Here is a 57,671-nt window from a genome sequence, read left to right on the forward strand (position 1 = left end):
GCATGGGGTCTGGTCATGGCAGTTCCTCCGAATGGAGCGATTCGTTCGACCATATCAGGGTAACTTGCTCCCCACTGAAAAGTTTGTACAGCCCCTAACGACCAGCCAACAACGAGTGCTATTTTGCTAATACCAAACTTCTGAGTAACCAATTGATGCTGTAGTCGCACATTATCATAAATTGAAATGAGGGGGAAATTTGCTTGATGATAGGGTGCTGGTGTATTACTTGGAGAAGAGGACAATCCATTGCCAAGCATATTTGGTATGATGATAAAATACTTTTCTGGGTCCAGTGCCTTACCAGTTCCGATTAACCATTCATTATCGGTATGCAAACCTGCAAACCATGTGGGATAAACTATGACATTATTCTTTTCTGCATTTAGTGTCCCGTATGTTTTATAGGCGAGAACAGCATTTGGCAGTATGTCACCAGATTGTAGCTGAATGTCTCCCAGTTCATAAAGTTTATAATCTTTCATGTGAAAAACTCCTTTTCGTAATTAAAGATGGGATAGATGGTCTTTCTTGTCATTACTCTACGAGAATGCTATTGTGAAGTCAAAGAAACGTTTTTGAATAAAACGTTCATTTTTTTTGAATTATGGGGTGAAAAAAACATGGAATTACGTCAATTAAAAACCTTTTATACACTTGCTTCAACACTCAATTTTAGCCGTACTGCAGAGGTGCAAAACTATGTTCCATCAACGGTTACGATGCAAATGAAGGCATTAGAAGAAGAACTCGGTGTTAAGCTGGTGGATAGATTAGGGAAAAAAGTAATTCTGACCGATGCGGGTAGACGTTTTCTAGATTATGTAGTCCGTATATTGGGTGAAATTGAAGAAGCGGAGCATGCCGTTAAGCAATCTGGCGAAATGACGGGGACGTTGGTCATTAGTGCAGATGAAACGTTGTGTACGTATCGCCTGCCTGCTGTACTGCGTCTGTTTCGCTTACGATATCCAGGAATTCGGCTCATTTTTAAGCCGCTGTCTCATTCGAACTTGAAACAGAGTTTGCGCGAAGGGGACGCGGACATTATTTTTATGCTAGATGAGGACAAAAGCGAGATGGGATTTTGCGGAGAAAAAATGCAGGATGAGCCCTTTTATATTTTGGTAGCTCCCGATCATCCATTAGCTTCACGTACTGAATTGGATATTGAAGATTTTAATGGGGAGACCTTTCTATTGACGGAAAAGGGGTATTCCTATCGTACATTTTTTGAACGGAGTCTTTCACAAAAGGGCATGGGAGGAATTACCGAATTGGAATTTAACAGTGCGGAGGCGATTAAACAATGTGCGAAAATAGGAATGGGCATCGCCATCCTGCCTGAAATGGCTGTGACAGCAGAATTGAGTAGGGGTGAACTGGTCTCGTTGCCATGGGATATGACGGCGACATCGTTTGCCACCCAAATGTTTTGGCATGAAGAGAAATGGATATCGCCAGCCATCCATGCTTTTTTAAACTTGGCACGTGACTTTGCTTAAAGTTTAATCACAATAAACAATTTAAACAATGACTCTCTCAATTTTCACAATCAATATTTTCTTTATCAATACATTAGGTTATAAAGAAAATCCGTTTACAATGATTGTAGGTGTTCAATCAAATAGTAAATATAGACCTGTATCAAGTGTAGAGTTTGGATTTAAACCTGAAAACAGCATTTAGAGAAATAGCTAATCAAATAGTAACCAGCGTGGAACGGGATGTAATATGGCTAGAACCAACATTATTCTGTAAGGTACAGTATCTTGAGAAAACAAACACAAGATCTTTAAGAATCGTTTCATTTAAAGGGTTTAATTTAGAAGTTAATGAGCTTTAAAATACGAAATTAAATAACCACTAAAAATAGAGAAAAAGCGTATTATGAAGAAATTTTTGTAACACCCTTTTTCTCTATTAAATGATTTGAAAATTTAACATATCAATTTAGTTATTGAATTCTATTCTAGCTTCATTAAAAATATTTTCAATTAATTCTAGTTCTGAATCATCTAAATTTTCTTCGTAAATTTCTAATCCATCAGTGTCCAATGGCACTTTACCAACTGTAACTCCACTTGTAGCAAATACTCCGTCTTGTTCGTCTGTTAGAAACAGTAAATACTCATCACCTGTATTCATTTTTTCATATCCATTAACACTGTAAATAGTACCTTCTGATTCAAAATTTAATTCTGCAATAGGAATAGTTTGCTCTAAATTAATTTTAGCATTCGTAGTTGCGTTTTTTACAACTTCATTAATTTCAAAATCGGCAACTGTATATCCGCCAATTACTGCTTCATCTATTTTAGATTTAAATACTTCTGTTCGTACATCTTCTTGTTTAATTCCTTTAACAATAATAGGTGATTTTTCTGCTAATTCATTGAAATCAGTGAAGCCGTCCGTTTTAGCCTCACCGTCAACTCTATTAGGTTTTGAAGGAGAATCTTCTGAAATAATTTTATTTTCATTAGCATCTTCTTTAGAGAATCCTTCTGAAATAAGCAAACTACCACTAAATAAAACTATTAATCCGGCACTAAATACAAAAATTTTTTTATTCATTTTTAACCTTCCTTTCAATATTTTTTTGCGATTCCGGCTTTGTCATCTTTTAAAGGATAAGCTTTGTTATTAAAGCCTAATCTTCTCATAACTGCTATTTCATCATTCTTTTCTTGTGTGTGAGCTAATCCAGCCTCATGACCAACTTCATGGACTATGGTTTCAGTTCTCTGAGTCGAATCTAACTCTACACGCCATTTTTTATAAATAGTGATTCTCCCATTACCAAAACTTTGACCATAAATATTTCCATTGTATTTATCTAAGTATTCAATACTTGCTTCTACACCAGATGCAGTAGGTACTTTTTTCGTAAAGTTAATTTCAGGGAGCGCATTCCATGCTAGAATTCCATTTTTGACTTCACCACCTAATTTGTAACTATCAAAAGTAGGGTCTATCCAATAAAACGCATCTTTTGGATTGCTAAATTTGTTGCTATTCAATTCATAAGCTGATGCTAAAATTTAATAAGAAATACAATTAGAAGGGGGTATTTATGTGTTGAAAAAAATAATTATTATTTCATTTGCATTGATTTTTTTATGTGTGGGATGTTCTAATGATACAAAGAAAATTATTTTAGAGATGGCTGATGAAAATGGAGATTTTAAAGAAAGTTTAGAAATCCTAGATAAAGGTCAAGTTTCAGTAATAAATAAAATTCTTAATAAAGTTAAATGGAAAGAAAAAAGTGAAGATTCATTTGGACTATTAAAGTATAGAATGTCTTTTGATTTTATAGACCCTGATAAGGAGTTGAAGTCTTCTTATTATTTAATCTATGTAAATTCAAAAGAACAAGTAACTCTGGTAGAAAATGATATGAAATATACTAAATTATCAAAAGAAGAATCAAAAGAATTACTTGATATACTAGCAAATTAATTACTTAATGACGACTTAACTAGCTTCAAAGATAGGGAAATTAAAAATCAATACAATTTAAGAAGAAATCCTTTAATGAAAGAATACAGATTTTTCAAAACATGTTCACAACTATTGAGAGAGTCTTAAATGTCTCTCTTTAATTCAATAATATTTCCCTTTTATAAAATTAAATAAAAAAATACAAAACTGAAAACATACTACTCAATATTTAATAAAACAGAACCCTTTGAACGAAAACATGAAACTGATTTATATGATATGGATAATTCCATGTTGGATCTATTATTTAGACAAGCAAAAAGACAAACAAAAAGATATATAAACATATCAAAAAAATTTGATATTTTTCAAGAGTATATAAATTATCCGATAATTAATATGTTCTTAAAAACACCTTTTGGAATAATAGTTAAAAGATAGATTATTTATTCAATAGCATGTTGTTCCTAAAGAGAGAAACTTTAGCTTGATAAAGAAATGAAAAGAGAGCAGCTATGTCCGCTCTCTTTTTATTTTAGGTTCTTTTGTAAAAATGCCTTTGTCCGTTCATTTTGTGGGTTCGTGAAGAAGTTTTCTGGGTGGTCGGATTCGATAATTTGTCCATCATCCATAAAGACTACCTTATTGGCTACTTCTCGCGCAAAGCCCATTTCATGTGTAACGACAATCATAGTCATATGGTCTTCAGCTAAGCTTTTCATGACCTTTAATACTTCTCCTGTCAGCTCAGGATCTAAGGCAGATGTTGGCTCGTCAAATAATAAAATTTGAGGGTTCATCATCAAAGCACGGGCGATAGCAACTCGTTGCTTTTGACCACCAGATAAATTAGCTGGAAAAGCGTTTGCCTTCTCGGATAGTCCAATTTTTTTCAATAAATCTAGACAACGGCTCGAAATGGCTTCAGCTGATTCTTGTTTTAATAAGCGAGGGGCCATTTCAAGGTTTTGCTGGACTGTTAAGTGGGGGAATAGGTTAAAATGTTGAAAAACCATCCCCATTTTAGCTGTCAGGTTTTTTATTTCCTGAGGCTTGGCATAAACGCCGTCTTGCACAAGATAATCACCATCTACTAAAATGCTACCACCATCAATTTCTTCTAAATGAATTAAGCTTCGAAGCATTGTACTTTTACCAGAGCCAGAGGGACCGATCACCGCAATGACATCGTTCTTCTCCACTGCAAATGAAATTTGTTTAAGAACCTCGACTTGATTGAAAGATTTCTTTAAGTTTGTTACTGCCATCAATGCCATATAGATCACCTCTATTCAAATTTAAAACGTTTTTCTAGCCATTTAAAGAATACGGTCAAGATCAGCGTCATGATTAAATAAATAGCTCCAGCAATAAAGAAAGGTACAATCGTAAAGTCACGATTGACGGCTGTTTGCGCAAAATGCAGTAATTCTGGAACAGCTACAGCATAGAGTAGGGCTGTGTCCTTAATTAGCGTAACCGATTCATTCGATAAAGCTGGTAATGCTACGCGAAACATTTGTGGCAAAATGACACGTGTGGTTGTTTGCCATTTTGATAAACCGAGTACTTGTGCTGCCTCATATTGTCCTTTATCGATGGCGAGTAGACCACCACGAAAAATTTCAGCAAAGTAGGCAGCATAATTTAAAATAAAGCCAAGACATGCTGCTACAAAACGATCTAATACTAAATATTCACCGATTACTGGCAGCATTGGTAGACCAAAGCAAATTAATAATAATTGGAGTAATAGTGGTGTACCACGCATGATATAAATATACGTATGTGCAAGCCAAGAAAGTGGTTTAATGCGACTTTTCACTGCGAGTGTTAGTAAAAAGCCAAATGGAATCGATATAAGAATGGCGATGAAAAACAATATAACTGTCATTTTTGCGCCTTCTAGCATCGGCCATATCATAGTTTGCCAGTAATCTGCCATAGTGATGTCCCTCCAAAAAGAGTAAGAGTTTCGCAGAGGAAACTCTTACAAAAAATATCCTGTTCTTATTTTAATACTTTATCCTCACCGAACCATTTTGTAGAAATGTCAGCTGCTGTACCGTCTTCATTCATTTTGTCTAATGCAGCTTGCAGTTTTTCCAATAATGCTTCGTTCCCTGGTTTTACACCAATACCGTATTGTTCGGGAGCAAGTGATTCCTCTAATAATTTAAATGTATCAGGCTCTTGTGTCATGTAATATTCTGCTACAACAGCATCAATTACTACGGCATCAACACGACCTGTTTTTAAGTCTGATAAAGCTAAAACGTTATCCGAGAATTCTGTAATTGTTTTTACCTCTTTGTGGATTGGGTTACTATTTAATGCATCTGCAGCAGAAGAAAGAGATTGAATACCTACTTCTTTGCCTGCTAAATCATTTAATTTCACAATTTTAGAATCTGCTTTTGTCATAACCACCTGAGAGTTTTCAAGATAAGGCTTTGTAAATAATACTTTTTCTTTGCGCTCATCTGTAATGGTATAACCGTTCCAAATTAAATCAATACGTCCACTGAGTAATTCAGCCTCTTTCGTTTTCCAGTCGATTGGTTGGAATTCAGCTTCTACTCCCATATGCTCAGCTGCCGCGCGTGCTAAATCAATATCGAATCCCACGATTTCATTTTTTTCATCGCGGAAGCCCATTGGTGCAAATTTATCGTCAATACCAATAATAATTGTTTCTTGATCAGCTGAAGATTGGTCTTTCTCTGCTGATTTTTCTTTTGATGTGCCACATGCTGCTAAAACGATTACAGCTGTTAGCATCATAACTAAAGTTAATATACGTTTCATCCTTTATTTCCCCCTATATAAATCTATCGCTTTCGTTTGCTAAACTACTAATGTGTTAAAGGATATCACCGAGGATAATGGATGTCAATATCGTTTTAGATGAATCAGAAAATTTTATGCGTTTTATAGCTAATTTAGTATGATCTTTGTAAGAAAATTGATTTCATAAAAATAATGGATCAGGGGATATTAAGTATCTTAATAGAAGGGGAAAGAAAAAGGACTGTTATTGATAAACAGTCCTGTGGCATGCATTGTTTAATGATTATTGTTTTGGATAGCTTTTCGTGCCAATGCATCAGCAGCTTTGTTTTGAGAATCAGGCACCCATTTAATAAAAAATAAATCGAAGGTGTTGGCGAGCGATAATGCTTTTTCCAGAAAAGGTTTAAATTCCTCGTTTTTCACATATTCTTTTTCCATAGAAGCGACTACGATTTTAGAATCAGAGCGAATGGAAACAAGTGTAGAATTAAGCTTTTGTGCTTCCTCGAGTCCACGGACTAAAGCAGTAAATTCAGCAATATGATTATTTGTTAGCCCGATATACTCACTAATTTGTATATGTTGACCTTCTCCTTTAATAAATATACCAATACCACTTGGACCAGGGTTACCTGCACTAGCAGCATCTATATAAACCTCTAACATATCATCCCTACTTTACTATTTGACTTCCATATAATTGTACAACATGGATACGCTGTAAAACATCTATGTGCTAGTAATTATGAACTTGAAAAAAATTGCTGAAGTGGATAAACAAAATAGTTGCTTGTTCAAAATGAACGCTTCATAATAGTAGGAAGTGAATTTTGGACGTGAAAGGAGCGAGAGTTCACATGGATAAAGTGACGGTTATGAAGGATATAGACGAACTGCATGATACGTATTGCGCAGATTGCTTAGTCATTCAGCAATTACGTAAAGAACGTGGTAAACCAGGAGCTCATCGCTTCTGTATTGAAGCTTGTTCAATTGGAGAAAAGCTACAGTTTTTAGGCGAAGAGCTTTTGAAAGTTTACAGTAAATAATAAGGTAACGTTTAGAAAAAGCTACATTTATTAGCAAATGCTAATAAATGTAGCTTCTTTTATAGGTTTATTTTGTTTCGACATAGCTATTTAAATTTTGGTAATACTTTGTAAGTGAAGAAGCGGAAATATCAAAAGTTGCAGCAATTTCTTTTACCGTCATAGAAAGAGATTCAAAGAGCTCTTTTTCCTGCCCATAACGAATTGCACCAGCAGCAATGGCCGCCTCCTTGCGCGCAGTAGGTTGTCCTTCTATTAAATAGTCCTCTAATAGCTCAAGCATTGGAGCTGTTTCACGATCATTTTGCTCCAAGAATTCTTTTACTTGTGTTAGGACTGTGCTTTCAAAATTAGTGAATTCTTCCCCTTTGTAGCCGTTGGAGACAAGTAACTCCCAGAATGCAAGATGTTCTTCTTTTAAGAAAGCTCCAACCTTTTTCTCGGATGCTTCAAAGTTTTTCTTGAATTCTTCAAATACTTTTAGATGATCCTCAGGGAAGAAAATCAATGTAGACACAGCTAAATAATGTGACAATTTCTTCGTTCCATCCGGTAAAATAAAGGCAAAGACATGCATGCCTTCCGGAATTGGTTTATCATTTTCACGACGAATATAAAGCTCTTCATTTGTAAGTAAATGACTGGCTTTAAAATAATTTTCCTCAACAACAGATACCGTACCAATGAATAATGCTGGGTGAGACCAGTCTTCAAGTACTTTTACTGTAGAAGGTCTTACTGCTTTTTTCTTCGTTTTCTTTAAATAACTTTTCCAAATCGATGGCTCTTGATGGAAGAAAAAGTCGTCTAAAGCGATGGCTTCAATCAGCTCACGTTGCAGCACGCTCTCTAATTTAGGTTGCCATGTGCCCACATGCTCGATATAAGCACGAACATCTTTACGCTCAGGGTATTCTAAATAAAATGTTTGTAGCACACGCTCTAATTCTTCGATTTGTACTGTTTCCACTGTTACTTGCTGTTTACCTTCACAACATTTTTTATATTTTTTGCCGCTACCGCATGGGCATGGATCATTACGTTTTACCATAATTAGAACACTTCCTTTGACAATTGTTAATCGTATATTGCTAAATAATTTGCGTACTATTAATAATAACGGTACTTTTGTATGAAGAAAAATGATTGTCTATTTTGAAATATCTAAAAAGTGTGGAGGGACGCCCTAATTCAAGTATATGTATGCACGTTTTCACTTAGAACTAAAAAAAGAAAACGATCTGTACGTTGCAAGCACAGAACCGTTTTCTAGAGCATTTATGGTTGTTGGACAGCCTCAATTTCTAGTGTGAGGCGCTCAAGCTCGTCCACTAAATGACCGATATAGGCAATCGTATCTCGAAGTGGTTGATCCGTTGTAATATCAACGCCTGCCATTTGTGCTAATTCCACTGGGGATTTTGTTCCGCCAGCCTGCAGGACAGCTAACCATTCTTCAACAGCTGTATCACCTTCTTTTAAAATGCGCTGAGATACTTGTGTTGAAATAGTTAATCCCGCACTATAAGTGTATGGGTAAAGGCCCATATAATAATGAGGCTGACGCATCCATGTCAGTTCAGCACCTTCCGTAATATCCACTGCATCGCCCCAGAAATCTTCTAGCACCGAACGTTTTAATTGGTTTAAAATGTTCGCGTTGACAGATTCACCAGCGTCTACCAATTCATATACTTTACGTTGGTATGCGGCTTCCAGTAAGTGCGTGACAAAGTTATGATAATACGTTTTAGAAACAATATTTGAAATCACCCAACGTTTAAAGCGCACATCTTCATTGTGTGTTAATAAATAATTCGCTAGCAGCATTTCATTCATAGTTGATGGTGCTTCAATAAAGTATAGGGAAGGGCGACTATTAAAATATGATTGATGCGCATACGTATTCGCAAAATGTCCTGCATGACCAAGCTCATGAACGAGTGTAAAGACTTCATTCATACGTTCATTCCATGACATTAAAATATAAGGATGACTACCGTAAGGGCTTGAACAGAATGCCCCTGTGGATTTCCCTTTATTTGGTGCATAGTCGATCCAACGTTCTTTGAAGGCTCTATCCATTAGGTGATTGTAGTCTTCACCCATAACCGCTAATGATTTATCAACATATTCTTTCGCTTCGTCCATCGATAATTTTGGATCATAGGCAGAATCTAAAGCGATTTTTAAATCTGCAAATGTCATGTGCTCAATGCCATTCGCTTTTTGAATTAATTTTGCATATCGACGCATATGTGGGGCAAGCTCTTGTGAAATCAAATCGATTTGACGATTATAAATGGAGCGATCGACATCTTGATCGAATAGTAAATAATCAAAGATGGAATCAAAGCCTCGTAGATCCGCCATTGTTTTTTCTTGTTGAATATGTGTGTTGTAAACTTGTGCTGTTGTATGTTGATAATCGCTCAACTTGCTTGAAAAAGCTTTAAAGGCAGCACGGCGGACTTCTGTATTGGCTTCAAACTCCCAATTATTTTCATAAAGGACAAAGCTTAGTGGATGCTTTTCACCATCTGCTTCAAATTCACCAAAATTCATATCTACTAATTTCGTCGTATTATACGTTTCGTATGGCGCATCAAAAGTAGAACTAAAGGCAGCAAGCGCTTTTTCAACTTCTGGATGTAGCTGATGAGGTTTTCGTTTTAATAACTCCTCTAAATAATGTTTGTAAAGAGGGCTTAATGTTGCTGCTTCTTGTAGTACCCCTTCATCCAAAGCAAGTAATTCACTCCGTACGAATGATAAGGCACTGCTTATTTTACCGATAGCTGTACTAAATTTTGCAGCACGCATTTGGGCTACATCATCCGTTCGATCTGCCTGTAGGTTTAAGCTCGCATACGTACCAATTGGAACGATACTTTTTTGCAAATTTTCGAAAGCCGTTAATACATCAATAACTTTTTGCGCATCTGTAATGGAACCTTGATACGTTTGTTCAAAGCTAAGAGCTTCCTCTACAAGTTGTGCTAAAGTAGGTTCAAAATCTGCATCATTTTTCAGTAAATCAGTTAAATCCCACGTTTCTTCAACTGCAACATCTTTTCGTAATGGTAAAACTTCCATTTATAAACACCCCTTTACATATAAGTGATTTCATTATAACGAAACTATTTCGGAAAGTGAAATAATTTAATAGAATAGTTGAAATATTCTTAAAGGAAAGAGTCCTGTTTTTTAGTACATATAAGTAGGAGTATGTTTGAAATATTGCTAGTCGGGAACAATGTGTGTATAGCCAACATCATTTGTAACGCATACTAAAGGCTAGAACAATTGACACATTGGAGGAGAATTAATTATGACACAAAACTTAAACAAACAATTAAATAAGCTAGTATCAACATGGTCTGTGCTTTATACAAAGCTGCACAATTATCATTGGTATGTCACAGGGCACGCATTCTTTACACTGCATGCAAAATTTGAAGAATTGTATAATGAAACAACGTTGAATTTAGATGAAATTGCAGAACGCATTCTTTCAAAGGATGGCAAGCCTGTTGCGACTTTAAAAGAACATCTAGAGCTATCCTATGTGGAGGAAGCAACTGGAAATGAGTCGACGGAGGAAATGGTAGCAACGACGATTTCGGATTTCCAAAAGCTCATGAAAGCATTGAATTCCACAATGGAGCTAGCAGCAGAGGAAGGGGACGACCGTACAGAGGATTTACTTAATGCGATGTACCAATCCCTTGAAAAGCATACATGGATGTTAAAAGCCTTCCTCGACAAATAAACGGTTTAAAAGCATTCCCATACAATTTGGGAATGCTTTTTTGTAGATTTTCTATCTCTTTATGACAAAAAGAGTACTTGTATAAAAGTATAGTAACAATTATTACAGTTTGGTAACGAAGCGGCAAAAAGAGTTTGTTTCCGCATTGTCAGGGTAATTATTTAGTAAGCCATACAAATTAGGAGGAATTGAACATGATGAATGAACAAAATCCAAAAATTGAAGTGGCCCATACAAGGGACGAAATGCTTCATATTCTTGAAAATATGCGAACAGAAGGTTTCCATAAAGAGGATATCCATATTATTGCGAAGGATTCCCAGCAGTTGGAGGATGTGAAATGGGATGATGATGTCCACACACATGAGGCTGGTAACTGGGTGGACCAATTTAAATCTTGGTTTACAGGTGATTCAGCTGTAACAGAAGGCTTAAAACGCTTTAATCTTTCCGAAGGGCAAATCGCTTACTATGCTCATCTTGTAGAGCAGGGTAGTATCGTATTATTTGCAGAACGGGATGATGATTATGATACCCTACAATCACAACACCCGGAAACAGCTGCTGAGCAGGAAGAGCGTTTAAGACAAGAGCGCATGAATGAGGCTGAGCAACTTAGAAGATTTTTATAAAGAGAAAAGGCTGAGACAAAAAGAAAAAATGCTAGACCAAAATACATTTGGTCTAGCATTTTTTTAATTTAGGAAAGAATATTTAAATCAGTGAGGTGGAGAAATTATTAATCATTTTCGCTATTTTCAAAATAATCGAGTTCTGTCCCAGCCTCTTTTAATGAATTACTTTTTCTGGAGCATCTTTTTTAATAAAGCGCAATACATGGAAATGCTCTAATTGGGCAAATAAATTACCAATCAAAATAAAGCTACCACCAATAACGAGTTTCACTGTCAATCCTTCACCGATGAACATCATCGCAAACATCGCTGCAAATATAGGTTCTAGGGAAAAAATAAGACCTGTATGTGTAGCAGAAGTATACTGTTGTGCAACAGTTTGACCAACGAAACAAAACGCACTACAAATGATTCCAAGTCCTAAAATAGCAATCCAAGATGTCGTATTATTTGGTAACGTAGGTGTTTCAAATAATAAAGTTAAGATCAGCGCATAAATGCCAGCGAAGCCTAGTTGGTAAATACCATATGAAATGGACTCCACATTCCGTGTAAATGAACTGTTTAAAAGTAAATAAATAGAATAGCATAGCGCAGCAATTGCTACTAACAAATCTCCTTTATGGAAGGAGAACGAACCTTGCGCCGTTAACACTGTAATACCAATCATGGTACAAATAATCGCAAAGCTGACAGCTCTGGAGGGTAATCTTTTATCAATAAAGCTACTGAAAATCGGCACTAATACAACCGTTAGGCTTAAAATGAAGCCTGCATTTGAAACTGAAGTGGACTGTAAGCCAAATAAGCTTAATGCGAACACAATAAATAATAAAAATCCTTGGATAGCTGCATATTTTAAAGTCTTACCATTTACCTTAATCATCCGTTTATAAAAAATAAGCCCTGCTACTAAAAATGCAATGATACAACGCAAAGCCACCACATTATAAACAGCCAATGTTTCAAGCCCCATGACCATAAAGGTATAAGATAGTCCCCAAAACATTGTGACAATAACCATTAATACATTTGCTTTTCCTTGGATACTCATTATGTTCACCTACCATCTGTGTACTAAAACAGTTTTTATACTAAAAATTACTATATATCTTGTGTTGAGATTAGTAAAACGAATGTTTATAATGATTAGGATTAAAAAAATTCATGTATGTAGAGGTAATGCTGATGAGCTTAGTGAAATATGAGATTTTAACAAAGGTAGCAGAGGTAGCAAGCTTTACAAAAGCAGCAGATGCACTAGGTCTAACTCAGTCTGCTGTCAGTCACGCTGTGTCAAGTTTAGAAAAAGAATTTGGATTTGCGCTCATACATCGAAGTAGAGTGGGTGTCACACTGACAAGTGAGGGGCAAACCATGCTAAGGGCGATGCGTCAGGTTTTAGACGCACAGGAATTATTGCAACAAGAGGCAGCACATATTCATGGAGTAACAAGAGGAAACGTGCGTATTGGCGTTATTTCAAGTATATCTTCTAATTGGATGCCAGAAATTATTAGGATTATGGATAATCAGTTTCCTGGAATTCAGGTGGAATTACGCGAGGGTGATTATTATGAAATTGAACAATGGCTACTTAGTGGAGCAATAGAAGCAGGATTTTTAAATGGTCAAAAATCTGAGCAATATCAATATACGGAATTACAACAAGATCCTTTATTATGTATCGTTTCAGATCAAAGCCCACTATTTAATAAGTCAGAGATAGATATTATTGATTTGGAAGATATGCCTTTTATTATGACATCCTATAAAGGGACAAATGATGTCAAAGTTTTGTTGGAACAATATCATGTGAAGCCAAATATTCGCTTTGAGCTTTCAGAGGAGGTCGGCATTGTTTCCATGATTTCTCATCAACTAGGGATTAGTATTTTACCCCAATTGGTCATTCAGAATTTGCCGCCTACATTAAGAGCAATTCCTCTGAAGCAAGGTGCCTACCGTACGATTGGAATTGCGATGAAGCATAATGCATCACCTGTAACGAAGAAATTTGCGGAAATTTTAAGTGCATGGCTGATGGAACAAAAAAATGCACTATGATGGAATCTATTGAAGCCTATCCTTCCATTACGGTAAAATAGTAGGTGTATATATTTTAGAAAATAGGTGAGTGGATGGGGACATTACAAGGTAAAACCGTACTCATTACAAGTGGGGGAACACTTGAAAAATGGGATCGTGTACGAGGGCATACGAATTTATCGAAAGGGACAATGGGCTGTTATTTAGCGGAGGCGGCACTCGCTGCTGGTGCTAATGTAGTATATATGCATGGTTATTTTGCACAGCTTCCAGTGAATCACAATCAAATGAAATTGATTAAATTTGAAGGTATTGAGGATTTAGGAGAAAAAGTTCGTCATGCTGTCCAACATGAATTTGTTGATATCGTTATTATGGCTGCGGCTGGCTCCGATTGGGTCATTGATAAAGTATATGATCAATCAGGGAACTTGATGGAGGAAGCGGGGAAAATGCCTTCCGATGAGCCACCTATTATTCATTTTAAAAAGGCGCCAAAAGTCTTAGGGCAAATTAAGGGCTGGCAGCCAAATGTAACGTTAGTAGGGTTTAAGCTAGAAGCGACCGATGATGAGGAGTTTTTATTAGCACGTGCACGACTGCGAATGGAAACAGCTCATGCTCAATTGATGGTGGCAAATAGCTCTCAATCTTTATATGGCGGGGACGAGCCCCATTGGATTGTACCTGCTGATGGACAGCCTATGAAAGTAATGGGCAAGCAAAAAACAGCCGAAGCTTTAATGATGTATTTACAACATCAATAAATGTGAACTGTGTAGAGAAATAGTTCTACACAGTTTTTTCTTGTCTAAAAGTTGAGTATCATTTAATATTTACTTAACGGTCGGTAAAAAAGGAGGGTTATGATGGGGAATAAAGAACAAACTTTTCAAAAGATTATAGAAGTTGCTTATGTGATGTTTGCAGAAAAAGGGTTTGAAAAAACTAGCTTAGCCATGATTGCTGCAGAGGTTGGTATATCAAAACCAGCCATTTATTATTATTTTCAATCAAAGGATCAATTAATCGCCTACTTATTTGATGAACTGTATAAAGTAATTGAACAGGATGTCGCTGTGGATTATAAAGAGCTTTCTCCTGTTAATTTCAAGGAGGAATTACTCGAGCTGGGCTATAAGTCTATTGAGGCGCAGGGCAAGGATCCTTATTTTAATAAAATATTTAACCAATATGTACTTTTAGCAGCTCGCGATGAAAGCTATAAGAAACAATTAGTAGAGCTAGAAACAAGCTTTTTAACAAGCTTTGTTGAAGTCCTACAATGGGGCGTGCGGCTAGGAGTTCTAGAGGATACTCCCAATATAGAAGCAAAGGCACAGATGCTAGCCTTGGTCTATGATAATATCGGTAATTTCATGTTAACAGGTAACCAATTGAACTATAGAGCTATTTGGAAGGAGGCTGTACATAGCGTTATCCAAGGGGGCAAAGATGACAAAAAGAAATGATGATCGGCGCATTGAAGGTCTTGATTTTGCAAGAGCTCTCGCTATGCTTGGTATGTTTATTGTCAATTTTGGTGTCGTAACGGGTTCTACAACGAATGGTTCAACATGGTTGATTGCTTTACAAAATATGTTTGAGGGGCGTGCCTCGGCCGTATTTGTCATGCTAGCAGGAATAGGGACAGCTTTAATGACTCGTCACGCTAGAGAGACTAAGGACCCAATGCTTCTTCGCGAGAATCGACTTACTTTGTGGAAGAGGTCATTTTTGTTATTCGTGATAGGGATAGTACTATATGCGGTCGGTTGGACAGGAGATATATTACATTATTATGGCGTGTATATGTTTGTTGCCGCATGTTTGATTGCCCAATCTAAGAAATGGATGATGTTCATAATCGGTGTCATCCTCATCCTTTCACAATGGCTTCAAATTCAATTTAATTACCTTGCTGGTTGGCATCCAACATATATATTACTAGAGTATCTGGATTTTTGGACACCAGCAGGATTTATAAGAAATTTGATGTTTAATGGCTATCACCCACTATTCCCCTGGGTTTGTTTCTTTCTGATGGGCATGTTAATCGGCACATTTGATTTAACAAATCGTACATTAAGAAAAATCCTATTTGTGACTGGTTTATTGCTAGTCATAATGACGGAGACTTTTTCAACGATATTTATTAAGATGACAACGATCCATTTATTAGATGTAGAGAGTGCATTGTATTTATTTGATACGGGACCGATTCCCCCGAATATGATGTATGTTCTATCTAATTCGGCTTCAGCTATTGTCCTTATCGTAGGCTCCATCTATCTTGTTGAGACATCTAAAAATAAAGTGATTGAAGCTTTGATCTTAACGGGACAAATGTCTTTAACGCATTATGTTGGCCATGTTTTTATTGGGATTGGAATATTAATTGTTTGCCAAAAGTTGGAGAATCAAACGCTTGCTTTTTCCATGCTATACGCCTGCTGTTACTTTTTAGGATGTGTGTTTGTTTCTGTATGGTGGAGAGCTAAACATCGTCGAGGTCCTCTTGAATTCATGATGAGGAAATGGAGTTCGTAATAAATTAATGGATAGCCATCTATTTCTCACTGATTAGGCATAAAATACTTTAGATATAGATAGTTTTCTAATCAAAAATAATCATTACAAAGTATTCAGCTAGGTTTTCTAATATTTTATATTGACAATCGTATAACAGAATTATAGAATTATTTTCAAGAAACGCAGTACTCTTATCAAGATAGGTGGAGGGACTTGGCCCAATGAAGCCACGGCAACCGAAAAATAGGTGCCAATTCCAACAGATGTATCTGAGAGATAGGAGGGGCTATCAATCAGCTTGATGCATTGGCCTCTTTTGTACAACAAGGATGATAAAGAAGGGGTGTATCGTATGGCTCAGTCGGCAAAGGTAGAAGATAAGAAGTTAGAGGCTATTGCAAAGGCCATTCAAAATCTTGAATTTGGTGAAGTGCATATTACGATTCAGGATGGTGTAATTGTTCAAATTAATAGGCTTGAAAAGCAGAGATTTCCTCAGAAGAAATAAATGATCATTTCAGTTGAACGATGTGAAAAGGCCACCAATAAGCATGATTTCCGTTGCTTACAAGTGGCCCTTTTTTTATGGCATTAGCTATAAAAGCTTTTTGGAATCTGACCGATATGACGGCGATGATAGAGAAGCGGTTCCTTTTGAGTATTAGTAATATCTAGCACTTGCCCAATAAAAATAGTGTGATCACCTGCATCTATCTGCTGAAATGATTTACATTGTAAAATAGCTGCTGTATCATGTAAAATCGGTAGCCCTAAAGAAGAAATAGACCATTTTGCTTGAGCAAAGCGATCCGGGACTTTACTTGCAAATAATGTACATAAATGCTCTTGATCACTCGCTAACATATTAACAGCGAATTTTTCCGCACTCATAAAGTAAGGATAGAGCTGAGATTTTTTATCGAGTGACCATAAAATAAGTAGTGGGTCAATGGAAACAGATGCAAAAGAATTGACTGTTAAGCCAATTGGATTCGTTTCATGACATGCTGTAACAACCGTTACACCTGTAGGATAGTTACCTAATGCCAATTTAAAAGCAGCTACATGATCTGTCATTCAAATCACCTCTTTATAGTTAGTAATAAATTAGTTAACGGAGTTAGTAGGTAAATTGCACTTTTTTTCATACCATATAGTAACTCCTTTTCTTAAGTAAATATTAAATCAATTACACATCCAGGTAAAGCTAATGGGGGAAAGAAAGGGGAATTGCCATGACTTTATATTTTGATCATCTGGTACATCAAGTAGAATCACCGGAAAATATAAAGGTTTTCTTCAATAAACGAAATGTCCATACAGTGAACGGTGGTCAACACACGATGTGGGGGACTTACAATACGCTAAGCTATTTTGGCTTAAGCTATATTGAACAAATCGCTATTTATGATCGTGATTTATTTGAGCAAGCGGCCCTGTACCCATATTCCCTACATTATACGTTTAAACGTGATCATGAGCGCCAAGGATTTTCACGAATTGCCTTGCGCACTAAAAATATTGAAGACGAGGGTCAACGATTGCGTGCATTGGGCTATGAAGTATATGGTCCGGATGCTTGTAGCCGCACAAGACCAGACGGCACGATAATTGAATGGAAGCTATTGCATTTTGGCATGTCTGGCCTTTCAGTGGATTTTCCATTCTTAATTGAATGGGCAGATGACGATGAGGAACGTTTGGCTCAATTAAAGGCTAGTGGCGCGATCGATGAAAAACAAGCCATTACAATGGAATCCATCCAGTTTTTTGTCAAGGATGTGGAGGAAACGGTGCAGCTTTGGCAGAAGGTATTACAATTACCCGATTTTGAGCAGCATGAGCAGTTTATATCTCTACAGCTACCGAATATGCGCTTGGATTTTTATGAGGAGGCGGCAGCATCTAGCATGACGCTTGGGCATTTAAAAGAAGGGCCAATCGGTGTAACACTGAAAGATCCACACCGAACAAAGGAAACATTAGTTTGCCCAGGTGCTTTTTATTGGATTAATAGATAAATTAAAAATCCACTTCAATTGTTGAAGTGGATTTTTATGTGCAAACATGTAAAAAAGCGGATTGAGCTATTTTCAAATACTTCATCCACTTACTATTTTGTAGCTTATAATTTTACAACATTTGATGCTTGCGGGCCGCGATTGCCTTCCACAACATCAAATGAAACCTTTTGACCTTCTTCAAGTGTACGGAAGCCTTCCTCCTGGATGCCCGTAAAATGTACAAATACATCTTCTCCATCATCACATTCAATAAAGCCATAACCCTTTTCATTATTGAACCACTTTACGATCCCATGTTGCATAAGCATTCGCCTCCAATGCGCTTGAATGTAAAATAAAGTTAATAAAGTCGTGCTATCAATGATAAAATGTGAAAAAATTGCATTTTCTCTTAGAACATACATGAATTGAACAAAAATGTCAATTGATTGTCGGAATGCTAGCATATCTGACTTTCTTTTTTTTCACAATTAAGACTATAATGGAAATGACCAACATAGAAAGTAGGATGCCAAATGACAACGAAAAATCAACCATTATCAGATTTAGAAATCGCGAGTCAAGCAGTGATCAAACCTATTACGGAAATTGCCAATGCTGCAGGTATTCCAGAGGATGCACTTGAGCAGTATGGCCGCTACAAAGCGAAGATTGACCCATTAAAAATTACAGCTCAAGGTGAGGACGCAAAGGTTGTATTAGTGTCAGCTATTAGTCCAACCCCAGCAGGTGAAGGGAAGTCGACTGTGACTGTAGGACTAGCTGATGCCCTTCATCAATTAAATAAGAAAGTGATGGTAGCTTTACGTGAACCATCTCTTGGTCCAGTAATGGGCGTAAAAGGTGGCGCAACAGGCGGAGGCTATGCACAGGTAGTACCAATGGAGGATATTAACTTACACTTCACTGGTGACCTTCATGCGATAACAACAGCCAATAATGCTTTATCCGCATTTATTGATAATCATATCCACCAAGGGAATGTCTTAAACATTGATCCACGACGTATTATTTGGAAACGTGTAATGGACTTGAATGATCGTTCATTACGGAAAGTGATTGTAGGATTAGGAGGGCCTGTTCAAGGCATGCCACGTGAAGACGGCTTTGATATTACGGTTGCCTCCGAAATTATGGCAGTGTTCTGTTTAGCAACAAGCATTGAGGATTTACGCGAGCGCATCGCTAGCATTGTAATTGGCTACACATTTGAGCGTGAGCCTGTTTTTGTGCGTGATTTACAGGTAGAGGGTGCCTTAACATTATTATTGAAGGATGCCTTTAAGCCAAACTTAGTACAAACATTAGAAGGGACACCAGCTATTATACATGGTGGTCCATTTGCTAATATTGCCCATGGCTGTAATTCTATTATGGCGACACAAACTGCTCGTAAGCTAGCTGATATTGTGGTGACAGAAGCGGGCTTCGGGTCTGATTTAGGTGCCGAAAAGTTCATGAACATTAAAGCTCGTAAAGCGGGCTTCAAGCCAAGTGCCGTTGTCATCGTAGCAACGATTCGTGCATTAAAAATGCATGGTGGTGTTCCAAAAACATCACTTGTCGGTGAAAATGTGGAAGCCCTACTCCAAGGAATTGAAAATTTAGCTAAACACGTCGACACGGTACGTACATTTGGTGTTGAACCGATTATTGCATTAAATCGTTTCATTACAGACACAGAAGCAGAGCTAGAAGCAGTTCTGAACTGGTGCCAAGAAAATCATGTACGTATAGCCCGAACAAATGTCTGGGAAGAGGGCGGTAAAGGTGGAGTAGCCTTAGCTGAACAAGTACTAGCTGTGTTGGAAGAAGAAAACAACTTCTCACCATTATATGATGTAACAGAGTCCATTGAAGAAAAAGTACGTACTATTGTACAAAAGGTATATGGTGGGAAAGATGTCCAATTCACTGACCAAGCTAAAAAACAAATGGCTCAAATCGAAAAATTTGGCTGGGATTCTCTGCCGATTTGCATGGCAAAAACGCAATACTCTTTATCCGATCAACCAAGTTTACTTGGACGTCCAGAAGGCTTCACGGTCACAATTCGTGAGGTGATTCCAAAGCTTGGTGCTGGTTTCTTAGTTTGTCTGACAGGCGATATTATGACAATGCCAGGACTACCAAAAGCTCCTGCAGCCTTACGCATGAATGTCGATAATGACGGACATGCGGTCGGATTGTTCTAATAAATGTTGAAAAGCTGCCCTTTAAAAAAGGTGCAGCTTTTTTTAGTTATTGGCTGATAAAAGTCTAGTCATTTTAACATATCCTTCCTTAAATTCCGCTAAAAAGTATTCTGATATCTTCCTTCTATACTTGATAACCTGTCTTAGCATTCATCATCGCCATTTTTTTTAGAAAATTTACGATTCTAGTTGAAAAACTAGGATTTTTTTTCATGCGATTAAAAACTCGAGAAGCTTCCTTATATAAATGTGTTTGGTATTTTTTATCAATAGTTCTCTGTTATTGGAAGGAAAAAGCGGATTTTTACAAAGAGAAGCAATTGTCAAATGAATTTTTATTTAAAAAATACATTGAATTTTCTTTTTCTTTTAAATATAATTTACTTAATTCTAATTCGGAACACTGTTCCGATTATAGGAACACGGAGGGATGAAGTCTTGAAAATCGCAACAGATATTGGCGGTACTTTTACCGACCTAGTTTATACAGATGAGAAAGGAAATCTTCATTTTGACAAGGGGCATACGACACCAGGGCATTTTGAGGATGGTATATTAAACGTATTAGGACGACATGTAACAGAGGATTCTCTCATTGAATCATTTATTCATGGTTCTACGGTAATTATTAATACATTAACAGAGAGAAAAGGTGGCGTAGTTGGATTAATTACAACAAAAGGCTTCCGTGATATTTTAGAAATTGCACGTGGTAACCGACCAGACTTATATAATTTTAAATATAAAAAGCCAGAGCCATTTGTAGAGCGTTATTTACGACAAGAAATCGATGAACGCATTGATTTTAAAGGAAATATTATGAAAGCGCTTAATAGGGACGAGGTTGGAGAGATTGTCCGTCAATTTAAGGAATCAGGTGTAGAGGCAATTGCCATTTCGTTGATTCATGGCTATAAAAACCCTATTCACGAGCAGCAATTAAAAGAAGAAATATTAAAAATTTGGCCTGAGGTGTATATTACACTTTCGAGCGAAACCATTAAGGAATATCGCGAATATGAAAGAACAAATACAACGGTTTTAAATTCATATGTGAAGCCCATTGCTCACGCTTATTTAAAAAGCTTAAAAGAAAAATTAAGTACAGTTGGTATTACGGATCATTTAAAAATTATGCAATCGAATGGTGGGACAACAAGCTTTGATAAAGCGATGGAGTTACCAATCAATCTAGTAGAATCTGGTCCTGTAGCAGGAATGTTTGGAGCTGCAAAATTAGGTGAGCTTCTAAATGAATCCAATATTATCGCCTTTGATGTGGGTGGTACGACAGCGAAATGCTCACTTATTACAGATGGCAAAGTAAATGTTACGACAGAGTACTATATTGAAAGAAATGAAAAATTTGCTGGCTATCCAATTAAAACTCCGGTTGTAGATATTGTTGAAATCGGCAATGGTGGGGGCTCTATCGCTCGTGTGGATCAGTTCGGTTCCTTAAAGGTTGGTCCAGATTCTGCTGGGGCAAACCCAGGTCCAGTAGCCTATGGTTTAGGCAATACACAGCCAACGATTACGGATGCTAATGTTTATTTAGGAAGATTATCATTAGCAAACTTCGATAATCCAGTATCTATCGACAAAGTAGAGGAGGCACTTGTTGAAGCGATTGCAAAACCATTTAATGTTTCAGCCGAGGAAGCAGCGCAAGGTATTTTAGATATTGCGAATTCCAATATGTTAAATGCGTTGAAGCTAATTTCCATTCGTAAAGGCTATGATCCAGAAGACTTTACAATGGTTGCCTTTGGTGGTGGCGGTCCACTACATGCTATTAATTTAGCAGAGGAATTAGGCATGAAAAAGGTCATTATACCTTATGGCTCTTCTGTTTTTTCAGCATTAGGAATGATGATGACAGAATATCGACAAGACTATATCCAAACAAGTTTAATGGACTTTGATCACGCGCATCTTGCGGAAATTCAAGCGAATATTGATCAAGCTATTGAAAGTGCCTATGAAGACGTACCTTTATCGAAAGAGCATTATTATTTCGAAATTAATTATGATTTACGTTATAAAGGCCAAGAGCACGCAGTCAAATTGAACGCATCGAATATCACGATTGATGATGAAGGGCTTCTTCAATTGGCTGATGCGTTCCATGTAAAACATAAACAAGAATTTTCATTTGATTTACCAACTACTCCAATAGAATTAGTAAATCTACACCTTACCATCTATGGAAAAGATGAGGCTGTTCAATTTAAAGAATTAGATTTCTCTCATATTGATGTGTCAACATGTATCAAAACAAAGCGCAACTTATATGTGAAAGAAAAGGGTTGGGTTGAGGTCAATGTTTATGACCAGCAAAAGCTTGCTCCGGGTTATGTCATTACAGGTCCTGCTATCGTTGAAAACCCAACATCTACAGTCGTGATCAATGAAAAGCAATCCATAGAAATTGATAAATATGGAAATTTGATTGTAGAGATGGAGGGGGAATAAATCATGAAAAAAGACGTTTTTGCTGTAGAGATTATTCAGGATTCATTGCTAGCCATAGGGGATGAAATGTTTGTCGCTCTAGCACGCTCCTCTATGAGTCCAGTAATCTATGAAGTATTAGACTATGCTTGTGGTTTAACAGATGCACAGGGGAACTTAATTAGCCAAGGAAATGGTGTTACAAGCTTTATTGGTATGCTAAGTCCAATGGTGCAGCGGGTCATTGAAAAATTTGATCATGGCCAAAAGTTGCATGAGGGCGATGTCATTATTATTAATGATCCGTATGTAGGGGGAGGCTCGCATTTATCAGATGTTGGCTTAGTGCTTCCCATTTTTTATAATGGTGAAGTCATTGCTTACTCTGCCAATAAAGCACACTGGACAGAAGTTGGAGGCATGGACCCTGGTTCATTTACAAGTAATTCTAATGAAATCTATCAGGAAGGTCTACAACTGCCAGGTGTCAAACTTTATCATAAAGGTGAATTGAACGAAGCCGTTTATGAGATTATCTCGACGAATGTTCGTTTACCAGAGCTATCTATTGGCGATATGTTTGCACAAGTGGCTGCTTTAAAAACAGGCGAAAAACGAATTACAGAGCTTTGTCAGAAGTTTGGTGCTGAATCAGTGAAATTGTCCATTCAAAAACTATTGGACAAAGGTGAGAAAATTGTAGAGCTGGAGCTTCAGCATTTGCCAAAAGGTGAGTTTTACGCGGAGGACTTTATTGAGGGAGATCCTGTAAAAGGCGGACCATACCCGATTAAAGTGAAAGTAACAATTAGTAATGAAGAATTTATTTGTGATTTTAGAGGCTCCCACCCAGCGGTGAATGTGCCAGTAAACTGTTCCCAATTTGGTTTAATGGCAAGCGTGCGTGTGATGTTCCTAGCATTACTAGGTGATATTGATGTCATTAATGAGGGAGTCTTTAAACGCTTAACTATTTTAACGGATGAAAATTCCATTGTCTCTGCTAAGCGCCCACATCCAGTATCCATGAACTTTGAGGCTCGTATTGGGGCAGCAGATTTAATTTGGAAAGCACTTGCGTCACATTTACCAGAAAGATTATCAGCAGGACACTTACAATCCGTTTGTACATTTATTCTGACAGGTAAAAATCCTGAAAATGATGAGTCATTCCTTATCGTTGAACCATCTGTTGGTGGTTGGGGAGCATCGAATGATGAAGATGGTCAAAGCGGGCAATATTGTATGGGAGATGGTGAAACTTATAATCTACCTGTGGAAATTGCCGAAACGAAATATGGCATTCAAATTGATGAATATAGCTTAAACTGTGACGGTGCAGGTACAGGCCAATTTAGAGGTGGCTTAGGTGTACGTCGTGTATATACCATCAATAATGATGGTCAAAAGGTTTCAGTCAACTTAGGGAGACACCAATTCGCTCCATTCGGTTTAAGTGGAGGAGGCGAAGGGTCTCATAACTATTTAATCGTTCATAAAAAGGATGGTTCCACAATTGGACCAGTTGGCGTACTAGCCAATTATGAATTGCAAAAAGGCGATCGTATCGAGCTAGTTACAGCAACAGGTGGTGGCTATGGTAATCCACTTGAAAGAAGTAAAGAGGCTATAGAGCGTGATGTGTTAAATGAATATATTTCTGTAGAAGTAGCGAAAAAGCATTACGGTTATCAAAACGCTTAAAGGGAGAAATGAATGACTGTCAAGACATTAAAAAACTCATTAGATATACTAGAGTGTTTTGCGACGACAGAAAATGCATTAGGTGTTCGTGAAATTTCGCGCATGATGAAAATGCCGACAAGTGTCGTACAAAGAGCCATTAATACATTTACAGAAACGGGTTATTTAATTCAGGATGAAGACACGAAAAAGTATAAATTAGGCTACAAAATGTTCCTTTTTTATGATGTGCTCTCACATACAATGGACCCACACTCGACTATTTATGAATTAATGCAAAATCTTGCAAGTGAAATAAACGAATCGGTGTTTCTCACTTATATGGACAATGAATACGGTGTCACAACAAAAATTGCCGAAAGTAATAAAAATGTAAAGTATGCGGTGTCTTTAGGAACAAAGACACCCCTTTACATCGGTGCTTCCTGTAAAGTCATGTTCGCCTTTTTAGAAGAAGATAAACAGCTTGAATTAATAGCTTTTTTTCAAAACAAGCAATCGAAAGAGGAGCATAATGAATTTCTTGAGACATTAAGGGAAGAGCTACAAAGTATACGCCAAAATAAATGGTGTGTAACCGTTGGTGAATACAATGAACACGCTTTTGGCATCAGTGTACCGTTATTCAACTATAAAAAAGAAATCATCGCATCTCTTACAATTTCTGGATTAGTATACGATATAGATGATCAAAGGGAGAAATATATGCTTGACCAGTTAGTGAAAGTAGTTCATCAGATACAATCGCATATTTCAAAACTATAACAGCAATAGGGGAGCTGACAGTATGAATAATAAAGTATTACATCCACGGGCTTTGGAGCCTGTAACGCTACTAATGATTGTTTTAACATCTGTAGTTGGGGCTATTATCGGGATACAGCTGATTACGACTTTGGGGATTTCTGCTAATACATCAATCGTTGGGGCAATATTTGCGATGATTTTAGGAAGAATTCCAATTGGCAAATTAATTGCATTTAAATCGGTGCATAGACAAAATATTATTCAAACGGCCATTTCATCAGCTACTTTTAGTGCAGCGAGTAGCTTAATGTTGCCAATTGGTATTCCATACGTTTTGGGCTATGAAAATTTAGTATTACCGTTGTTTATCGGTGTTATTTTAGCGATGTTTGTGGATGCTTTATTATTATATAAATTTTTTGATACAAAAATTTTCCCAGCAGCAGGTACTTGGCCACCAGGGATTGCGACAGCTGAAGCAATTAAGGCTGGCGATAAAGGTGGTAAAAATGCCAAAGTATTAATTGGTGGTGTATTAATCGGTATCGTGGGATCTATTCTTAAAATTCCGATGTCTGCTTTTGGGGTAGCGTTTATCGGTAATATTTGGGCGCTTACGATGTTTGGGATTGGGCTTTTACTTAGAGGTTATTCGGTTCAATTATTTAATATTGATTTAAATGCTTATTATATTCCACATGGCATTATGATTGGTGCAGGCATCGTAGCTCTATTCCAAGTAGCTTTCACCCTATTAGGGAAACGCGCTGCTAAAAAGTCAGAAGAGTTAAGCTATTCAAAAGATACGAAAGAAATTCGTCAAGGGTTCGGTGTTGGGTTTATTGCCTATTTAGCGATTGCCTTATTAATTGCTATTTTAGGCGGCATTATCACACATATGTCATTTGGGATGTTAATAGGATTCATCCTATTTGCAACGATCGCAGCATTTGTCCATGAGCTTATCGTTGGTATCGCAGCAATGCATGCGGGGTGGTTTCCAGCGTTTGCAGTGGCATTTATTACACTGATTGTTGGTATTTTAATAGGCTTCCCTGCGCCAGCGCTTGCTTTGTTAGCAGGTTATAGTGCAGCTACAGGGGTAGCATTTGCGGATATGGGTTATGATTTGAAAACTGGTTTTATTCTTCGTGGAAATGGTAGTGATCCAGCACTAGAAAAAGAAGGGCGTAAACAGCAAATGATCGCTGGTATGTTGGCGTTCTCTATTTCTGCTATTGTTGTTTTACTATCCTACAAATCCTATTTTGCACAAGATTTAGTAGCACCTGTTAACCATGTTTATGCGGCAACTATTCAATCTGGTGTGACAGGGGATGTAGCGAAACAACTAATGATTTGGGCTATTCCAGGGGCATTGATCCAATTGATTGGTGGCTCGAAACGACAAATGGGTATTCTTTTTGCGACAGGTTTATTACTGATCAATCCAATTGCTGGATGGGCGGTATTAGCAGGTATCTTACTTCGTGTTATTTTCACGTATGTGACGAAAGGTAAGAGAGAATCTGAAATGACAGTCTTTGCAGCAGGTGTTATTGCTGGGGATGCTTTATACAGCTTCTTCTCTTCTATTCTAAAAATAGGGAAATAGAAAGGAGTAATGATCGATGGCAAAAGTATTAACATATGAGGATGGAATTGCAGCGGTTTATGGAGGTGCAATCCTTGGCGGAGGCGGAGGTGGCCTCCTAGAGGAAGGACTTAAACTGGTGGAGGAAATTTTTGCAGCCGGGGAACCTCAAATAGTCGACATGACAGAATTAGATGGCGAAGATTTAGTAGCGTGTGTGGCAATGGTAGGCGCACCTTCAGCAGCCGATCAATATATTTCAAACGAACAGCTTTGCTGGAGCTATCGTAATATGAATGCACATACCAATCACCGTCTAAAAGGCATCATTACCAATGAAAATGGTGCCATCACAACGATTAATGGCTGGTTGCAGTCAGTTTTATTAAAGGTGCCTGTCGTGGATGCTCCGTGTAATGGGCGGGCACATCCAACGGGTATTATGGGTTCCTTAAATCTTCATGAACAGCAAGACTATCAATCAGTGCAATTTTACGCAGGTGGTAAAAATGACTTTGCGGTCCAAGGGTTTGTGGAAGGCCCACTACAAAATACGGCTAAAACAGCACGACAAGCGTCGATTTTAGCAGGAGGGTTAGTAGGTGTGACGAGGAATCCTGTGACGATAGATTATTTACAGAAACATGGGGCACCGAATGCCATTACAATGGCTATTGAGCTTGGCTATCGTTTCCTCAATGGACAAACCTTTGACGATAAATTGACCTTTATTTTACAGCAATTGAATGGGGTGCATATCGTAACGGGGAAGGTCCAACATTATTCATTAACGAAGGAAAATGGCTTTGACGTAGGGAAATTATCCGTTGGCGATTACGATTTGACTTTCTGGAATGAATACATGACGTTATCGAAAGAAGGACAGCTACAATCGAAATTTCCAGATCTTATCATGACATTTGATACGGAAAAGATGCTGCCAGTTCCAAGTGCGAGTATAAAAGAAGGCATGCATGTGGCGGTCATCCATGTTGATCAATCTCATTTAAAATTAAGTTCAACGATGCAAAATCAAGAGCTATTAAAAGAAATTGATGAGGTCATCAAGGGCGTGTTGTAGGATCTACTGTTAACTAGCAAATAACATAATAAAAGCTGCCATCATCTACATGACTGTAAGATGGGCAGCTTTTATTCGTCCTTCAGCGGGAAGGTATTACATTTTATCACGATCGTTCCTACTTCCTTTATAACTTCTAACAATTTTGGCTTACATGAATCTTCATGGTGTTTGTACGACTCATTCATCTGGTTTCATAAACAGGCAGTCATCATTGTGTACGATTTTCATTAAAGGGAGGAGCTACGTTCATACAACTTGAAGAAGGCAGCAACCAATAACGAAAAACAATTACACATGGCTTCCATTTAATGAAAACCTATTGGTCGCAAAAACAACTAACTTGTTGTTCACAATTTTCGGCTGTACATCATGCTATGCGGGTTAAACAAAGAATTTCTAAGGGAAAGTGTTCACTTTTATTTGTTTGATGATTGGTTTTCTTTACTTATGTCATCTTGCAAACATACTATTCAATTGTAAGCCCGCTGAAGTTGATATTCATTCTGTCAAACACATAGCTGTTTGTACATAGCTGAAAAATATGAGGTGCAGAACAAAATGTTTGTTCTGCACCTTTATCTTATAATATTCTGAAAAATTAGTCAATTGAAAAGGTATTGATTTTTTATTTTTCGTGGGGGCTATAAATACAGTATAATCGTGTAGGAAGGGAATGAGTTTGAACTATGGATTATTTAATGAGTAAAGTACGTGAAATTTATGAACAGTTTGACGCTAGCCATGATTTCCAACATATTGAGCGTGTCTATCAAAATGCACTAGCGATTTTACATACAGAGCCAGTAGCAGATGACGAAGTTGTAAAAATTGCAGTGCTGTTGCATGATGTGAGCGACAAAAAGTATACCGATAGTAAGGAACAGGAGGAACAGCTTATTGCAGAGCTCCCTGTTAGCGAGGAAAAAAAGCAACATATTCGAGATTGTATTGCACAAGTATCGTTTAATGGTGGAAATGAGCTAGAGGCTACATCCTTGGAAGCGAAAATCGTTCGCGATGCAGACCGTTTAGATGCGATTGGAGCAATTGGCATCGCTCGAACATTTGCATATGGTGGTGCGAAAGACCGCAAGCTTTATGATAAGGATGAAGAAGCACGTACTAACATGTCGGAATCAGAATATCGTCAAAAAAATACGTCATCTGTCACTCACTTTTACGAAAAGCTATTGCTCCTAAAGGATTTAATGGTAACGGAAAAGGGCAAGCAAATGGCACTTGAACGTCATCAATTTATGGAAAGCTTTTTAAAGCAATTACAACATGAAATTGGTCAATAAAACAACACGAACCGCCTTTCAATTGAAGGGCGGTTCGGTACTGCACCCCAAAAGTTAGAGTGAAAAACTAACTTTTGGGGTGATTTTTATGACTAAATATAGTGAAGAATTTAAATTGATGGTGGTTCAAGAATATTTAAGTGGGTCTATAGGATATCGAGCGATAGCGAAGAAATATGGTATAGGTGATTCTCCATTAAGGAGATGGGTACGTGCTTATAAAGAGTTTGGACGTAACGGCTTATTAGTTAAGAAAACGAAGCAGTTTTATTCTGTTCATTTTAAAATAGATGTATTAAACTTTATGAAACGAACAGGTGCTTCCTATCAAGATACTGCGATTCACTTTAACTTGAATGATCCAACTTTAGTTGCCAGTTGGTATCATCGGTTTTTAAAAGAAGGGATAGAGGGCCTGCAAAAAAATTCAAAGGGGCGCCCGTCTATGTCTAAGAAACAAAAGTCCACAGCGAATAACCAAGAAAAAACAATGTCACGTGAGGAGCAGCTAGAACGCGAAAATGAACTGCTTCGTTTAGAGGTGGCGTATTTAAAAAAGTTGAAGGCTTTTCGGGAGAATCAAGATGCCTTCCTCGAAAAGCACAAGCTGCCATCGCCTTCGAACTTAAACAAGAAGGATTTCGATTAAAAGATATTTTAAAACAAGTGGATATTCCAGAAGCGACGTATCATTATCATATTAAACTGATGGGGCAAAAGGATCCAGACATAGAGTGGAAAGTCTTGATTTTAGAGACTTTTGAAAAACATGAAGGTCGATATGGCTACCGCCGAATTCATGCGGAATTAAGAGTGCAAGGACATACAATTAATCATAAAAAGGTACAACGAATCATGAAAAACCTAGGGTTAAAATGTGTAAAATTCGTACGTAAATCACGCTATAAATCATACAAAGGAACAGTTGGGAAAGTCGCTAAAAACCTTTTGAATCGTAGATTCAGAACGTCATATGCCCTTCAAAAATTGGTGACTGATGTAACTGAATTTAAATGTACAGATGATGAAAAATTATATTTAAGTCCGATCATGGATTTATATAATGGTGAGATTATTGGGTTTAGTATGTCAAAACGGCCAAGCCTAGATTTTGTGTTAGATTCACTTAAACAAGCACTTCCAATTATTCTAAAGCGTGCTGAATATCGGACAACAATTCATTCCGATCAAGGATGGCACTATCAACACAATACGTGGGCGAAAACATTAAGGCAGAACAGGATTTTTCAAAGTATGTCTCGTAAAGCAACATGCGCAGACAATGCGGCCATGGAGAACTTCTTTAGCTTACTAAAACAGGAAATGTATTATGGAGAACAATTAATCTCTTATAAAGCATTACAAAAGAAAATAAATGATTATATCAATTATTATAATAATGTTCGTATTAAACAAAAACTGGCCAGCATGAGTCCGGTAAATTTCCGAAAACATGCCAGCCAATTAGCTGCATAATAAAAACTCTAACTTTAAGGGGTCACTACCTTCGTGCGCTTCATTAGCATATTTGTTTGACATAATCATTTTATTGTAAGCTGCAGTTTTATTGGATGAAATCTGTAGCACTCGCATAGTGTTGTTATCGCAAAAACGTAAAAGAATGTATTAAACAATATCCTTTTGCGACGGGTTTTTTTAAAATCGGATTTTGTTTTTACACCGCATAACCCTTTAAAAAGCGTCCTAACTTCATCTTCGGGTGTGTCAATTTTAACATTCTCTAATAACTTACTTACTTTATTTACAATTCTTTTTTTATTATCAAGGCAATGATAAAAATTTTATTTCATAATGGAACAATTGAATTAGTATAGAATCAAAAGAATCATCTTATTAAATAGTAAAAATAATTTAAAATTGACTTCTATTCTTTAACAGTTTTTAAAAATATAAATTCATCTTAATATTTTGTCATATAAAAACACCCCAAAGGTTAGATTTTCTACTCTAACTTTTGGGGTGCATCACCTTTTCCTCGGCTTTTGTCGCATCACCTTGTTCTTTGAAGCATTGATGATTAATCGTGATATACCAGAGGACTGTTTCGCTATTCAGATACTTCTGGACATTAATCTTGTATTGCTACCAATATTCCATCTTCAAAATAAAGATATTTATCATATGCGGAATACACCCATTGTTCTGATATATGATCAGTAGTAATCGTTCGGTTAATATCATTAGGTTTGCCCCAATTAGTAGCGAGAACTTGTTCTTTTGTCATTCCTATGTATACTCGATTTTTGGCTTCCTCAATTATTCTAGCTTTTTCCTTTGCTTCATTTTCAGCTTTCATATTTGCATAACTTTCACGTGCTTCTTCTTCGTTATTTTTTATAAATGCTTCAATTTCTTCAATGTTTGTTGGAAATTTTTTATTTATAAGAGATAGAACATTTTCATTTAAGTTTTCCATATCTAGCGATAAAAGATTATAATCATAGTAATTAAAGGTTTCAGCCTTTTCTATATATTTTTCAACAGCAATATTATAAAGTTCAATCGTTTTTTCTGTTGGTTTTAATTTTTTATCGACATTTTTAATAAATGAATTTTTATAATGGGTGATTGTATCTAAATAGTTTTCCTGTTCGATAAGTTCAATTATACTTTTCTCAATGTTTTCAGCTTTTTCTTGACGCTTTTGATCTTCAGCAGATAATTCTTTCATTTCCTTTGTATCATGTATTTCTTCATTTCTGTTTAACTTATTTGTAGTCTCTTGATTAGTACAACCAGTAAGTGTTAGTAAGCATAATGTTGACATTATAAACCGTTTGTACAAATTATTCATTTTCAAAACGTTAACTTTGTTTTTCGGCAATTTTGATTCCCCCAAAACTAACTATGGCATATAATATCATTTTACTATATATGACTATATTGGTATATAAAATCAGACTCTAATTTGGATAACCAAAGCAAATCAGTTTAATGTAAGTACAGATACTCAATTTTTAGATGTAAAAACTAGTCTTTCAGGAACTGAGAATGTTCAATTTTAATATGGATAATCACATTTCAGGTATTGTAGTTATATCAGTAGATTCTTCTGTGTTCTTAGCATAACTCCAGACATCAACAACTGAAATAAGAGCATATGTAGCTTCATTTTCATATAACTTTCACTAAAGATAAAAAATGCTAGGTGTTTTTTTAATTGAGCACCGAGCATTTTTTTGGTTTCTGCAAGTATTTCGCAGCAGTATTTTATTTAAAAATTACTGTTGAACGAAAAGGTGGCGCGCATCAAACCCTTTCAATCACAATAGACTCATTTATTAAATTTGGACAAGTATATTAAGTGGCCATTTAAGGTACACTGATAGCTTTTATCATAAATTAAAGGGACTCGTGGAAAAAGGATTGTATAGCTGTCGTTAGTGCTTCCCAAATAATTGTTAGATCTTCTGTGGTTGTACGCCAATTGCTGAAAGCCGCACGCATAGCTGGCACACCTTGGTAAAGAGTTGGTGTCATGAACACTTTGCCTTGTTGATTTAATGTCTTCAAAAATTGTTTGTTCATTTCGACTGTCAGTGCTTCATGATTGATGGCAAAGCACACAACATTTAAACGAACAGGTGCTAGCAAAGTAAATTGGTCACTTTGCTCTATTTTTTGTCCAAGTTGCTGAGCTAGCAGTACATTTTGTTCGATTAACTGTTGATAGCCCTTTTTACCATAAGCTTGAAGTGAAAACCAAGCTGGCAACGCACGGAATCGTCGTGAATTTTCAGGGGTAAGATCACTAAAATTCGGATTTTCAAGCGAGCTATCAAGGTAGGCAGCATTGTTTTGAAATACGGCTACTTGTAACGATTGATGTCGGGTAAATTGCATAGCCGCATCATAAGGGACATTCAGCCATTTATGTGCATCAATCGTAATCGAATCAGCATAGTTAATGCCCTCGACTAAGTGATAGTACTTGGGTGAACACGCAGCAAAGCCTCCGAAAGCCGCATCTACATGAAGCCAGAAATTATAGCGCTTTTTTAGCTTGCCAATTGCTAGTAAATCATCAAAATCAACCGTATTGACGGTTCCCGCATTTGCTACGACAACACAAGGTTCTTGTTGATTGTCTTCGAGAAACTGTTGTAATTTTGTAATATCGATCGCTTCACGCTGTTCTTGACATGGAATAAGATGAATAGACTTTCGACCAAGGCCAAGCATAGAAGTTGCTTTGACAATACTCGAATGCGGCGTACCACTGACGATTTTTATCGGTGGGATATCAAATAACCCATCCATCGCAGTGCTTTTCCCATAGTATTGCGCCACCCACTCTCTTGCTTGAGCAAGTCCTACGAAATTAGCCATCGTAGCCCCGCTGACAAATGTTCCCTGATAATCCTCACTCAATAGCAATAAATCTTTTAACATATCAATCGTCGTTAATTCCATTGAGCCTGCTACAGAATCCTGCGTATTGGATAGATTTTGATCGTAAATACTGACTAACCAATCTCCAACAATCGAAGCAGGCGTAGCTCCACCTGTAACAAACCCTAAATATCTTGAACCTGCACTGCCGCTTAAGCCTTCAGCATAATGCTGTGAAAAGTATTGAAGTGTCGACTGAGCGCCATGTCCTACTTCAGAAAGTGTTGAAGCAGGTACGTTATAGGCTTGACTTGTTACGGCTCTTTCTTCAAGACTGCTAAAAAACTTGGCTGCATGGTGCACTACATCCGTTAAAATCGTTTCAATATTTTCCTGATCTTGCTTCATGTTCGTCATGTATCATCATTCCCCTTCATTTTATATTTAGCTATTTCTGCCTCTACACTATATAGTGATATATATAACAGTCAAATTAGGACTATAACAGTTGGAGGGAAAATGAAAATAAAGCTAAATCGTCAATCAGATCAAACCTTAATCCATCAGATTTCAAATATTATGGCAGAAAAAATACGATCAGGCTTTTTACAGGAGGGAAGTCAATTACCTTCTATACGGAGCTTTTCTAAAGAAAATCAAGTGAGCCCCGTAACGATCAGTAAGGCTTATGCATTATTAGAAAGAAATGGGTATATTCAAGTGATGCATGGCAAGGGGGCATTCGTGCGAAAAAATGAACAGGGTAGCATGCATATGAGCCAACGTAATTATAATTGGCAATTAGCGATCCCCGACTACATTCAACGTTCACAATCCATATTAAATAAAGGAACAGAGTATGCGATGAAATTTTCAAGTGCGACCATCCATCCGGGGTTATTGCCCTCAGTTTATTTGACGAATGAAATCGTGGCAACTTTACTCGCGGATCCTCAGATTGTTACGCGCTATGGGACTGTACAAGGTGATGAAGATGTACGAAAGGCAATTCGGGACTATGTACAACAATATGGTGACATTGAAACAACGCCTCAAGAAATTATTGTGACAAATGGTGTGCAACAAGGTATTGATGTAGTGGCTAGAACATTTATTGGACCAGGAGACATTGTCATTACCGAAGCTCCTACCTATACAGCAGCCATCGATGTCTTTAGAAATCGCGGAGCCCATATTATTCCCATTCCAGTAGATGAAGAAGGTATGCAGATAACTATTCTAGCGACATTATGTTTAAGCAAACAACCAAAGCTGATCTATACAAACCCAACATTTCAGAATCCTACAGGAACTGTTTTAAGCAAAGCTAGAAGAAGAGAGTTACTAGACCTTGCCCAACAATACGGCTTTCTTATTGTAGAGGATGATTCATGGAATGAAATTTATTTTGACAATAATCCACCACCACCTACTCTTAAAGCATTAGATGAAAGTGGTCATGTTATTTATTTAAAGGGATTTAGCAAATCGTTAGCCCCTAGTTGTAGAATTGGAGCAATCATCTCGAATGGTACTGTCCATCAACGGCTCTTATCAGCGAAATCATTTGCCGATTCGGGCAATCCACTATTAACACAAAAGGCACTGATTCCTTTCTTACGATCAGACCGCATGCATGTCCATTTAGAAAAATTACGTATTGCGCTTGAAGTAAGAAGAGATCAGACGATTGCTTTATTGAACAGATATGCACCACAAGGCGTTACGTGGATGGAACCAAAAGGGGGGTTAAATATTTGGGTGTCTTTGCCTTGTAATGGCAATACAGATGAACTGTTGTTTAAAGCACAGCAAGCACATATTACTTTTTTACCCAGCTCTGCTTGTTATCCGGGAGAGCCTCAATATCACCATATGAGAATTAGTTATTCCTATCCAGAACCACAGGACCTAGAGCGAGGAATTATTATACTTTGTCAGATAATGCACACGTATTTACAGGAGAATAGGAACATTGCTAGGACAAACCATTGACAGTTTGTTGTTCTTTGTTTACCTATCAATTGATGTTATGATGAATATTGGATATCAATAATCGTCTACATAAAAGTAGTGTGGGCATGAACAATACCTAACATGAAAGAGATGGAATAGTGGAATGAGTCATTTAATTGTACAAAATTTAACAAAAACTGTGGGCGATAAAACGCTTTTTGAAAATATTGAATTTACCATTTATGAGGGCGAGCGAGCAGGCTTAATCGGTATTAATGGTACGGGGAAATCGACCCTGTTATCGATCTTAGCAGAGGATATCGAAGCAGATACCCTCACAATGGATCGCCCCAATAAATATCGTGTCGCTTATTTACCACAGGAACCGACATTTCAATCAGGAGAAACGGTTTTACAAGCGGTCTTTGCTGGTGACTCACCGGTTTTACAATTAAATCGTCAATATGAGGAAACAGTGGCTGCACTGGCAGTAAATCCAACATCTGAAGGTTTGCAAAAGACTTTATTTGGCTTGCAACAGCGTATGGATGAAGAGCAGGCATGGGATGTCAACGCGCTTGCCAAAACGGCCTTAACAAAGCTAGGCATTGAAACATTTGATAAAGAAGTGCTAACGCTCTCAGGCGGTCAGCAAAAACGAGTAGCCTTGGCTAAAGTATTAATTGAACCAGCAGATCTCTACTTATTAGATGAGCCGACCAACCATTTGGATGTGCAAGCAACAGAGTGGCTTCAAGAGATGGTGCTACGACTAAAGGGCGCAGTTATTTTTATTACCCATGATCGTTATTTCTTAGATGAATTATCAACACATATATACGAGCTAGCTGATCAAACCATGTATCGTCATACAGGAAATTATGGTGATTTTTTAGAGGCCCGTGCCATCCGTGAGGAAATGAAGGCGGCTTCTGCTCAGAAGGATCGCAACCGTTATCGTTCAGAGTTGAAATGGATTCGTCGCGGTGCGAAGGCGCGCTCCACTAAACAAAAAGCGCGTATCCAACGCTTTGAAAAGTTGGAGGAAAATCTAGAGCGTAAATCAGAGGACGTTTCATTGGAAATGGGCCTCGCTACAACACGTCTGGGGCGTAAAGTGCTGGAGGCAGAAAGTATTTCGAAAGCATTTGGGCAGCAAAAGATTTTAGATAACTTTTCATTTTTGCTCCAGCAAGGTGACCGTATTGGCATAATCGGCTCAAATGGTGTAGGAAAATCTACTTTATTGAACATGCTAGCAGGAGAACTTTCACCTGATCAAGGTGAAATTCTTGTTGGATCAACAGTGAAGCTAGCCCATTTCAAGCAAACTTTACCGAAAATGAATGAAAATGAGCGTATGATTGAATATATACGTGAGGCTTCGAATGATATTACAGATGCAGAGGGTGTACGCTATTCTGCGGCTCAAATGCTAGAGCGCTTTTTATTCCCACTACATGCTCACGGTACACCAATTGGTAAATTATCTGGCGGTGAGCGCAAGCGCCTTCATTTATTACGTTTATTAATGGAGCAGCCTAATGTTTTATTATTGGACGAGCCAACCAATGATTTAGATATTGAAACATTGGGCGTGCTAGAGGATTTCATTGAGCATTTCCCAGGCGTAGTCATCACGATTTCCCATGACCGTTTTTTCCTAGACCGTATTGCGAAAAAGCTATGGATCTTGGATGGAAAAGGGCAGGTAGAGGAAACACTGGACCTTTATAGTGAGTATTTGGAGAAGCGTGAGCATACTGCTACTGCAAAAGTTGAGGTACCGAAAGCTGAAAAGCCGAAGTCTGAAAAACCAAAATCCGACAAGAAAAAGCTATCGTTTAAAGAGCAAAAAGAATGGGAAACGATTGCAGATGATATTGAAAAAACAGAAACAGCTATTATGGAGACTGAAGAGGGAATCGCTAATGCTGGTTCAGATTTTACAAAACTACAGGAATTAACAGCTAAGCTGGATGAGCTAAATGCACAGTATGAGCATCTGATTGAAAGATGGTCTTATTTAGATGAAATTGTTAACGGATAAGGAGCGATAGACATGAAGATTATTACAATTGAACCGACACCAAGTCCTAATTCTATGAAGATTGTTGTTGATACAGAGCTACCGTTCGGGAAAAGCTATAATTTTACAAAGGATAATAAAGATGAAGCAACTGGCGAAGCAGCAGCTATTTTAGCGATTGAAGGGATAAAGGGCGTTTATCATGTTGCTGATTTCTTTGCTGTGGAGCGTAATGCCAAATATGCATGGGAAGGTATTTTAGCAAGTATCCGTCAAGTATTAGGTGAAGACGTCGAAACGCAAGATGAAACAATAGTAGCTAACGAGTTTTACGGGGAAGTTTATGTCCATGTACAGTTTTATAAGCAAGTACCTCTACAAGTAAAAGTGTTTGATAACCAACGTGAACATCGTGTGAGCTGTGGTGATCGTTTTGTCGAGGCTTTTAATCAAATTATTGAATCAGCAGTAGATGAAAACTATATTTTCCAGCGTAAATGGATTGATTATGGTGTGCGCTATGGTGAACTAGAAGAAGTCGCAGAAGCGGTCAAACAGGAAATTAATGTCACATATTCTGCAGAACGATTAGCAGAAATTGTTGCTGCGATTAATAATGATGATGAAAAAGCTATCGTTAAATCAAATAAGCTGAAAATAACGGTGGAGCAGTTCCAACAACCTGAATGGGAGAAACGCTTCCAATTATTAGACCAAATGGCTGATCCGGAGCTGGATGATTTACCACTTTTAGATTTAGCTTTACAGGATGAGCAAATGTCCATTCGTCGACTAGCAACTGTATATTTAGGGATGGTTGAAGATGTTATGGTAGTTCCGTATTTAGAAAGAGCTCTTCAGGATAAAAGTGCTGCCGTGCGACGTACAGCAGGCGACTGTATGAGCGACCTTGGCTTTGTAGAATTTGAAAGCGCCATGCAGCAAGCCCTACAAGATAAGAACAAATTGGTACGTTGGCGTGCAGCGATGTATTTATATGAGGTCGGTACAGAACAATCATTACCAGTATTAAAAGCGGCTGAAGATGATAAAGAATTCGAAGTAAAGCTACAAGTGAAAATGGCCATTGCCCGTATCGAGCAAGGTGAAGAAGCAAAAGGCTCGGTTTGGAAGCAAATGACCGAATCCCGCCAACAATAATTATGTAAGAAAAACCAGCAGCCGCTGGTTTTTTTATTTTGAGGGGAGAGTTTTACTCCAAAGAAATGAAGTCACTCAATATCCTGGATAATCATAGATGCTCACACTCCGAATTATCAAAAATCAGTATAAAGTAGAAAAAAAAGTTGTTTTTTAGCGATTTATTGCTAAACAAAAAGTTAAGGTCATTCTATGAATCATTAACATATTGTCTAGTTTCATAGAGAAGGGTCAATGTTAAAATAACGTAAATTCAGAATATTCCCTAAAATAGGAGGTCCTTTGCATGACAGTAACTAGTTTAAAAACAACCAAATCGTATGTGCGAGATCGGGAGGCGGTCATCGCGTTAACACAAAAGCTAGTACGAATTGAAAGCGTTTACCGTGAGAATGATCCAAAGGGTAATGAAGAAGAGGTGGCACACGTTGTTGCTGCGTATTTACGGGATATTGGCATTGAGACACATGTAGAGGAGGTTGTGCCAGGACGACCGAATGTTATTGGTATTATTGATTCGGGCAAGCCTGGGAAAACACTACTTTTTGAGGGGCATACAGATGTTGTGACGGAAGGCAATCGAGATGCATGGGCCTATGATCCATTTGGAGCAGAGATTGTTGAAGGGCGTATGTATGGCAGAGGAACGAATGATACGAAGGGCAATCTCGCTTGTATGATTACTGCCTGTCAATCATTACTACTAGATCAGGAAGAGTTTACAGGCAAGATTATTTTATGTATTCCTTGTGATGAAGAAGGGCTTATGCTAGGCATTAAACATTTTATTAAAAACGGCTGGGCAGACGGAGTAGATGGGGCTATTATTTGCGAGCCACAGGAAAATAATGTATGTATTGCACAGCGTGGGGCAATTCGTTTACAGGTTGATATTTTCGGTAAGATGGCACATGGAGCGATCTCGTGGAGTGGCATTAATCCAAACTGGCGTATGGCACGATTGATTGTAGAGCTGGAGAAGCTAGAAAAAGAGGAGCAGGCTCGATTAGGACGTGACCCGATGCTGAATTGGCCATCCATTACTCCAACGATATTACGTGCGCCTGTTAAAGGAGATGCACAAATCAATGTCATTCCTGATCACTGTATGACGACGCTTGATATTCGTACTGTTCCTGCCCAAGATCATGATGAACTACTAGGAAAAATCGACGCGATTATTAAACGCTTACAGGCAGATGATCCGGATTTTAATGTGGAACTAACGATTCTTGATAATAGACCAGCTACAGCAACGGCTAAGGAGGAAGCTGTTGTACAGGCCATTTACGAGGCAGTGGCAGAGGTGACAGAAAAGGAACCAAAATATAATGGTGTTCCTGGTGCAACAGATGGTACGTTTCTTCATGTCCATGGTATTCCAATAGTGACGGTTGGTGCAGGAGATCGTGAAATTCCTCATCAAATCAATGAATATGTAGATATTGAAGAATTGGCGGAAACAACAGCCATTTATCGTTTAGCCGCATTAAAATTTTTGGCTGGTGATGCACAATGACAACAATAAAAATGGCGGTTATACCAGGGGATGGCATCGGAAAAGAAGTCATGCAGGAAGCATTAAAGGTTGTAAAATGTTTGCAAGAACGGGATTCATCCTTACAAATGACAACGACGATTTTTCCGTGGAGCTCTGATTACTATTTAGCGCACGGCCGCATGATGCCAGAGGGTGCACTTGAGACACTACAAAAATATGATGCGATTTTATTTGGAGCTATTGGGGATGCTCGCGTACCAGATGATGTCACGGTATGGGAACTGATAATGCCGATTCGGAAAAATTTCCAGCAGTATGTGAATTTCCGTCCCATAAAGTCATTGCCTGGGATCTCCTCACCTCTAGCTGGCGAGAACGAGATTGACTTTGTCATTTTCCGAGAAAATGCTGAGGGTGAATATTCGGATAGTGGGGGTCGATTGTATCAACAGCAGCCACAAGAAATGACGATTCAAAATACGATTATGACGCGTATAGGGATTGAAAAAATTGTTCGAGCAGCCTGTGAATATGCTCAGCAGCATGGGAAAACCAAGCTGACAAGCGCGACGAAATCTAATGCGATTATTCATTCCATGAAATTTTGGGATGAGCATACCAGAAAAACGGTGACACAAGTTGCACCAGAACTACAGCTTGAAGCCATTTATATTGATGCATTAGTCGCTTATTTTGTCGAACGACCACAGGATTTTGAAGTCGTTGTGGCTTCAAATTTATTTGGCGATATTTTATCTGATTTAGGCTCTGCCATTGTTGGGGGGCTGGGCTTGTCCCCGTCTGCAAACTTAAATCCAGAGAAGACATTTCCATCTATGTTTGAGCCTGTGCATGGTTCAGCGCCAGATATAGCTGGCAAGGGAATTGCCAATCCAATCGCTCAAATATGGTCGCTCGCCTTACTACTTGGACATCAAGGTAGAAAGGATTTAGAACAATTGATTGTCCAAGCTATTAGTAAAGTGCTAGAAGAAGGCGTCGTGAAAACAGCTGATATTGGTGGACAAGCAACAACAGCACAAATGGGCGATGCAATTTGTCAGGAAATCATTCATATGACTTTAACAGCAGGGGGGGTATAGTATGACAACTGAGCCAAAGGTGATTGTTGTGACAGGTGCAGGTGGCGGAATGGGAAAAGCCATTATGGAAGAGCAGCTTAAGCAGGGTAATCTGGTCATAGGGCTTGATTTATCTGTAAAGGCGCTGTCAGATTTAACACATGACTCCCTGCAATGCTTTGAAGTCAATGTATTGCAGGAGGAGCGAGTGAATAACATCTTCCAGCAAATTTTTGATAAGTACGGGAGAATTGATGGGCTGGTCAATGCACTTGGGATTGCACAGGCAGCTACGCCAATTGAACAAGTAACAATGGATGAGTGGAATCGCTTAATGGATGTCAATGTGAAAAGTTTATTTATTACAGCAAAAGCTGTTGTCCCTTTTATGAAAAAAAAGCAAAAGGGGTCTATTGTTACGATTGCTTCAATATCAGCAGTTCGCCCTAGACCTGGCTTACAAGCCTATATTGCATCGAAGGGTGCAGCGGAAAGCTTTACGAGAGGGCTAGCGATTGAGCTGGCACCAAACCAAATTCGTGTTAATACGATTCATCCTGGGCCTGCTGATACACAAATGCTCGGACAATTTGCCGCACAGGGCGCCGATGTCGAGCAAACAAAGCAAAGTGTGTTTGTGCAATCTGTCCCACTAGGACGATTGGTGAAGCCTTCTGATATAGCAGGAGCAGTTAGTTATTTATTGTCTGATGCAGCTAGCATGGTCACTGGGACGACCTTACATGTAGATGGTGGTCGTGGATTATAGGAGGGGTACGATGAAAAATATTCCTATGTTAATTAATGGGGAATGGATTTATGGTGATGCAGAAGCATTGCTAGATGTGGGGAATCCATCAACAGGAGAAATCATTGCGCAAATTAGTAATGCGACTCAAGCGCATGTAGAAGAAGCGGTGCGATCAGCACGTAGAGCTTTTGAAAGTGATGAATGGCGTCAATGGAAAGCTTTTGAACGAGGCCAGTTATTAATCGACTTCGCTCATTATATTCGTCAGCATGCCGAGGAATGGAGTTTACTAGAATGCCGTGATGTCGGAAAACCTTTAACGCAAGCTAGGGCAGATATTGAAGCGGCGGCTCGGTATTTTGAATTTTACGGTGGAGCGGCTGATAAAGTGATGGGGGATACGATTCCAATTGAGGAGGGCCTATTGAATGCAGTAGTGCTCGAACCCGTTGGTATTACTGTACATATCGTGCCATGGAACTATCCGATTCAAATTACAGCACGAAGTGTCGCTGCGGCCATTGCTACAGGCAATGCAGTTATCGTGAAAAGTGCGGAAGATACGCCACTTACAACACATGCCATCACGGAGTGGCTTGCAGAAAAACTGCCAAAAGGGATCTTTCAACATATTACTGGCTTAGGACGAGATGTGGGTCCGTATTTAACATCACATCCTGATATTAATCATATTACCTTTACGGGGTCGGTGCCTACTGGTGTTGCAGTGATGAAGGCGGCAGCGGAAAATGTTGTCCCTGTAACATTAGAGCTTGGCGGAAAATCACCCAATATTGTTTTTGCGGATGCCAATATAGAGCAAGCATTGGAGGGCGTTGTACGGGCTATTATTCAAAATTCAGGGCAAACATGTTCTGCTGGGGCTCGATTGCTCATTGAAGAAAGTATAAAAGATACATTTCTCCCGCAATTAATACAAAAATTTCAAGCGATACAGGTGGGGCCTGGTGAGGCGGACATGGATATGGGGCCGTTACTCAATGAACGTCAGTATATAAAAATTACTACATTATTACAGCAAGCAAAGAAAGATGGCTATGTCATCACTGGTGGTGAGCCATTGACGATAGAAGGGTATGAAAATGGCTTCTATGTGCAGCCAACTATACTAGATGGTGTACAGCCGAATGATCCTTTAGCGCAGGAGGAAATTTTTGGACCCGTGTTGACGGTTTTAACATTTACTAGCGTGGAGGAAGCCATTACTCTTGCCAATAGCACAGATTATGGCTTAGTAGCGGGTGTTTGGTCACAAAGTATTGATACAGCTCATTATGTGGCGAGTCGTGTGCAAGCAGGACAAGTATTTATTAATAATTATGGGGCAGCTGGTGGTATTCAAATGCCATTCGGAGGCTATAAAAAAAGCGGGATTGGTCGAGAGAAGGGCTTTGTTGCTCTGCGGAACTATACGCAAATGAAAAATATTGCCATACGCTATGCACCACCTATTCAACGCTGACAGGGAGGGACTCCTATGGAACATGCAAAAGATAAACAAGTGCTCTTAGAGGTCAATCAATTATCGATTCGATTCCATTTGAAGAATGGCAAAGAGGCAAAAGTGGTAGACGATGTGAACTTTACCATTCATAAAGGAGAAACGGTTGCATTAGTGGGAGAATCGGGCAGTGGCAAGAGTATTACCTCCTTAGCAATTATGCGTTTACTGCCAATCCCACCTGGGGAAATTACAGCAGGAACTATCACTTTAAACGGCAAAAATCTATTAGCCTATAAAAATAAAGAGATGAGCCATATTCGTGGCAATGATATTAGTATGATTTTTCAAGAGCCTATGACTTCATTAGATCCGGTATTTACGATCGGCAATCAAATGATTGAAGGCATTCGTAGACATCAAAAGGTTTCAAAAAAAGATGCTTGGCAAAAAGCATTACAATTCTTAAAGGAAGTGGGGATTGCCAACGCGGAGAAAGTAATTGCCGAATATCCTCACCAATTATCAGGGGGGATGAGGCAACGTGTCATGATTGCCATTGCGATGTCTAATAATCCCCAGCTATTAATTGCGGATGAGCCGACTACAGCATTGGATGTAACCGTACAGGCACAAATTTTAAAGCTGATGATGAAAATGAAGGAAGAACATCAATCGGCGATTTTATTCATTACTCATGATATGAGTGTTGTCGCAGAAACAGCGGACCGTGTCATGGTTATGTATGCAGGGCAAATAGTGGAGGAAGCTCCTGTAAGAGAGCTTTTTTTAAATCCCCAGCACCCTTATACGACAGCGCTGCTAAAAACAATGCCGAGTCTTGAAACAGAGGTGAAAAGACTGCCATCGATTCCTGGCACTGTGCCACCCGCATATGCATTACCAGAAGGTTGTCGCTTTGCACCACGATGCCCGCATGCTATGGCGCAATGCCATCAGGATAGTCCTGCCATACACCATATTCAAGAGACACATAAAGTGCGCTGTCATTTATTCACAGAGAAGGGGGAGCTGGCACATGACGGAGAAAGAAGTTTTGCTGGAAATTAATCATTTAAAAGCTTACTTTCCCGTGAAACGCAAGTCTATGAAAGAAGAGAAAAGGATGGTCAAAGCGGTCGATGATATTTCCATTGAAATTTATCGGGGAGAGACGCTAGGCATTGTAGGTGAATCTGGCTCAGGAAAATCTACATTTGGGCGAACAATTTTGAAGCTCGTTGAACCAACAGCTGGGGAAGTATTGTATAAAGGGCAACCGATCCAGCATTTAAAAGGTAATAAGCTTCAATCTTATCGCAATCAAATGCAAATGATTTTTCAAGACCCCTTTGCCTCACTTAATCCCAGAATGCGCATTGGAGCGATTATTGAGGAACCGATGAAATTACAATTAACGCTGACGAAGGAACAGCGAAAAGAGCGCGTGAAGGAATTGTTACAGAAGGTTGGGCTTCCTGAGGATGCCATGCATAAATTTCCACATGAATTTTCAGGAGGTCAGCGACAAAGAATTGGGATTGCAAGAGCTCTTGCCATTCACCCTGAATTCATTATTGCTGATGAGCCAGTATCGGCATTGGATGTGTCGGTGCAATCACAAGTGCTTAACTTAATGATGGATTTACAGGATGAATTTCAGTTAACTTATTTATTCATTTCCCACGATTTAAGCGTTGTGAAGCATATAAGTGACCGTGTGGCGGTGTTGTACTTAGGACGGGTTGTGGAAATTGGGACGAAGAAGGAGCTATACGCTCATCCATTGCACCCTTATACACAGGCATTGCTATCTGCCATTCCAGTCGTCAATTTTGATGAGTCAAAGCAAGAAGTACTTTTACAAGGTGAACTACCTAGTCCGATCAATCCACCTGTTGGCTGTGTTTTTCATACACGCTGTCCACATGTCATGGAAAGGTGTCGGCAGGAGAGACCTAAGCTTCAGGAGGAAAATGCAAATCAGCGAGTAGCCTGCTTTTTATATGATTAATAATCTGAATATTTAATTTATCTATGGATAGAGGTGTTGATATGTTTGGCAATATTACCGATGTTCCAGGTATCAAGGTGGGGCATCGTGAAAACGAAGAGGGGATTACAGGCTGTACGGCTCTATTAATGGATGGCGGGGCAGTATGTGGGGTAGATGTTCGAGGGTCTGCACCAGGTACTCGTGAAACGGATGCATTAGATCCCATTAATGAAATTGATCGTGTGCATGGTATTTGTCTGTCAGGAGGCAGTGCTTATGGATTAGATGCTGCCACAGGAGTAATGCGATTTTTAGAGGAGCAAGGGATTGGGGTTGATGTAGGTGTTGCCAAAATACCAATTGTGCCAAGTGCCGTCCTCTTTGACTTATTTATCGGTGATCCTCAAGCTCGACCTACAGCACAAATGGGCTATGAAGCGGCTCAAGCTGCGCAAGTAGGTTCATTTCAAAATGGCAATATCGGCGCGGGCTATGGGGCAACGGTAGGTAAACTGGCAGGACCAGACTTTGCCATGAAGGGTGGTCTTGGCAGTGCATCAATTGCGGGCAAGGATGGGCTTATTGCTGGGGCTATTGTGGCTGTTAACGCAGTAGGAGATGTCAAGAATCCTAATACACGGCAAATTTTAGCGGGAGCGAGAAATCTTCAAACAGGGCAGTGGCTGGATTGCTGTGACTATCTCGAGCAGCATGCACAATTAGAGGCACTTGCTGGCACGAATACAACCATTGGCGTAGTAGCGTTGAATGCAAAATTAACGAAGGCAGAAGCAAAAAAGATTGCCCAGCTTACGCAAAATGCCCTTGCCCGAACGATATATCCTGTCCATACGATGCTTGATGGCGATACTATTTTTGTGTTAGGTACAGGAGAAAGGACATTTGCGCTAGATTATTTGGGACATTTAGCGACTAAGGTGATGGAGGAAGCTATTCTTGCTGGTATTCAAGCGGCGGATAAATTGGCAGGGGTGGAAAGCTATACAAGCATTCAAAAGATAAGCACTTAGGAGAAGGGGGAACGGGAATGAATTTGAAAATCAGTGGGGTAATACTCTTAATGTTCATGATGGCATTCATCATAAGTGCATGTTCTAATGATGGAGAGAAAGTTTCAACGAGCTCTAATAGTTCTGATGGACAAACTACAGCAGATGTGCCGCAGGAAATTGTAGTACGTGTAAATGATGATCCGGATTTTTTAGATCCACATAAGGCAACAGCATCCATTTCGTATCAAATGATTATGAATTTATTTGAAGGACTAATGGCGCCAGAAACAAATGGTTCTTTAAAAGAAGGACTTGCAGAGAGCTATGAAGTTTCAGAGGATGGTTTAACGTATACATTCAAAATTCGCCAAGGAGTGAAATTCCATAATGGTGATGACTTAACGATGGACGATATTCAATATTCCTTTGACCGTTTAATGGGGAAAAATGGTGGGGAAAAAATGTCCAATAACTTCGATAACGTGGCATCAGCTGAAGCACCAGATGCCAGCACATTTGTAATTAAATTAAAGGAGCCTAATTCTAACTTCCTGTATTCATTAACGGCAAGACAATCAGCTATTATTCCTAAAAGTAATGATGGGAAGCATAATGAAAATCCAATCGGAACAGGTCCTTTTGCCTTTGTGAAATACGCGCCAGGGACAAATTTAGAACTTAAGAAAAATGATAGCTACTGGCAGGAAGGCTTACCTTATTTGAATAAAGTTACGTTTACCTTCCAATCGGATGATCAAGCAGCGATTATGAGCCTGATGGCAAATGAGGTTGATTTAACAAGTGTGCCATGGCATCGTGTGAGTGAAGTTGAGGGGGGCTACAACTTAACGCATCAAAATAATAACTCTTCCTTAATCATCACATTTAATGAAACAAAGACTCCATTTGATAACGTAAAAGTTAGACAAGCTATTAACTACGCGATTAGTAAATCCGATATTATTGATTCGGTATTTGCGGGCTATGCGGTCCCACTTGGTTCTAATATGAGTCCAGCAATGGGTGATTTCCAAAAGAAGGGCTTAGAAAGCATGTATGAACGCGATATAGAAAAAGCGAAGGCGTTACTGGCAGAGGCCGGTTATCCGGATGGCTTTAAAACAAAAATAACGGTATCTTCCCACAATGATATGTATTCGAATATTGCGCAAATTGCAGTTGCGAATTTGCAAGAAATTGGCATTGAAGTGGAGATTGAGGTTGTGGAGTGGGGGATTTGGCTAGATCGTGTTTATTTTGGCCGTGACTATGAAATGACAACGATTGATTTAACAGGTCGTGCATCAGCTTACGAGGTTTTAAATGATTATATTTCTACAAATGATAGTGAAAACTTCTTCCTATTTAAAAATGACGAGTATGACAAAATTATGACGGATGTGCTTAAGGAAACAGATCAAGCCAAACAAATTGAGTACTACCATCGAGCACAGGAAATTTTAGCTGAGCAGGCTACTGCGGTTTATATTGCTGATTACCAAATTGTTTGGGGTTCTGACAAACAAGTGACGGGGCTTAAGAGCTATCCATTCTGGTTCCATGATATGTCAGAGGTTCAATTTTCAAACTAGGAAGGGATGAGTGCTCATGATGTATATTCTACGTCGTATCATCCTGTTAATAACAACCATCCTGCTAGTATCCATCATCACATTTGGTGTTTTTCAAATATTACCTGGAGATCCGGTTCGAACGATGTTAGGGACAGAAGCGGATTCCACACAAATTGAAAATTTACGATCTGAACTCGGCTTAGATCGTCCTCTTTATGAACAATATGTGGATTGGATGAAGGGCTTATTGACAGGTCAGCTAGGCGATTCCATTCGTTTTTCAATGCCTGTAAAAGATTTATTATTTGATCGACTTCCTGTCACTATGTCGTTGGCGGGGATTACCCTGCTCATTGTTTTATTCATTTCCTTACCTTTAGGGATGTTTGCGGCAAGAAGACAAAATAAAATAAGTGATGTGTCATTATCCACTGTGACACAAATTGGGATGGCTGTACCATCCTTTTGGCTAGGGATGATGCTTATTCTTTACGTTGGCTTACAGTTTAGCTACTTTAAAATTAGCGGTTATATCCCATGGACACAAAGTGTTGCAGGAGCGCTCAGTACGCTCCTTCTCCCAGCCCTAACCATTGCCATACCACAAATTGCTGTGAACTTCCGCTATGTGCGTACAGCTATTTTAGAGCAGGTTCAACTCGACTATGTACGTACAATTCGAAGTAAAGGAATGTCTGAACACAATGTCATGTATAAGCATGTATTGAAAAATTCCATGATTCCGATTTTAACCGTATTTGGCCTAATTATGGCAGAAGTTGTAGCGGGGACGATTATTGTGGAGCAAGTATTTTCTTTGCCTGGTATTGGGCAGCTTCTCATAACGGCTATTAGTAACCGTGATTTTCCACTTGTGCAGGGGATCGTCATGTATATTACGGTCGCTGTGGTCATGATAAATTTTATTGTCGATATTTTATATTCTGTATTAGATCCTAGAATCCGATTACGTTAAGAGGTGGATACAATGAAACAGCTACAACGTTATACTAAAAAACTGAATTTATCCATTGGTCTCCTCGTCATTATCGGCTTTTTGCTCGTCATGCTGGTCAGCTTTTTTTATACACCGCATGATGTCAACGCCATGAACATACCTGAGAAATTGCGTGGACCAGGTGGTGCTTATCTTTTTGGGACAGATGAATTCGGGCGTGATATTTTTAGCCGAATTATGAAGGGGACACAAACTGCTTTCGCCGTTGGGCTATTAACTGTAGGAATTGGGACATTTTTTGGTATTACCATAGGTGGAATTGCAGGCTATGTTGGCGGCTGGATTGATGAAATATTTATGCGAACGATGGACGCTTTAATGGCATTTCCAGGCATTATTTTAGCGTTAATGCTAGTAGCTGTATTTGGCCCAGGGATTGTCAATACGGCCGTAGCATTGGGCATTATCGCCATCCCTGCTATTGCCCGAATTGCGCGAAGTGGATTTGTCCAACAACGTGATTCAGAGTATGTATTGGCAGCGAAATTAATTGGCGTCAAGCCTCATAGCATCATGTTTCGTCATATTTTACCTAATATATCATCGCAAATTATTGTCGCAGCTACCGTCACATTTGCAACTGCCATGCTAGCTGAGGCAGCACTAAGCTATTTAGGGCTCGGTGTTCAGCCACCAAACCCTAGCTGGGGCAGAATGTTAAAAGATTCACAGGCATATTTAATCGGTGCCCCTTGGTATACGTATGCGCCCGGAGGAGCCATTACAATTCTTGTTCTTGGTTTATATATGCTTAGTAATGCCTTACGTGATTTTATGGACCCGCGTTCAAAATCGTAACAAATCAGGTGCTGTTTTTTGCAAAAGCTCATAGGCCTTGACTGCGATTTCAATGTTTAGTCGATGTGGCGCTTGCAAAAAATCAGCACCGAATATACTTTCTAGTCGTTCAATTCGTTTGTAGAGCGTTTGACGGACGATAAACAATTGCTCAGCCGTATCATTTTTAGCTCCATTGCAAGCTAAGTAAACAGCTAATGTTTGGAACAAATCATGGCCATTTTTTTGATCCAGTAATAATAATTCTTGCAAATAATCTTTCACAAATTGTAATAGGGCGGTCTGCTCTTGCTGTAATAATAGCCGGAAAACACCTAAATCCTTATAATAAATGGAGCTAGCTAATTGATGATGCTGCATTTGGATAACCGATTTAGCCTCCTTATAGCCAAGATGGACACTTTCTATCGTTTGATAAACATTGCTAATCCCGCAAGAAAGAGTGAGCTGTTCAAAAAATTGAGATGCTTTTCTAGCAACAATTTGTGATATAGCTTGATCGAAGGAATCTCGATTATCCTTCATATAATCAGCAGCAATATAGAAGGCTAAAATAATAATTTCATGCTGTCGTACTGAAACGGTAGGGAAGAATCCTAGTTTCTTTAAGATGGAGCGAACATACATGGCATTTTGTAATTGAATTTCCTGCCACTCTTCCTCTGGAACCACTTTGGCTTCGTTATGTAAATTGAATACGATGACACGGTAAAATAAATTGCGACTTTCAATCGGTAAATAGCTTTGATAGTATTGGATATCCACAGGCTGGCCTTGAATTAACGCAAGAATAAATTCATCCTCACGGCTTTGCTGACGTTCCTGTAGCATGCGATTTCGCATTAAAATATGGGCAATCGACATCGTAGCACGTTCCAAGTTTAATAAGGTGTAATCACTCGGTTTTGGCAGTCCAGAATGCATACATAAATAGCCCCAAACTTGTCCAAGACCATTTACTGGGATAATAACAAAATGATCCTTGTCAATTGATAAAAGATGCAAGGGCTCTTGTAGTTCTAACTGCTGACAATGTTCTTCCATAATACGTAAGTACTTTTTGGCTTCGACTGGATAATAAAAGCTTTTTGTATCTTCAGAGACAAATAAAAATGGTGCCTCAGTATCTTGATGAAGGACTTGTAAAATTTTCAAAATACCATTTGGCATTAATGATAATTCCATAAATGTTTTGGAAAGGGTATCGAGCTGTGTAAGTGCCTGTTGATGTTGGTTAATTATGTACGTATGTAAATCTTGTGTAATATCGATAAAACGAACTATTTCTTCAAAAACAATGATTGGGAAATGATGCGCATTCGCCATGGCAATCAGCTCAACGGGGACATGATCAAAATAGTCTCCAATTTCAATACAAAGCCCTGCTGCTTCGTTCCGAATAAGGTTTTGTAAGTAGGCGATTTGTGTTTCGCGCTCTAACTGTAAACCGACACCAGTAGTTAAAATGAGCTCACCACCATTAATTAATGTATCAAAATCTTTAATTTCTAAAATATGTGTCCACTGAACTTGACGTTCAAGGCCATGGTGTCCTGCTATAAGCTTCGCTGATTCAAAATATTTGCGCTTCAGGACATCACGTACAAGTAGAGGATGTTTCGACATAAATTAGCACCTGCCCTTCAAATGTACAATGTCTATTTTTTATTATGTTTGAGAAATCAGAAAATTTCAACACGAATGAGCGTAATAGTAGAAATTGATGAAAGACAAAAAAAGACATCTAGGATACACGATTGGAGGTCATGATTTGGAACGAAGTGATCAGTTCACCCATACCTTACTGCAAAAAGATCGTGAAAATGTTTGGCACCATATGTCCATTTATAACGACCATACACCAGCCATTATTGAACAGGGAGAAGGTGCCTGGATTACAGACAGTTTAGGCAACCGATTTTTAGATGGCATGTCAGGCTTATGGGCGGTCAATGTAGGTTATGGACGTGAGCGACTTGCTAGGGTCGCTTATGAGCAATTAAAAAAGCTATGCTATGCCCCTTTAACACAAAGTCATGAACCTGCTATTAGATTAGCTGAAAAAATCAACGACTTACTAGAGGATGACTATATGATGTTTTATTCGAATAGTGGTTCTGACGCAAATGAAGTAGCGTTCAAGGTAATACGACAGTACCATCAACAAAACGGGGAAGGGACCCGCTATAAAATGATTGCTCGTTATCGTGCCTACCATGGTAGCTCGCTTGGAGCATTAGCCGCTACTGGCCAGGCTTTACGTAAATATAAATATGAACCATTAACACCAGGCTTCCTGCACGTTGCCCCACCTGATCCTTATCGCCGTCCAAAAGGACAATCTATTGAAGCATATAATTTAGCAAGAGCGCGTGACATTGAGGAAAAAATTATTTGGGAGCAAAAAGAAACAATTGCGGCTGTTATTATGGAGCCATTCATAACAGGAGGGGGTGTCTTAATTCCACAACCAACGTATGTTCAAGAAGTAGAGCGCATTTGTAGAAAATATGGGGTATTACTCATTATCGATGAAGTGATTTGTGGTTTTGGGCGAACAGGTAAGCTTTTTGGACATCAGCATTTCGGGATTCGCCCAGATGTTATTACAATGGCAAAGGGACTTACTAGCGCCTATTTACCATTATCAATTACAGCAGTAAGAAAAGACATTTATGAAAAGTTTAAAGAAACAGATGGCTATAGTCATTTTCGACATATTAATACGTTCGGTGGTAACCCAGCAGCCTGTGCAGTAGCATTAGAAAATATTAAGATCATTGAGGAAGAGGGACTTGTACAACGAGCAAAAGATTTGGGAATTCAACTACTCCATGACTTACAAGACTTATTAGAGCTGCCCTTTGTTGGTGATATTCGGGGACTTGGATTGCTCGTTGGTATCGAGCTTGTTGAAGATAAAGCCTCACAAATACCTGCTAAGGAAGAACGTGTGGCAAGCATCATAGCGGCTTGTAAAGCGAATGGCTTAATTATTGGGAAAAATGGCGATACAGTGGAGGGCTATAATAATATTATTACGTTAAGTCCACCACTTTGCTGTACCGATGAAGATCTTGAATTTATGGTAGCTGTATTAAAAAGAGTATTTGCCGCCCATGTCTAGTACGAGGCGATTCCAGAACGGGATAAATCAGGAATCGCCTTTAATAGTGTCGCTTCTGCCCTTTTTTTACAGATTCCCAATCAATTTCAATGTTTTGTAGGACGCGCGTGAGTAAATGGTGAATGCTATCGACTTCTTCGCTAGAAAAACCATCAAGTGCTCGTTCGTTGGAGTACTCGCCCTCCCGTTTTAAAAATGGATAGATGTCTAAGCTCTTTTTGGTTGGGAAAAGTAATTTATTTTTCTTATTTCCTTGGTCACTACGTTTTTCAATAAAGCCTTTTGTTTCTAATTTTTGAATGGCCCGAGAAGCGGTTGTGCGATCCACCTTCAATAGCTCCGCCACTTTTTCTTGAATGATACCAGGATTTTCGCAAATTCGGATTACATATAAATATTGTCCCTTCGTTAAATCCAATTCCTTAAATTCTATATTACTAATCGAGTCTAATGCCCGTGCGATAGCACCTATTTCACGTAAAATTTCTTTCATTTTCTATCCTCCTGAGATTTTTATTGTATTTGCAATAAAAATCGTTCTATACTAATAGTATCATCTTCAGGCGAAAAATGCACCTGAAGAAGAGGATGATTGAAGCTAGGAGGAGTATTCATGAGCATAAAAAAAGTAACAACTCAAGCAGATTTACAATTAGCATTTGATTTTAGACGAAAAGTTTTTATTGAAGAGCAACAAGTACCTGAGGTAGAAGAGTTTGATGAATTTGATTCACTGCAAGCACCATGTGATCATATCCTTGTGTACTATCAGGAGCAGCCAGTAGGAACGGGTAGACTTCGTGTAGTCGAGGGCTATGGTAAACTGGAGCGTATTTGTATCGTAGAAGAGTTCCGTAAATTTGGACTTGGCAAAGAAATCATTATGGGCTTAGAGCAAATTGCCCGAGATAATGGTCTTACAAAAGCTAAATTAAATGCTCAATCGTATGCAGAGGGTTTTTATGAAAAATTAGGCTATAAGCGTGAAGGAGAAGAGTTTATGGATTGCGGCATTCCCCACATTTTAATGAAAAAATATTGGTAAATGGACTGGGGATTGAAAAGTAGGTAGAGTTTCCATGTACTCTTTATTGAAGAAAGCATGAAGTTAAATCAAATAACTTTAAATATTTTGTCATTAAATAACACCTCCTCCTGTTAACCTTGGGAGGAGGTATTTTATTGCTAACTATGAATTTCGCATAGATGGGATGATCATCATACTCCATACGTCATTGTGTTTCTTATCTACAATTAATTTCAGCTATTCGTTTTTTTTCTTTCACAACCGTACCCGCAAAGCTGTCATGGGGAAGGCATTGTCCTTGCTGTTGCTCGAATGCTTGGCGACTTTTTAAATAGTGAAATGAACTGATTGTGTCGCGATAAGCCATGCGTTTAATAATTTGACGGTCTGATAATTCATGACCCTCTTCATGTTCGAGTACTAGTCCCATAGCTTTGTAGCCAATGGTTTGTCCATTTTTGCGAAGCTGTGCATACTCTAATGCCCATAACATAGCGGTCGGTGTAACGAGTGTATGAACAACCTCATTTTTCACTTTCTTCCGTAGAAAATACTCAACGCCTAAAGTGACAGCTGTGGAAATAGCTGTATCCATTAAAAAAGCAATGGCTCGTTTTTTAGTTATCGATTCCATGCAGGTCCTCCTTCCATTGTTTTCTTACCAATACATACGGAAAATAAGGATAAAAAGTTTCGAATGATGCTAGATTCATTCCAAGGATAGTTCAGGATAAGAGGGGATCGCCCCGTGCTTCATTGTCGTGATTCCTGCGTAGCGGTTTGCAAAAGTAAGCAGTGATATCGCATGCTGTTCGCTATAGGCCACCAAATGATCTACAGATAATTGATGTTGAAGGAATTGACTTAATATCGCCCCAATAAAAGCATCCCCAGCGCCAGTCGTATCAACTGTTTGTACGTTTTCAGCATTGACCTTACTATGACATTTTTTTGTATATAATGTTGCGCCTTTTGCTCCATGTGTAATAATAATCGTCTCCAGATGTCCCTGAAATAATGTTTGCACAGCCGACAATTCTTCTTCTATGGCTGTTAGAAATAACAGTTCTTCATTGGAGAGCTTTACAATATGGGCTTTTGGTAAAAAAGCTAGAATCGTATCTCTACATACAGTCTCATCCTGCCATAAAGGCAAGCGCACATTCGGATCAAAGGAAACGATGCTGCCTGCTTGATGTGCCTGCTCAATAAAAGCTATATGGGCAGTCTTCATCGGACTTTCCACAAGATTAACAGAACAAAAATGAATGATATCTTTGTCAGTTAATAGTTGTGAGGGGAGATACTCTTGTTTATACAATAGATCTGCAGCATGACGACGATAAAATTGAAAATCACGCTCCCCAGTTTCAGAGAGTGCTACAAAAGCAAGGCTTGTTTCTCCCTCAGTAGTCTGACGAATATATTGTGTATCTACACCTGCTTGCTGCAAAGTTTTCTTCAGAAAATCACCAAACGCATCCTGACCTACTTGTGTTAGGATTGCGGCCTGTTGACCAAGCTTGGCACACACTACTGCGACATTTGCAGGGGCTCCACCAGCATGCTTCGTAAAATGCTCAATATGGGCTAGGTCACCATGCTGCTGGGTTGGCGTAAAATCTATTAACAATTCGCCAATTGTAAAGAGTTTGCCCATTATGATACCTCCTGTGGTAGCCGTTTTTTCTTCGGGGTATAGATCGTGTAGAAAATCCCGCCGAAGATGAATAGAATGCCCAATGTTTGCATAAAGTTCGGCATAAAATCAAGCAGCAGCATATCGAGTAAAATCGCGACAACTGGGTCGACGAATACTAATACGGAAACTAGAATTGTAGAAAGACTGCGGATACTATCAAAAAATAAATAATAAACAAATCCAGTATGAATAAATCCTGTGCCTAAAATATAGAACCAATTGGTTGAGGTTAAACCTTCAAAGAGTGAGAAATCGATGAAGGGTAGTAGCATCACAATGCCAACCGTTGTTTGTATATATGTTAAGGCGTAGGAGCTAAGGTTAGTAATGGTCTTGCTTGTTAGCATAGTAAGGGCATAAAATACTGCTGACAGTAAGGCCCAAACAAATCCAGATTGCATAAATTCAGAGAAAGATACAAAATTTTGAAGACCCATAATAAAAATACTACCGATAAAGCAAGTAATGGTCGCTACGAGTGCTCGAATAGTCATTTTTTCTTTTAAAAAGATAGCGCCTAAAATTAAGACAAAGATAGGGGCTAAATTATAGATAGAAATCGCAATCGAAATAGACATTTCCTCAAAGGCTTTAAATAAAAATACCCAATTTAACACTAAGAAAACACCACAAATAATTGTTTGAATAATTTCTTTCTTTTCCCATTTCTCCGTTTTATGTCCACCTGTGATGAGCCACAATCCTCCTAGAAAGAGGGTTGCGCAAATACATCTCACAAAAACAAGCTCTGTTGCAGGAACACCAGTATGAACAGTAAAAAAGCCGATGGAGCCAAAAAGTGCCATCGATACGGTTAGTTTAATAATGGCTGAGATGTTCATACAAAACCTTCTTTCTAATTTTTATTTGTAAATATGAAAATGAAAGCTAATAGGGTAAATCCCTACCAGCATATATCTTGCTATAGCATTATTCGCGAATTTGCCCATTACCATATATAAAATATTTTGTAGAGGTGAGAGCAGGTAATCCCATCGGGCCACGCGCATGTAGCTTTTGCGTACTAATACCAATTTCTGCTCCATAGCCAAATTCAAAACCATCCGTGAAGCGGGTAGAGGCGTTATGATAAACGGCAGCTGCATCGACGCTGTTTAAAAACGTCTCCGCCACCAATGGATCTTCTGTAATAATCGCTTCAGAATGATTGGTCCCAAAATGATGAATATGCTCAATGGCCTCGTAAACATTTTCAACTAATTTAACGCTTATTTTTAAATCAAGGAACTCAGTCGCATAGTCATCTTCAGTCGCTAGAAGGGCTCCCGAAAATGCCTTGCATACTCGCTCGTCACCAATAATAGTAACACCTGCTTTATGGAGCGATGATAAAAGCTGGGTGCCATTTGTTTTAAACCATACAGGATGAATTAATAAGCTTTCTGCAGCATTACAAACAGAAGGACGCTGTGTTTTGGCATTCAAACAAATTTTTTCTGCTTTTATGTAATCCGCCATTTCGTCCACATAAATATGACAGTTGCCTGCACCTGTTTCTAATACAGGGACAGATGCTTCTCGGACGACTAAGTCTATAAGAGCCTTGCCGCCTCGAGGAATTAATACATCCAGGTACTTGTTTAAATGAAATAATTCTTTAGCTGTCTCGCGACTTGTATCCTCGATTAATTGGACAGCATCTGTCGGTAGAGACGTTTTTGCTAATGCACGATGAATACTTGCTACAAGGGCACTATTTGAAAACTTAGCAGATGAACTC

56 protein-coding genes and 1 riboswitch (2 of these 57 cut by a window edge) are annotated in these 57,671 nt (G+C 38.6%); of the genes, 36 read left to right on the forward strand and 20 right to left on the reverse strand.

Annotation, left to right across the window (positions count from 1 at the left end; all coding sequences use genetic code 11):
• Positions 1–485 carry the beginning of an alpha/beta fold hydrolase gene (locus MKY88_RS08230; protein ID WP_340813376.1) on the reverse strand. It extends 526 nt beyond the left edge of the window, so the window shows 485 of its 1,011 coding nt (coding positions 1–485); the start codon lies at positions 483–485; its stop codon lies beyond the left edge, outside the window.
• Positions 486–623: 138 nt separating this feature from the next.
• On the opposite strand from MKY88_RS08230, the gene MKY88_RS08235 reads away from it, so the two are divergent.
• On the forward strand, positions 624–1,505 hold the full coding sequence (locus MKY88_RS08235; protein WP_340813377.1) for a LysR family transcriptional regulator: 882 nt from the start codon (positions 624–626) through the stop codon (positions 1,503–1,505).
• Between the two features lie 448 nt (positions 1,506–1,953).
• On the opposite strand, the gene MKY88_RS08240 is transcribed toward MKY88_RS08235, so the two are convergent.
• Complete coding sequence (locus tag MKY88_RS08240) at positions 1,954–2,577, reverse strand: hypothetical protein (protein ID WP_340813378.1); 624 nt, start codon at positions 2,575–2,577, stop codon at positions 1,954–1,956.
• A gap of 14 nt (positions 2,578–2,591) precedes the next feature.
• Complete coding sequence (locus MKY88_RS08245) at positions 2,592–3,023, reverse strand: matrixin family metalloprotease (RefSeq protein WP_340813379.1); 432 nt, start codon at positions 3,021–3,023, stop codon at positions 2,592–2,594.
• Between the two features lie 55 nt (positions 3,024–3,078).
• Here MKY88_RS08245 and MKY88_RS08250 point away from each other — a divergent pair, with 55 nt between their 5' ends.
• Together MKY88_RS08250 and MKY88_RS24545 are read left to right on the forward strand one after the other, a co-directional pair.
• Positions 3,079–3,465 carry a hypothetical protein gene (locus tag MKY88_RS08250; protein WP_340813380.1) on the forward strand — a complete coding sequence of 129 codons (387 nt, stop codon included), beginning with the start codon at positions 3,079–3,081 and terminating at the stop codon, positions 3,463–3,465.
• A gap of 189 nt (positions 3,466–3,654) precedes the next feature.
• Complete coding sequence (locus tag MKY88_RS24545; protein ID WP_373568335.1) at positions 3,655–3,888, forward strand: phage lytic cycle repressor MrpR family protein; 234 nt, start codon at positions 3,655–3,657, stop codon at positions 3,886–3,888.
• 89 nt (positions 3,889–3,977) lie between these two features.
• Here MKY88_RS24545 and MKY88_RS08255 read toward each other — a convergent pair whose 3' ends face one another.
• The 4 genes from MKY88_RS08255 to MKY88_RS08270 all read right to left on the reverse strand — a co-directional run bounded on the left by MKY88_RS08255 (position 3,978) and on the right by MKY88_RS08270 (position 6,906).
• Complete coding sequence (locus tag MKY88_RS08255; RefSeq protein ID WP_069480834.1) at positions 3,978–4,724, reverse strand: amino acid ABC transporter ATP-binding protein; 747 nt, start codon at positions 4,722–4,724, stop codon at positions 3,978–3,980.
• Between the two features lie 11 nt (positions 4,725–4,735).
• The gene (locus MKY88_RS08260; protein ID WP_008181970.1) at positions 4,736–5,392 is read right to left on the reverse strand and encodes an amino acid ABC transporter permease; all 657 of its coding nucleotides are present in this window, start codon (positions 5,390–5,392) and stop codon (positions 4,736–4,738) included.
• 65 nt (positions 5,393–5,457) lie between these two features.
• Positions 5,458–6,255 (reverse strand): amino acid ABC transporter substrate-binding protein, encoded by a 798-nt coding sequence (locus MKY88_RS08265; protein ID WP_258268292.1) that lies wholly within the window; start codon positions 6,253–6,255, stop codon positions 5,458–5,460.
• Positions 6,256–6,513: 258 nt separating this feature from the next.
• Positions 6,514–6,906, reverse strand: coding sequence for a ribonuclease HI family protein (locus MKY88_RS08270; RefSeq protein ID WP_069480836.1), 393 nt, complete (start codon positions 6,904–6,906; stop codon positions 6,514–6,516).
• A 191-nt stretch (positions 6,907–7,097) separates the two neighbouring features.
• Here MKY88_RS08270 and MKY88_RS08275 point away from each other — a divergent pair, with 191 nt between their 5' ends.
• A complete protein-coding gene (locus tag MKY88_RS08275; protein ID WP_012293843.1) occupies positions 7,098–7,289 on the forward strand; it encodes a zinc-finger domain-containing protein in 192 nt (63 codons plus the stop codon).
• 67 nt (positions 7,290–7,356) lie between these two features.
• On the opposite strand, the gene MKY88_RS08280 is transcribed toward MKY88_RS08275, so the two are convergent.
• Positions 7,357–8,340, reverse strand: a complete 984-nt coding sequence (locus MKY88_RS08280) for an SEC-C domain-containing protein (RefSeq protein WP_340813383.1) — start codon at positions 8,338–8,340, stop codon at positions 7,357–7,359.
• 227 nt (positions 8,341–8,567) lie between these two features.
• Positions 8,568–10,385, reverse strand: a complete 1,818-nt coding sequence (pepF, locus tag MKY88_RS08285; RefSeq protein WP_340813384.1) for an oligoendopeptidase F — start codon at positions 10,383–10,385, stop codon at positions 8,568–8,570.
• 235 nt (positions 10,386–10,620) lie between these two features.
• Between pepF and MKY88_RS08290 the strand changes: the two genes are divergently transcribed.
• A complete protein-coding gene (locus MKY88_RS08290; protein WP_025115051.1) occupies positions 10,621–11,061 on the forward strand; it encodes a Dps family protein in 441 nt (146 codons plus the stop codon).
• Positions 11,062–11,255: 194 nt separating this feature from the next.
• Complete coding sequence (locus tag MKY88_RS08295) at positions 11,256–11,693, forward strand: general stress protein (protein ID WP_069480839.1); 438 nt, start codon at positions 11,256–11,258, stop codon at positions 11,691–11,693.
• A gap of 157 nt (positions 11,694–11,850) precedes the next feature.
• Here the strand turns inward: MKY88_RS08295 and MKY88_RS08300 are convergent, their stop codons facing one another.
• The gene (locus MKY88_RS08300; protein WP_193831520.1) at positions 11,851–12,750 is read right to left on the reverse strand and encodes a DMT family transporter; all 900 of its coding nucleotides are present in this window, start codon (positions 12,748–12,750) and stop codon (positions 11,851–11,853) included.
• 134 nt (positions 12,751–12,884) lie between these two features.
• Between MKY88_RS08300 and MKY88_RS08305 the strand changes: the two genes are divergently transcribed.
• From MKY88_RS08305 to MKY88_RS08325, 5 genes are all read left to right on the forward strand, one after another.
• The gene (locus MKY88_RS08305; protein ID WP_340813385.1) at positions 12,885–13,763 is read left to right on the forward strand and encodes a LysR family transcriptional regulator; all 879 of its coding nucleotides are present in this window, start codon (positions 12,885–12,887) and stop codon (positions 13,761–13,763) included.
• A gap of 74 nt (positions 13,764–13,837) precedes the next feature.
• Entirely contained in the window at positions 13,838–14,512 is a 675-nt protein-coding gene (locus MKY88_RS08310; RefSeq protein ID WP_328202137.1) for a phosphopantothenoylcysteine decarboxylase domain-containing protein, read from the forward strand.
• 102 nt (positions 14,513–14,614) lie between these two features.
• Positions 14,615–15,217 (forward strand): TetR/AcrR family transcriptional regulator, encoded by a 603-nt coding sequence (locus MKY88_RS08315; protein WP_258268296.1) that lies wholly within the window; start codon positions 14,615–14,617, stop codon positions 15,215–15,217.
• Entirely contained in the window at positions 15,201–16,295 is a 1,095-nt protein-coding gene (locus tag MKY88_RS08320) for a DUF418 domain-containing protein (RefSeq protein WP_258268297.1), read from the forward strand. The genes MKY88_RS08315 and MKY88_RS08320 overlap by 17 nt, the downstream gene beginning before the upstream one ends.
• Positions 16,296–16,465: 170 nt before the next feature.
• A riboswitch (SAM riboswitch) is annotated at positions 16,466–16,560 on the forward strand.
• A gap of 69 nt (positions 16,561–16,629) precedes the next feature.
• On the forward strand, positions 16,630–16,785 hold the full coding sequence (locus MKY88_RS08325) for a YezD family protein (RefSeq protein WP_080709351.1): 156 nt from the start codon (positions 16,630–16,632) through the stop codon (positions 16,783–16,785).
• A gap of 83 nt (positions 16,786–16,868) precedes the next feature.
• On the opposite strand, the gene MKY88_RS08330 is transcribed toward MKY88_RS08325, so the two are convergent.
• Positions 16,869–17,354, reverse strand: coding sequence for a flavin reductase family protein (locus MKY88_RS08330; RefSeq protein ID WP_069480846.1), 486 nt, complete (start codon positions 17,352–17,354; stop codon positions 16,869–16,871).
• Between the two features lie 158 nt (positions 17,355–17,512).
• Here MKY88_RS08330 and MKY88_RS08335 point away from each other — a divergent pair, with 158 nt between their 5' ends.
• Positions 17,513–18,298, forward strand: coding sequence for a VOC family protein (locus MKY88_RS08335; RefSeq protein WP_069480847.1), 786 nt, complete (start codon positions 17,513–17,515; stop codon positions 18,296–18,298).
• 104 nt (positions 18,299–18,402) lie between these two features.
• Here the strand turns inward: MKY88_RS08335 and MKY88_RS08340 are convergent, their stop codons facing one another.
• Positions 18,403–18,603, reverse strand: coding sequence for a cold-shock protein (locus MKY88_RS08340; RefSeq protein ID WP_008180199.1), 201 nt, complete (start codon positions 18,601–18,603; stop codon positions 18,403–18,405).
• 213 nt (positions 18,604–18,816) lie between these two features.
• On the opposite strand from MKY88_RS08340, the gene MKY88_RS08345 reads away from it, so the two are divergent.
• The 9 genes from MKY88_RS08345 (at position 18,817) to MKY88_RS08385 (ending at position 30,856) form a co-directional block, all read left to right on the forward strand.
• Positions 18,817–20,496, forward strand: coding sequence for a formate--tetrahydrofolate ligase (locus tag MKY88_RS08345; protein WP_193831526.1), 1,680 nt, complete (start codon positions 18,817–18,819; stop codon positions 20,494–20,496).
• A 438-nt stretch (positions 20,497–20,934) separates the two neighbouring features.
• Positions 20,935–22,971, forward strand: coding sequence for a hydantoinase/oxoprolinase family protein (locus tag MKY88_RS08350; RefSeq protein WP_291758352.1), 2,037 nt, complete (start codon positions 20,935–20,937; stop codon positions 22,969–22,971).
• Between the two features lie 3 nt (positions 22,972–22,974).
• Positions 22,975–24,654 (forward strand): hydantoinase B/oxoprolinase family protein, encoded by a 1,680-nt coding sequence (locus MKY88_RS08355; protein ID WP_340813386.1) that lies wholly within the window; start codon positions 22,975–22,977, stop codon positions 24,652–24,654.
• Between the two features lie 12 nt (positions 24,655–24,666).
• Complete coding sequence (locus tag MKY88_RS08360; protein ID WP_340813387.1) at positions 24,667–25,419, forward strand: IclR family transcriptional regulator; 753 nt, start codon at positions 24,667–24,669, stop codon at positions 25,417–25,419.
• A 22-nt stretch (positions 25,420–25,441) separates the two neighbouring features.
• Positions 25,442–27,016 carry an OPT/YSL family transporter gene (locus MKY88_RS08365; protein ID WP_340813389.1) on the forward strand — a complete coding sequence of 525 codons (1,575 nt, stop codon included), beginning with the start codon at positions 25,442–25,444 and terminating at the stop codon, positions 27,014–27,016.
• Positions 27,017–27,032: 16 nt separating this feature from the next.
• The gene (locus tag MKY88_RS08370; protein WP_340813390.1) at positions 27,033–28,076 is read left to right on the forward strand and encodes an S-methyl thiohydantoin desulfurase domain-containing protein; all 1,044 of its coding nucleotides are present in this window, start codon (positions 27,033–27,035) and stop codon (positions 28,074–28,076) included.
• Positions 28,077–28,765: 689 nt separating this feature from the next.
• Positions 28,766–29,380 (forward strand): HD domain-containing protein, encoded by a 615-nt coding sequence (locus tag MKY88_RS08375; RefSeq protein WP_083244637.1) that lies wholly within the window; start codon positions 28,766–28,768, stop codon positions 29,378–29,380.
• Between the two features lie 88 nt (positions 29,381–29,468).
• Positions 29,469–30,029 carry a helix-turn-helix domain-containing protein gene (locus MKY88_RS08380; protein ID WP_036223000.1) on the forward strand — a complete coding sequence of 187 codons (561 nt, stop codon included), beginning with the start codon at positions 29,469–29,471 and terminating at the stop codon, positions 30,027–30,029.
• Positions 29,993–30,856 carry an IS3 family transposase gene (locus MKY88_RS08385; RefSeq protein ID WP_340814809.1) on the forward strand — a complete coding sequence of 288 codons (864 nt, stop codon included), beginning with the start codon at positions 29,993–29,995 and terminating at the stop codon, positions 30,854–30,856. Before MKY88_RS08380 ends, MKY88_RS08385 begins: the two co-directional genes overlap by 37 nt.
• A gap of 613 nt (positions 30,857–31,469) precedes the next feature.
• On the opposite strand, the gene MKY88_RS08390 is transcribed toward MKY88_RS08385, so the two are convergent.
• The gene (locus tag MKY88_RS08390) at positions 31,470–32,225 is read right to left on the reverse strand and encodes a hypothetical protein (RefSeq protein ID WP_340813391.1); all 756 of its coding nucleotides are present in this window, start codon (positions 32,223–32,225) and stop codon (positions 31,470–31,472) included.
• Between the two features lie 518 nt (positions 32,226–32,743).
• Positions 32,744–34,150, reverse strand: coding sequence for a pyridoxal phosphate-dependent decarboxylase family protein (locus MKY88_RS08395; protein ID WP_069480855.1), 1,407 nt, complete (start codon positions 34,148–34,150; stop codon positions 32,744–32,746).
• Positions 34,151–34,252: 102 nt separating this feature from the next.
• On the opposite strand from MKY88_RS08395, the gene pdxR reads away from it, so the two are divergent.
• The 13 genes from pdxR to MKY88_RS08460 all read left to right on the forward strand — a co-directional run bounded on the left by pdxR (position 34,253) and on the right by MKY88_RS08460 (position 50,074).
• Complete coding sequence (gene pdxR, locus MKY88_RS08400; RefSeq protein WP_291758363.1) at positions 34,253–35,728, forward strand: MocR-like pyridoxine biosynthesis transcription factor PdxR; 1,476 nt, start codon at positions 34,253–34,255, stop codon at positions 35,726–35,728.
• A gap of 124 nt (positions 35,729–35,852) precedes the next feature.
• A complete protein-coding gene (locus MKY88_RS08405; protein ID WP_340813393.1) occupies positions 35,853–37,739 on the forward strand; it encodes an ABC-F family ATP-binding cassette domain-containing protein in 1,887 nt (628 codons plus the stop codon).
• 12 nt (positions 37,740–37,751) lie between these two features.
• A complete protein-coding gene (locus MKY88_RS08410) occupies positions 37,752–38,879 on the forward strand; it encodes a conserved virulence factor C family protein (protein ID WP_340813394.1) in 1,128 nt (375 codons plus the stop codon).
• A gap of 286 nt (positions 38,880–39,165) precedes the next feature.
• A complete protein-coding gene (locus MKY88_RS08415; protein ID WP_036124988.1) occupies positions 39,166–40,398 on the forward strand; it encodes a M20 family metallopeptidase in 1,233 nt (410 codons plus the stop codon).
• Positions 40,395–41,483 carry a tartrate dehydrogenase gene (locus tag MKY88_RS08420; protein ID WP_340813396.1) on the forward strand — a complete coding sequence of 363 codons (1,089 nt, stop codon included), beginning with the start codon at positions 40,395–40,397 and terminating at the stop codon, positions 41,481–41,483. The genes MKY88_RS08415 and MKY88_RS08420 overlap by 4 nt, the downstream gene beginning before the upstream one ends.
• Position 41,484: 1 nt before the next feature.
• Positions 41,485–42,231: an SDR family NAD(P)-dependent oxidoreductase gene (locus MKY88_RS08425; RefSeq protein WP_193831540.1), complete on the forward strand. Its 747-nt coding sequence runs from the start codon at positions 41,485–41,487 to the stop codon at positions 42,229–42,231.
• A gap of 10 nt (positions 42,232–42,241) precedes the next feature.
• Positions 42,242–43,696 (forward strand): aldehyde dehydrogenase family protein, encoded by a 1,455-nt coding sequence (locus MKY88_RS08430; RefSeq protein WP_340813397.1) that lies wholly within the window; start codon positions 42,242–42,244, stop codon positions 43,694–43,696.
• Positions 43,697–43,711: 15 nt separating this feature from the next.
• Positions 43,712–44,746 (forward strand): ABC transporter ATP-binding protein, encoded by a 1,035-nt coding sequence (locus MKY88_RS08435; RefSeq protein ID WP_291758375.1) that lies wholly within the window; start codon positions 43,712–43,714, stop codon positions 44,744–44,746.
• Positions 44,715–45,689, forward strand: a complete 975-nt coding sequence (locus tag MKY88_RS08440; protein ID WP_328202110.1) for an ABC transporter ATP-binding protein — start codon at positions 44,715–44,717, stop codon at positions 45,687–45,689. Before MKY88_RS08435 ends, MKY88_RS08440 begins: the two co-directional genes overlap by 32 nt.
• A gap of 41 nt (positions 45,690–45,730) precedes the next feature.
• On the forward strand, positions 45,731–46,702 hold the full coding sequence (locus tag MKY88_RS08445) for a P1 family peptidase (protein ID WP_340813399.1): 972 nt from the start codon (positions 45,731–45,733) through the stop codon (positions 46,700–46,702).
• 17 nt (positions 46,703–46,719) lie between these two features.
• The gene (locus tag MKY88_RS08450; RefSeq protein ID WP_340813401.1) at positions 46,720–48,276 is read left to right on the forward strand and encodes an ABC transporter substrate-binding protein; all 1,557 of its coding nucleotides are present in this window, start codon (positions 46,720–46,722) and stop codon (positions 48,274–48,276) included.
• 16 nt (positions 48,277–48,292) lie between these two features.
• Positions 48,293–49,234, forward strand: coding sequence for an ABC transporter permease (locus MKY88_RS08455; RefSeq protein ID WP_328202105.1), 942 nt, complete (start codon positions 48,293–48,295; stop codon positions 49,232–49,234).
• A gap of 12 nt (positions 49,235–49,246) precedes the next feature.
• Complete coding sequence (locus tag MKY88_RS08460) at positions 49,247–50,074, forward strand: ABC transporter permease (protein WP_258268316.1); 828 nt, start codon at positions 49,247–49,249, stop codon at positions 50,072–50,074.
• On the opposite strand, the gene MKY88_RS08465 is transcribed toward MKY88_RS08460, so the two are convergent.
• Positions 50,063–51,700 (reverse strand): PucR family transcriptional regulator, encoded by a 1,638-nt coding sequence (locus tag MKY88_RS08465; RefSeq protein ID WP_340813402.1) that lies wholly within the window; start codon positions 51,698–51,700, stop codon positions 50,063–50,065. The genes MKY88_RS08460 and MKY88_RS08465 overlap by 12 nt on opposite strands.
• A 145-nt stretch (positions 51,701–51,845) precedes the next feature.
• Between MKY88_RS08465 and MKY88_RS08470 the strand changes: the two genes are divergently transcribed.
• A complete protein-coding gene (locus MKY88_RS08470; RefSeq protein WP_340813403.1) occupies positions 51,846–53,201 on the forward strand; it encodes an aspartate aminotransferase family protein in 1,356 nt (451 codons plus the stop codon).
• 40 nt (positions 53,202–53,241) lie between these two features.
• Here MKY88_RS08470 and MKY88_RS08475 read toward each other — a convergent pair whose 3' ends face one another.
• Positions 53,242–53,694 carry a MarR family winged helix-turn-helix transcriptional regulator gene (locus MKY88_RS08475; RefSeq protein ID WP_069480870.1) on the reverse strand — a complete coding sequence of 151 codons (453 nt, stop codon included), beginning with the start codon at positions 53,692–53,694 and terminating at the stop codon, positions 53,242–53,244.
• Between the two features lie 120 nt (positions 53,695–53,814).
• Between MKY88_RS08475 and MKY88_RS08480 the strand changes: the two genes are divergently transcribed.
• Entirely contained in the window at positions 53,815–54,246 is a 432-nt protein-coding gene (locus MKY88_RS08480; RefSeq protein WP_340813404.1) for a GNAT family N-acetyltransferase, read from the forward strand.
• Between the two features lie 199 nt (positions 54,247–54,445).
• Here the strand turns inward: MKY88_RS08480 and MKY88_RS08485 are convergent, their stop codons facing one another.
• The 4 genes from MKY88_RS08485 to MKY88_RS08500 form a co-directional block, all read right to left on the reverse strand.
• A complete protein-coding gene (locus MKY88_RS08485) occupies positions 54,446–54,862 on the reverse strand; it encodes an RDD family protein (protein ID WP_340813406.1) in 417 nt (138 codons plus the stop codon).
• A gap of 75 nt (positions 54,863–54,937) precedes the next feature.
• Positions 54,938–55,888: a carbohydrate kinase family protein gene (locus tag MKY88_RS08490; protein WP_340813407.1), complete on the reverse strand. Its 951-nt coding sequence runs from the start codon at positions 55,886–55,888 to the stop codon at positions 54,938–54,940.
• On the reverse strand, positions 55,888–56,772 hold the full coding sequence (locus tag MKY88_RS08495) for a DMT family transporter (RefSeq protein ID WP_193831552.1): 885 nt from the start codon (positions 56,770–56,772) through the stop codon (positions 55,888–55,890). Before MKY88_RS08495 ends, MKY88_RS08490 begins: the two co-directional genes overlap by 1 nt.
• Positions 56,773–56,860: 88 nt before the next feature.
• Positions 56,861–57,671 carry the 3' portion of a glutamate-5-semialdehyde dehydrogenase gene (locus tag MKY88_RS08500; protein ID WP_340813409.1) on the reverse strand. It continues 440 nt past the right edge of the window, so only the last 811 of its 1,251 coding nucleotides appear in the window; its start codon lies off the right edge, out of view — the gene reads right to left on this strand; its stop codon occupies positions 56,861–56,863.

The sequence above is a fragment of the Lysinibacillus sp. FSL R7-0073 genome, from assembly GCF_038009065.1.
GTDB lineage: Bacteria > Bacillota > Bacilli > Bacillales_A > Planococcaceae > Lysinibacillus > Lysinibacillus fusiformis.

Excerpts from the sequence above, each read along its gene's own strand:
- MKY88_RS08280 (WP_340813383.1), bottom strand. The coding sequence starts at position 8,340 with ATGGTAAAACGTAATGATCCATGCCCATGCGGTAGCGGCAAAAAATAT.
- MKY88_RS08305 (WP_340813385.1), top strand. The coding sequence starts at position 12,885 with ATGAGCTTAGTGAAATATGAGATTTTAACAAAGGTAGCAGAGGTAGCA.
- MKY88_RS08290 (WP_025115051.1), top strand. The coding sequence starts at position 10,621 with ATGACACAAAACTTAAACAAACAATTAAATAAGCTAGTATCAACATGG.
- MKY88_RS08260 (WP_008181970.1), bottom strand. The coding sequence starts at position 5,392 with ATGGCAGATTACTGGCAAACTATGATATGGCCGATGCTAGAAGGCGCA.
- MKY88_RS08340 (WP_008180199.1), bottom strand. The coding sequence starts at position 18,603 with ATGCAACATGGGATCGTAAAGTGGTTCAATAATGAAAAGGGTTATGGC.
- MKY88_RS08420 (WP_340813396.1), top strand. The coding sequence starts at position 40,395 with ATGACAACAATAAAAATGGCGGTTATACCAGGGGATGGCATCGGAAAA.
- MKY88_RS08490 (WP_340813407.1), bottom strand. The coding sequence starts at position 55,888 with ATGGGCAAACTCTTTACAATTGGCGAATTGTTAATAGATTTTACGCCA.
- MKY88_RS08485 (WP_340813406.1), bottom strand. The coding sequence starts at position 54,862 with ATGGAATCGATAACTAAAAAACGAGCCATTGCTTTTTTAATGGATACA.
- MKY88_RS08450 (WP_340813401.1), top strand. The coding sequence starts at position 46,720 with ATGAATTTGAAAATCAGTGGGGTAATACTCTTAATGTTCATGATGGCA.
- MKY88_RS08465 (WP_340813402.1), bottom strand. The coding sequence starts at position 51,700 with ATGTCGAAACATCCTCTACTTGTACGTGATGTCCTGAAGCGCAAATAT.
- MKY88_RS08380 (WP_036223000.1), top strand. The coding sequence starts at position 29,469 with ATGACTAAATATAGTGAAGAATTTAAATTGATGGTGGTTCAAGAATAT.
- MKY88_RS08355 (WP_340813386.1), top strand. The coding sequence starts at position 22,975 with ATGAAAAAAGACGTTTTTGCTGTAGAGATTATTCAGGATTCATTGCTA.
- MKY88_RS08375 (WP_083244637.1), top strand. The coding sequence starts at position 28,766 with ATGGATTATTTAATGAGTAAAGTACGTGAAATTTATGAACAGTTTGAC.
- MKY88_RS08235 (WP_340813377.1), top strand. The coding sequence starts at position 624 with ATGGAATTACGTCAATTAAAAACCTTTTATACACTTGCTTCAACACTC.
- MKY88_RS08460 (WP_258268316.1), top strand. The coding sequence starts at position 49,247 with ATGAAACAGCTACAACGTTATACTAAAAAACTGAATTTATCCATTGGT.
- MKY88_RS08310 (WP_328202137.1), top strand. The coding sequence starts at position 13,838 with ATGGGGACATTACAAGGTAAAACCGTACTCATTACAAGTGGGGGAACA.
- MKY88_RS08455 (WP_328202105.1), top strand. The coding sequence starts at position 48,293 with ATGATGTATATTCTACGTCGTATCATCCTGTTAATAACAACCATCCTG.
- pdxR (WP_291758363.1), top strand. The coding sequence starts at position 34,253 with ATGAAAATAAAGCTAAATCGTCAATCAGATCAAACCTTAATCCATCAG.
- MKY88_RS08275 (WP_012293843.1), top strand. The coding sequence starts at position 7,098 with ATGGATAAAGTGACGGTTATGAAGGATATAGACGAACTGCATGATACG.
- MKY88_RS08475 (WP_069480870.1), bottom strand. The coding sequence starts at position 53,694 with ATGAAAGAAATTTTACGTGAAATAGGTGCTATCGCACGGGCATTAGAC.
- MKY88_RS08255 (WP_069480834.1), bottom strand. The coding sequence starts at position 4,724 with ATGGCATTGATGGCAGTAACAAACTTAAAGAAATCTTTCAATCAAGTC.
- MKY88_RS08270 (WP_069480836.1), bottom strand. The coding sequence starts at position 6,906 with ATGTTAGAGGTTTATATAGATGCTGCTAGTGCAGGTAACCCTGGTCCA.
- MKY88_RS08325 (WP_080709351.1), top strand. The coding sequence starts at position 16,630 with ATGGCTCAGTCGGCAAAGGTAGAAGATAAGAAGTTAGAGGCTATTGCA.
- MKY88_RS08405 (WP_340813393.1), top strand. The coding sequence starts at position 35,853 with ATGAGTCATTTAATTGTACAAAATTTAACAAAAACTGTGGGCGATAAA.
- MKY88_RS08315 (WP_258268296.1), top strand. The coding sequence starts at position 14,615 with ATGGGGAATAAAGAACAAACTTTTCAAAAGATTATAGAAGTTGCTTAT.
- MKY88_RS08365 (WP_340813389.1), top strand. The coding sequence starts at position 25,442 with ATGAATAATAAAGTATTACATCCACGGGCTTTGGAGCCTGTAACGCTA.
- MKY88_RS08330 (WP_069480846.1), bottom strand. The coding sequence starts at position 17,354 with ATGACAGATCATGTAGCTGCTTTTAAATTGGCATTAGGTAACTATCCT.
- MKY88_RS08410 (WP_340813394.1), top strand. The coding sequence starts at position 37,752 with ATGAAGATTATTACAATTGAACCGACACCAAGTCCTAATTCTATGAAG.
- MKY88_RS08295 (WP_069480839.1), top strand. The coding sequence starts at position 11,256 with ATGATGAATGAACAAAATCCAAAAATTGAAGTGGCCCATACAAGGGAC.
- MKY88_RS08370 (WP_340813390.1), top strand. The coding sequence starts at position 27,033 with ATGGCAAAAGTATTAACATATGAGGATGGAATTGCAGCGGTTTATGGA.
- MKY88_RS08345 (WP_193831526.1), top strand. The coding sequence starts at position 18,817 with ATGACAACGAAAAATCAACCATTATCAGATTTAGAAATCGCGAGTCAA.
- MKY88_RS08440 (WP_328202110.1), top strand. The coding sequence starts at position 44,715 with ATGACGGAGAAAGAAGTTTTGCTGGAAATTAATCATTTAAAAGCTTAC.
- MKY88_RS08300 (WP_193831520.1), bottom strand. The coding sequence starts at position 12,750 with ATGAGTATCCAAGGAAAAGCAAATGTATTAATGGTTATTGTCACAATG.
- MKY88_RS08425 (WP_193831540.1), top strand. The coding sequence starts at position 41,485 with ATGACAACTGAGCCAAAGGTGATTGTTGTGACAGGTGCAGGTGGCGGA.
- MKY88_RS08430 (WP_340813397.1), top strand. The coding sequence starts at position 42,242 with ATGAAAAATATTCCTATGTTAATTAATGGGGAATGGATTTATGGTGAT.
- MKY88_RS08240 (WP_340813378.1), bottom strand. The coding sequence starts at position 2,577 with ATGAATAAAAAAATTTTTGTATTTAGTGCCGGATTAATAGTTTTATTT.
- MKY88_RS08360 (WP_340813387.1), top strand. The coding sequence starts at position 24,667 with ATGACTGTCAAGACATTAAAAAACTCATTAGATATACTAGAGTGTTTT.
- MKY88_RS08320 (WP_258268297.1), top strand. The coding sequence starts at position 15,201 with ATGACAAAAAGAAATGATGATCGGCGCATTGAAGGTCTTGATTTTGCA.
- MKY88_RS08415 (WP_036124988.1), top strand. The coding sequence starts at position 39,166 with ATGACAGTAACTAGTTTAAAAACAACCAAATCGTATGTGCGAGATCGG.
- pepF (WP_340813384.1), bottom strand. The coding sequence starts at position 10,385 with ATGGAAGTTTTACCATTACGAAAAGATGTTGCAGTTGAAGAAACGTGG.
- MKY88_RS08435 (WP_291758375.1), top strand. The coding sequence starts at position 43,712 with ATGGAACATGCAAAAGATAAACAAGTGCTCTTAGAGGTCAATCAATTA.
- MKY88_RS08335 (WP_069480847.1), top strand. The coding sequence starts at position 17,513 with ATGACTTTATATTTTGATCATCTGGTACATCAAGTAGAATCACCGGAA.
- MKY88_RS08445 (WP_340813399.1), top strand. The coding sequence starts at position 45,731 with ATGTTTGGCAATATTACCGATGTTCCAGGTATCAAGGTGGGGCATCGT.
- MKY88_RS08480 (WP_340813404.1), top strand. The coding sequence starts at position 53,815 with ATGAGCATAAAAAAAGTAACAACTCAAGCAGATTTACAATTAGCATTT.
- MKY88_RS08495 (WP_193831552.1), bottom strand. The coding sequence starts at position 56,772 with ATGAACATCTCAGCCATTATTAAACTAACCGTATCGATGGCACTTTTT.
- MKY88_RS08395 (WP_069480855.1), bottom strand. The coding sequence starts at position 34,150 with ATGACGAACATGAAGCAAGATCAGGAAAATATTGAAACGATTTTAACG.
- MKY88_RS08265 (WP_258268292.1), bottom strand. The coding sequence starts at position 6,255 with ATGAAACGTATATTAACTTTAGTTATGATGCTAACAGCTGTAATCGTT.